The 57,436-nt window shown below is 56.2% G+C and carries 53 protein-coding genes and 1 riboswitch (2 of these 54 only partly in view); of the genes, 31 read left to right on the top strand and 22 right to left on the bottom strand.

What is annotated here, in order from left to right; translation table 11 throughout:
- Positions 1–3: the 5' end (the start) of a response regulator transcription factor gene (locus tag AC07WB_RS05835; RefSeq protein WP_097094533.1), read on the bottom strand. The gene continues 582 nt to the left of window position 1, outside the view; the window shows 3 of its 585 coding nt (coding positions 1–3); the start codon lies at positions 1–3; its stop codon lies off the left edge, out of view.
- A gap of 103 nt (positions 4–106) precedes the next feature.
- Positions 107–442 (bottom strand): YbgS-like family protein, encoded by a 336-nt coding sequence (locus AC07WB_RS05840; protein WP_097094532.1) that lies wholly within the window; start codon positions 440–442, stop codon positions 107–109.
- Positions 443–741: 299 nt separating this feature from the next.
- Here AC07WB_RS05840 and aroG point away from each other — a divergent pair, with 299 nt between their 5' ends.
- On the top strand, positions 742–1,794 hold the full coding sequence (gene aroG, locus AC07WB_RS05845; RefSeq protein ID WP_097094531.1) for a 3-deoxy-7-phosphoheptulonate synthase AroG: 1,053 nt from the start codon (positions 742–744) through the stop codon (positions 1,792–1,794).
- A 61-nt stretch (positions 1,795–1,855) separates the two neighbouring features.
- Here aroG and gpmA read toward each other — a convergent pair whose 3' ends face one another.
- The 6 genes from gpmA to modE all read right to left on the bottom strand — a co-directional run bounded on the left by gpmA (position 1,856) and on the right by modE (position 8,580).
- A complete protein-coding gene (gpmA, locus tag AC07WB_RS05850) occupies positions 1,856–2,608 on the bottom strand; it encodes a 2,3-diphosphoglycerate-dependent phosphoglycerate mutase (RefSeq protein ID WP_008109047.1) in 753 nt (250 codons plus the stop codon).
- A gap of 151 nt (positions 2,609–2,759) precedes the next feature.
- Complete coding sequence (gene galM / locus AC07WB_RS05855; RefSeq protein WP_494940172.1) at positions 2,760–3,794, bottom strand: galactose-1-epimerase; 1,035 nt, start codon at positions 3,792–3,794, stop codon at positions 2,760–2,762.
- The gene (gene galK / locus AC07WB_RS05860) at positions 3,788–4,936 is read right to left on the bottom strand and encodes a galactokinase (RefSeq protein ID WP_494940173.1); all 1,149 of its coding nucleotides are present in this window, start codon (positions 4,934–4,936) and stop codon (positions 3,788–3,790) included. Before galK ends, galM begins: the two co-directional genes overlap by 7 nt.
- Positions 4,937–5,980 carry a galactose-1-phosphate uridylyltransferase gene (gene galT / locus AC07WB_RS05865; RefSeq protein WP_494940174.1) on the bottom strand — a complete coding sequence of 348 codons (1,044 nt, stop codon included), beginning with the start codon at positions 5,978–5,980 and terminating at the stop codon, positions 4,937–4,939. It lies immediately after the preceding gene.
- Between the two features lie 268 nt (positions 5,981–6,248).
- Entirely contained in the window at positions 6,249–7,721 is a 1,473-nt protein-coding gene (modF, locus tag AC07WB_RS05870; protein WP_097094527.1) for a molybdate ABC transporter ATP-binding protein ModF, read from the bottom strand.
- Between the two features lie 76 nt (positions 7,722–7,797).
- Positions 7,798–8,580: a molybdenum-dependent transcriptional regulator gene (gene modE / locus AC07WB_RS05875; RefSeq protein WP_400455081.1), complete on the bottom strand. Its 783-nt coding sequence runs from the start codon at positions 8,578–8,580 to the stop codon at positions 7,798–7,800.
- 118 nt (positions 8,581–8,698) lie between these two features.
- On the opposite strand from modE, the gene AC07WB_RS05880 reads away from it, so the two are divergent.
- The 4 genes from AC07WB_RS05880 to modC all read left to right on the top strand — a co-directional run bounded on the left by AC07WB_RS05880 (position 8,699) and on the right by modC (position 11,506).
- Positions 8,699–8,857, top strand: a complete 159-nt coding sequence (locus AC07WB_RS05880; protein WP_097094525.1) for an AcrZ family multidrug efflux pump-associated protein — start codon at positions 8,699–8,701, stop codon at positions 8,855–8,857.
- A 128-nt stretch (positions 8,858–8,985) separates the two neighbouring features.
- Positions 8,986–9,759: a molybdate ABC transporter substrate-binding protein gene (modA, locus tag AC07WB_RS05885; protein WP_097094524.1), complete on the top strand. Its 774-nt coding sequence runs from the start codon at positions 8,986–8,988 to the stop codon at positions 9,757–9,759.
- A complete protein-coding gene (modB, locus tag AC07WB_RS05890) occupies positions 9,756–10,448 on the top strand; it encodes a molybdate ABC transporter permease subunit (RefSeq protein ID WP_097094523.1) in 693 nt (230 codons plus the stop codon). Before modA ends, modB begins: the two co-directional genes overlap by 4 nt.
- Complete coding sequence (gene modC, locus AC07WB_RS05895) at positions 10,448–11,506, top strand: molybdenum ABC transporter ATP-binding protein ModC (RefSeq protein WP_494940175.1); 1,059 nt, start codon at positions 10,448–10,450, stop codon at positions 11,504–11,506. The genes modB and modC overlap by 1 nt, the downstream gene beginning before the upstream one ends.
- Before the next feature lie 56 nt (positions 11,507–11,562).
- Here the strand turns inward: modC and AC07WB_RS05900 are convergent, their stop codons facing one another.
- Positions 11,563–12,381, bottom strand: coding sequence for a pyridoxal phosphatase (locus AC07WB_RS05900; protein ID WP_345827051.1), 819 nt, complete (start codon positions 12,379–12,381; stop codon positions 11,563–11,565).
- Positions 12,382–12,529: 148 nt separating this feature from the next.
- Here AC07WB_RS05900 and pgl point away from each other — a divergent pair, with 148 nt between their 5' ends.
- Positions 12,530–13,522 (top strand): 6-phosphogluconolactonase, encoded by a 993-nt coding sequence (pgl, locus tag AC07WB_RS05905; RefSeq protein WP_097094520.1) that lies wholly within the window; start codon positions 12,530–12,532, stop codon positions 13,520–13,522.
- Between the two features lie 70 nt (positions 13,523–13,592).
- Here the strand turns inward: pgl and AC07WB_RS05910 are convergent, their stop codons facing one another.
- Entirely contained in the window at positions 13,593–14,069 is a 477-nt protein-coding gene (locus tag AC07WB_RS05910; RefSeq protein WP_097094519.1) for a kinase inhibitor, read from the bottom strand.
- Between the two features lie 29 nt (positions 14,070–14,098).
- Positions 14,099–15,394 (bottom strand): adenosylmethionine--8-amino-7-oxononanoate transaminase, encoded by a 1,296-nt coding sequence (gene bioA, locus AC07WB_RS05915; RefSeq protein ID WP_097094518.1) that lies wholly within the window; start codon positions 15,392–15,394, stop codon positions 14,099–14,101.
- A gap of 89 nt (positions 15,395–15,483) precedes the next feature.
- Here bioA and bioB point away from each other — a divergent pair, with 89 nt between their 5' ends.
- Genes bioB through bioD form a run of 4 tightly spaced genes read left to right on the top strand, consistent with a single transcriptional unit; the run spans position 15,484 to position 19,074 of the window.
- Positions 15,484–16,515 carry a biotin synthase BioB gene (gene bioB / locus AC07WB_RS05920; RefSeq protein WP_345827049.1) on the top strand — a complete coding sequence of 344 codons (1,032 nt, stop codon included), beginning with the start codon at positions 15,484–15,486 and terminating at the stop codon, positions 16,513–16,515.
- A complete protein-coding gene (bioF, locus tag AC07WB_RS05925) occupies positions 16,516–17,667 on the top strand; it encodes an 8-amino-7-oxononanoate synthase (protein ID WP_494940176.1) in 1,152 nt (383 codons plus the stop codon).
- Positions 17,651–18,406, top strand: a complete 756-nt coding sequence (gene bioC / locus AC07WB_RS05930) for a malonyl-ACP O-methyltransferase BioC (protein WP_494940177.1) — start codon at positions 17,651–17,653, stop codon at positions 18,404–18,406. The genes bioF and bioC overlap by 17 nt, the downstream gene beginning before the upstream one ends.
- Complete coding sequence (bioD, locus tag AC07WB_RS05935; RefSeq protein ID WP_097094514.1) at positions 18,403–19,074, top strand: dethiobiotin synthase; 672 nt, start codon at positions 18,403–18,405, stop codon at positions 19,072–19,074. The genes bioC and bioD overlap by 4 nt, the downstream gene beginning before the upstream one ends.
- Before the next feature lie 53 nt (positions 19,075–19,127).
- Here bioD and AC07WB_RS05940 read toward each other — a convergent pair whose 3' ends face one another.
- Positions 19,128–19,844 (bottom strand): ATP-binding cassette domain-containing protein, encoded by a 717-nt coding sequence (locus AC07WB_RS05940; RefSeq protein ID WP_097094513.1) that lies wholly within the window; start codon positions 19,842–19,844, stop codon positions 19,128–19,130.
- Between the two features lie 903 nt (positions 19,845–20,747).
- Here AC07WB_RS05940 and uvrB point away from each other — a divergent pair.
- A complete protein-coding gene (gene uvrB, locus AC07WB_RS05945; RefSeq protein ID WP_097094512.1) occupies positions 20,748–22,769 on the top strand; it encodes an excinuclease ABC subunit UvrB in 2,022 nt (673 codons plus the stop codon).
- 127 nt (positions 22,770–22,896) lie between these two features.
- Here the strand turns inward: uvrB and AC07WB_RS05950 are convergent, their stop codons facing one another.
- A complete protein-coding gene (locus tag AC07WB_RS05950; protein ID WP_097094511.1) occupies positions 22,897–23,799 on the bottom strand; it encodes a gluconeogenesis factor YvcK family protein in 903 nt (300 codons plus the stop codon).
- 196 nt (positions 23,800–23,995) lie between these two features.
- Positions 23,996–24,132, top strand: a riboswitch (molybdenum cofactor riboswitch).
- Here AC07WB_RS05950 and moaA point away from each other — a divergent pair.
- From moaA to AC07WB_RS05985, 7 genes are all read left to right on the top strand, one after another.
- Complete coding sequence (moaA, locus tag AC07WB_RS05955) at positions 24,121–25,107, top strand: GTP 3',8-cyclase MoaA (RefSeq protein WP_494940178.1); 987 nt, start codon at positions 24,121–24,123, stop codon at positions 25,105–25,107. It overlaps the preceding riboswitch by 12 nt.
- A 17-nt stretch (positions 25,108–25,124) precedes the next feature.
- Positions 25,125–25,640, top strand: a complete 516-nt coding sequence (moaB, locus tag AC07WB_RS05960) for a molybdenum cofactor biosynthesis protein B (RefSeq protein ID WP_097094509.1) — start codon at positions 25,125–25,127, stop codon at positions 25,638–25,640.
- A gap of 2 nt (positions 25,641–25,642) precedes the next feature.
- The gene (gene moaC, locus AC07WB_RS05965) at positions 25,643–26,128 is read left to right on the top strand and encodes a cyclic pyranopterin monophosphate synthase MoaC (protein WP_345827045.1); all 486 of its coding nucleotides are present in this window, start codon (positions 25,643–25,645) and stop codon (positions 26,126–26,128) included.
- Positions 26,121–26,366 carry a molybdopterin synthase sulfur carrier subunit gene (gene moaD / locus AC07WB_RS05970; RefSeq protein WP_097094507.1) on the top strand — a complete coding sequence of 82 codons (246 nt, stop codon included), beginning with the start codon at positions 26,121–26,123 and terminating at the stop codon, positions 26,364–26,366. The genes moaC and moaD overlap by 8 nt, the downstream gene beginning before the upstream one ends.
- 2 nt (positions 26,367–26,368) lie before the next feature.
- Complete coding sequence (moaE, locus tag AC07WB_RS05975) at positions 26,369–26,821, top strand: molybdopterin synthase catalytic subunit MoaE (RefSeq protein ID WP_097094506.1); 453 nt, start codon at positions 26,369–26,371, stop codon at positions 26,819–26,821.
- An 80-nt stretch (positions 26,822–26,901) separates the two neighbouring features.
- Positions 26,902–27,996 (top strand): DUF1615 domain-containing protein, encoded by a 1,095-nt coding sequence (locus AC07WB_RS05980; protein WP_097094505.1) that lies wholly within the window; start codon positions 26,902–26,904, stop codon positions 27,994–27,996.
- Positions 27,997–28,052: 56 nt separating this feature from the next.
- Positions 28,053–28,760 (top strand): Bax inhibitor-1/YccA family protein, encoded by a 708-nt coding sequence (locus AC07WB_RS05985; protein ID WP_097094504.1) that lies wholly within the window; start codon positions 28,053–28,055, stop codon positions 28,758–28,760.
- A 72-nt stretch (positions 28,761–28,832) separates the two neighbouring features.
- Here the strand turns inward: AC07WB_RS05985 and AC07WB_RS05990 are convergent, their stop codons facing one another.
- The 3 genes from AC07WB_RS05990 to AC07WB_RS06000 are packed head-to-tail and all read right to left on the bottom strand — an operon-like array spanning position 28,833 to position 31,809.
- Positions 28,833–29,807 (bottom strand): lysylphosphatidylglycerol synthase domain-containing protein, encoded by a 975-nt coding sequence (locus AC07WB_RS05990; protein WP_494940179.1) that lies wholly within the window; start codon positions 29,805–29,807, stop codon positions 28,833–28,835.
- A complete protein-coding gene (clsB, locus tag AC07WB_RS05995) occupies positions 29,807–31,051 on the bottom strand; it encodes a cardiolipin synthase ClsB (RefSeq protein WP_400455114.1) in 1,245 nt (414 codons plus the stop codon). Before clsB ends, AC07WB_RS05990 begins: the two co-directional genes overlap by 1 nt.
- Positions 31,048–31,809, bottom strand: coding sequence for an endonuclease/exonuclease/phosphatase family protein (locus AC07WB_RS06000; RefSeq protein ID WP_494940180.1), 762 nt, complete (start codon positions 31,807–31,809; stop codon positions 31,048–31,050). The genes clsB and AC07WB_RS06000 overlap by 4 nt, the downstream gene beginning before the upstream one ends.
- Before the next feature lie 177 nt (positions 31,810–31,986).
- On the opposite strand from AC07WB_RS06000, the gene AC07WB_RS06005 reads away from it, so the two are divergent.
- From AC07WB_RS06005 to AC07WB_RS06020, 4 genes are all read left to right on the top strand, one after another.
- The gene (locus AC07WB_RS06005) at positions 31,987–32,379 is read left to right on the top strand and encodes a YbhQ family protein (protein WP_097094500.1); all 393 of its coding nucleotides are present in this window, start codon (positions 31,987–31,989) and stop codon (positions 32,377–32,379) included.
- Between the two features lie 215 nt (positions 32,380–32,594).
- Entirely contained in the window at positions 32,595–33,980 is a 1,386-nt protein-coding gene (gene rhlE, locus AC07WB_RS06010) for an ATP-dependent RNA helicase RhlE (protein WP_097094499.1), read from the top strand.
- A 4-nt stretch (positions 33,981–33,984) separates the two neighbouring features.
- The gene (gene dusC, locus AC07WB_RS06015; protein ID WP_097094498.1) at positions 33,985–34,935 is read left to right on the top strand and encodes a tRNA dihydrouridine(16) synthase DusC; all 951 of its coding nucleotides are present in this window, start codon (positions 33,985–33,987) and stop codon (positions 34,933–34,935) included.
- 204 nt (positions 34,936–35,139) lie between these two features.
- A complete protein-coding gene (locus AC07WB_RS06020) occupies positions 35,140–36,348 on the top strand; it encodes an MFS transporter (protein ID WP_097094497.1) in 1,209 nt (402 codons plus the stop codon).
- On the opposite strand, the gene ppk2 is transcribed toward AC07WB_RS06020, so the two are convergent.
- A complete protein-coding gene (ppk2, locus tag AC07WB_RS06025; protein ID WP_097097568.1) occupies positions 36,345–37,265 on the bottom strand; it encodes a polyphosphate kinase 2 in 921 nt (306 codons plus the stop codon). The two genes, AC07WB_RS06020 and ppk2, sit on opposite strands and share 4 nt — an antisense overlap.
- 12 nt (positions 37,266–37,277) lie before the next feature.
- Positions 37,278–38,888 (bottom strand): inorganic phosphate transporter, encoded by a 1,611-nt coding sequence (locus AC07WB_RS06030; protein WP_494940181.1) that lies wholly within the window; start codon positions 38,886–38,888, stop codon positions 37,278–37,280.
- 165 nt (positions 38,889–39,053) lie between these two features.
- Between AC07WB_RS06030 and AC07WB_RS06035 the strand changes: the two genes are divergently transcribed.
- Positions 39,054–40,079: a transporter gene (locus AC07WB_RS06035; RefSeq protein WP_097094495.1), complete on the top strand. Its 1,026-nt coding sequence runs from the start codon at positions 39,054–39,056 to the stop codon at positions 40,077–40,079.
- 133 nt (positions 40,080–40,212) lie between these two features.
- Here AC07WB_RS06035 and AC07WB_RS06040 read toward each other — a convergent pair whose 3' ends face one another.
- Together AC07WB_RS06040 and AC07WB_RS06045 are read right to left on the bottom strand one after the other, a co-directional pair.
- A complete protein-coding gene (locus AC07WB_RS06040) occupies positions 40,213–41,265 on the bottom strand; it encodes a L,D-transpeptidase family protein (RefSeq protein ID WP_097094494.1) in 1,053 nt (350 codons plus the stop codon).
- Between the two features lie 196 nt (positions 41,266–41,461).
- The gene (locus AC07WB_RS06045; RefSeq protein WP_494940182.1) at positions 41,462–43,276 is read right to left on the bottom strand and encodes a glycoside hydrolase family 15 protein; all 1,815 of its coding nucleotides are present in this window, start codon (positions 43,274–43,276) and stop codon (positions 41,462–41,464) included.
- A gap of 118 nt (positions 43,277–43,394) precedes the next feature.
- Between AC07WB_RS06045 and AC07WB_RS06050 the strand changes: the two genes are divergently transcribed.
- Positions 43,395–44,171, top strand: coding sequence for an SDR family oxidoreductase (locus tag AC07WB_RS06050; protein ID WP_097094492.1), 777 nt, complete (start codon positions 43,395–43,397; stop codon positions 44,169–44,171).
- On the opposite strand, the gene AC07WB_RS06055 is transcribed toward AC07WB_RS06050, so the two are convergent.
- Entirely contained in the window at positions 44,172–44,747 is a 576-nt protein-coding gene (locus tag AC07WB_RS06055; protein WP_494940183.1) for a DedA family protein, read from the bottom strand.
- Positions 44,748–44,914: 167 nt separating this feature from the next.
- Between AC07WB_RS06055 and AC07WB_RS06060 the strand changes: the two genes are divergently transcribed.
- The 3 genes from AC07WB_RS06060 (at position 44,915) to AC07WB_RS06070 (ending at position 49,385) form a co-directional block, all read left to right on the top strand.
- The gene (locus AC07WB_RS06060) at positions 44,915–45,502 is read left to right on the top strand and encodes a Yip1 family protein (protein ID WP_097094490.1); all 588 of its coding nucleotides are present in this window, start codon (positions 44,915–44,917) and stop codon (positions 45,500–45,502) included.
- Between the two features lie 262 nt (positions 45,503–45,764).
- Positions 45,765–46,703 (top strand): D-alanyl-D-alanine endopeptidase, encoded by a 939-nt coding sequence (gene pbpG / locus AC07WB_RS06065; RefSeq protein WP_097094489.1) that lies wholly within the window; start codon positions 45,765–45,767, stop codon positions 46,701–46,703.
- 237 nt (positions 46,704–46,940) lie between these two features.
- On the top strand, positions 46,941–49,385 hold the full coding sequence (locus tag AC07WB_RS06070) for a DUF3772 domain-containing protein (protein ID WP_494940184.1): 2,445 nt from the start codon (positions 46,941–46,943) through the stop codon (positions 49,383–49,385).
- 87 nt (positions 49,386–49,472) lie between these two features.
- On the opposite strand, the gene dld is transcribed toward AC07WB_RS06070, so the two are convergent.
- Positions 49,473–51,182 carry a D-lactate dehydrogenase gene (dld, locus tag AC07WB_RS06075; protein ID WP_494940185.1) on the bottom strand — a complete coding sequence of 570 codons (1,710 nt, stop codon included), beginning with the start codon at positions 51,180–51,182 and terminating at the stop codon, positions 49,473–49,475.
- A 155-nt stretch (positions 51,183–51,337) separates the two neighbouring features.
- Between dld and bglX the strand changes: the two genes are divergently transcribed.
- From bglX to AC07WB_RS06095, 4 genes are all read left to right on the top strand, one after another.
- Positions 51,338–53,635, top strand: a complete 2,298-nt coding sequence (gene bglX / locus AC07WB_RS06080) for a beta-glucosidase BglX (protein WP_494940186.1) — start codon at positions 51,338–51,340, stop codon at positions 53,633–53,635.
- 152 nt (positions 53,636–53,787) lie between these two features.
- The gene (locus AC07WB_RS06085; RefSeq protein ID WP_097094485.1) at positions 53,788–54,651 is read left to right on the top strand and encodes an oxygenase MpaB family protein; all 864 of its coding nucleotides are present in this window, start codon (positions 53,788–53,790) and stop codon (positions 54,649–54,651) included.
- A 114-nt stretch (positions 54,652–54,765) separates the two neighbouring features.
- Positions 54,766–55,878 (top strand): suppressor of fused domain protein, encoded by a 1,113-nt coding sequence (locus AC07WB_RS06090; RefSeq protein WP_494940187.1) that lies wholly within the window; start codon positions 54,766–54,768, stop codon positions 55,876–55,878.
- A 152-nt stretch (positions 55,879–56,030) separates the two neighbouring features.
- Positions 56,031–57,436: the 5' portion of a methyl-accepting chemotaxis protein gene (locus AC07WB_RS06095; protein WP_097094483.1), read on the top strand. Its footprint extends 490 nt past the window's final position; the window shows 1,406 of its 1,896 coding nt (coding positions 1–1,406); the start codon lies at positions 56,031–56,033; its stop codon lies beyond the right edge, outside the window.

Genomic DNA, 57,436 nt, shown 5'->3' on the forward strand with positions numbered 1-57,436 from the left:
CATGAAACATTTCCTGTGAATTTCATTGCTTCAGCATAGCGGAAAAGGGCACAGGGCAAAATAAAAGGGAGAGCCGAAGCTCTCCCGATTTAAGCCTATGACTGAGTTATTGTGTAGTGCCATCGGTTTTATGATGTTTAGTACCGACCTTTTTGTTCATATCAGGGCATTTGCCCTCTTTGCAAAGTGTATTTTTATGAATCTGAGTTTTGGACATATTGCTTGAATCGGTACCCGATGTCGCAGCGCTGTTAGTATTAGTGCTGCCGTTATTGATTTTACTGTTATCAACATTATTCGGTGGCAGATTTTGTTTAGCGCCGCCTGCCGCCGCGCCCGCTTTCGCTGAGGCATTGGCCTCACCGTTGTTATCTGCAGCCATGACCGCACCGCTACTTAAAGTCATCGCTGCGGTGAGAAAGATAATTGCAAACTTATTCATCATTATGCTCCGGTAATTAATGGATAGTTGCCGTCTAACACCGGCTGGTGTTGATTGACGAAAATAGCGTGCCGCGATGGAATAAAATTCCACCTTATACGCTTCGCTTAAATATTAAATTTTGCAAACACATCGATCCTTAGTGCTTACATTTAAAAAGCTTAGCGCAGGGATGGATAAATGCAAATTTGAGATGTACATTTAACCTCCGCGCGTAATTTACACCCGACGCATGAAGGGCTAAAGTGGGCGGGTTGCGCCCGGCGGACGTTGGGCCAGAAATTTGAATGGAATTATGTATGGATTACCAGAACGACGATTTGCGCATCAGAGAGATCAAAGAGTTACTTCCTCCTGTTGCCTTGCTTGAAAAATTCCCCGCCACCGATAAAGCTGCCGAAACCGTTGCCCAATCACGTCAGGCGATTCACCGCATTTTGCACGGTCAGGATGATCGTTTGCTGGTGGTCATCGGTCCTTGCTCAATTCATGATACTAAAGCGGCGAAAGAGTATGCGGCGCGCCTGCTGCAACTGCGTGAAGAGCTCAAAGATGATTTAGAAGTGGTGATGCGCGTGTATTTTGAAAAACCGCGTACCACGGTCGGCTGGAAAGGGCTGATCAACGATCCCTTTATGGATGGCAGCTTCCAGATCAACGACGGTCTGCGCCTGGCGCGCAAGCTGCTGGTGGATATCAACGATATGGGTTTGCCGGCGGCGGGTGAGTTCCTTGATATGATCACACCGCAATATATGGCCGATCTGATGAGCTGGGGCGCAATTGGCGCGCGTACCACCGAATCACAGGTGCATCGTGAACTCTCTTCTGGCCTTTCGTGCCCGGTTGGTTTCAAAAACGGCACCGATGGCACCATTAAAGTGGCGATTGACGCCATTGGTGCGGCCAGCGCGCCACACTGCTTCCTCTCCGTCACCAAGTATGGCCACTCGGCCATTGTCGAAACCAGCGGTAACGAAGATTGCCACATCATTCTGCGCGGCGGCAAAGAGCCGAACTACAGCGCTGAACATGTAGCCGCGGTGAAAATCGGTCTGGAGAAAGCGGATCTGCGTCCACAGGTGATGATCGACTTTAGCCATGCCAACAGCAGCAAGCAGTTCCAGCGTCAGATGGTGGTTGCTGACGACGTGGCGCAGCAGATTGCGGGCGGCGAGCAGGCGATTACCGGCGTGATGATTGAGAGCCATCTGGTAGAAGGTAACCAGAGCCTCGAAAGCGGTAAAGCGCTGGTGTATGGCCAGAGCGTGACCGATGCGTGCATCGGCTGGGCAGATACCGAGAAAGCATTGCGTCAACTGGCGCAGGCGGTTAAACAGCGTCGCGGTTAATCGCGGCGTGCAATAAAAAAGGCCAGACGCGAGTCTGGCCTTTTTGCGTTTCAGCGTTCGCTTACTTGGCTTTACCCTGGTTGGCAACGGCTGCTGCTTTCGCAGCGATCTCGTCAGCATCACCCAGATAGTAACGTTTGAGCGGCTTGAAGTTTTCGTCGAACTCATACACCAACGGCACGCCAGTTGGGATGTTCAGTTCAAGGATTTCATCTTCGCTCAGGTTATCGAGGTATTTTACCAGTGCGCGCAGGGAGTTACCGTGTGCGGCAACGATCACTTTCTCACCGCTCTTGATGCGCGGCAGAATGCTTTCGTTCCAGTAAGGAATAACACGTTCGATGGTCAGCGCCAGGCTTTCGGTGGTTGGCAGCTGCGCGTCAGTCAGTGAAGCGTAACGCGGATCGTGGCCTGGGAAACGCTCATCAGCGCGGTCCAGTTCCGGTGGCGTGATGGCAAAGCCACGACGCCACTGTTTAACTTGCTCGTCACCGTATTTAGCGGCGGTTTCTGCTTTATCCAAACCTTGCAGCGCACCGTAGTGACGCTCGTTCAGACGCCAGGTTTTCTCAACCGGCAGCCAGGCCTGATCCAGCTCATCCAGCACGTTCCACAGCGTGTGGATAGCGCGCTTCAGCACTGAGGTGTAAGCAAAATCAAACACGAAACCTTCTTTCTTCAGCAGCTGACCAGCTGCTTTGGCTTCCGTGCGACCTTTGTCAGACAGATCCACGTCGTACCATCCGGTGAAGCGGTTTTCCTGGTTCCACTGGCTTTCGCCGTGTCGCACCAGTACCAGCTTAGTTACGGCCATAGCTTTACTCCTTAATGCTCGATTTACGATTAGTATTGAAACCGGCTGCGGCCGCCTAAGAAGCGGCTCACTAATAGCGCCATACCATAGCCGAAAACAGCGCACTGCGTAAGCCTGTCGGTGACGCAGTGCGCGTTTTTCATCCGGCGGCTCAGTGCGGCGTGAAGCGATAACGCGTCACGGACTGCCAGCTGTCGCCAGGTTGCAGCCAGCAATCGGGCTGCGGCCATTCAGCATGGTTGGGCGAATCCGGTAAAAATTCACTTTCAAGAGCAATGCCCTGGAAAGCAGTATAGCTGTCTTGCTCACGGGCGCGGGTGCCCGCTAAATAGTTACCCGTATAAAATTGCAGCGCCGGTGCGGCGGTAAAAACGCTCAACTCCAGCTTGCCATCCGCAGACCACAAATGAGCCGCGGGCTGGCTGCTGTCGCCTGCCGTGTTGAGTAAAAAGGCATGGTCATAACCTTTCACCGCTTTTTGATCGTCATCGGCAAGGAACTCATCAGCGACGCGCTTCGGCTGGCGGAAATCAAAACTGTTTCCAGCCACTTCTTTCAGCGGTGCGTTGGGAATTCCCTCGCTATCCACCGGCAAGTAACGATCGGCGTGCAGTTGTAAGCGATGCTGGCGCGCATCGCCATGATGCGCATCAAGGTTAAAGTAAGCATGATTGGTCAGATTGACCGGGCAGGGCTTATCCGTCTTCGCTTCATAGCGAATCGACAGGCAATTATCATCATCCAGTTGATAGATCACGTCAGCAATCAAATTGCCGGGATAACCCTGATCGCCATCGGGCGAATCGAGGCGATAGTGCACCTCGCTTTCGCTCTGGCTAAGAATTTGCCAGCGACGTTTATCAAAACCTTCCGGTCCGCCGTGCAGCTGATGTGCACCTTGATTAGCGGCCAGCAGCAGACTAAGCGGCTTAAGTTCTGCCGAGGCGATGCGGTTGGCGTAGCGGCCGATGGTAGCGCCGAGATAGGCATCCTGATGCAGATAATCGGACGGTGTAGCGCAGCCGAGCAGCGCTTCACGCACGCTGTGATCGCGCATTGGCACGCGTGCCGATAGCCAGGTGGCACCCCAATCCATAAAGGTGGCGACCATGCCGTTGCGATTGCGCAACACGGTGATGCGCCACGGTTGCCCATCTGGCGCGTGTGAATTAACGTCAGTTACCATTGGCCTGCTCCTGCGGAGGCTTTGCACACGTAGAAGGTTTCTTTAATGCCGGTTTGCGCTTCATACTTTGCGGCCACTGCCGCCTTCACGGCATCGACCAGATCGATTGGCATCAGCGCCACAATACAGCCGCCGAAACCGCCGCCGGTCATGCGCACGCCGCCACGCGGGCCGAGCTCTGCTTTCACAATTTCAACCAGCTGATCGATTTGCGGTACGGTGATTTCAAAATCATCACGCATCGAGGCATGTGATTCAGCCATCAGTTCGCCCATACGCTTCAGATCGCCCGCGCTTAAGGCATCGGCCGCTTCCAGCGTACGCGCATTTTCCGTAATGACGTGGCGCACACGCTTCGCTACCAGCGCATCCAGCTCACCTTCGGAGGCTGCAAACTCTTCCAGCGTGACATCACGCAGTGCGGGTTTGTTGAAGAAGCGGGCACCGGTTTCACACTGTTCGCGACGCGTATTGTATTCGCTGCCCACCAGGGTGCGCTTGAAATTAGAGTTGATGATCACCACCGCGATGTCTTCTGGCATGGAGACCGCGCGCGTACCCAGCGTGCGGCAATCGAGCAGCATGGCGTGATCGGGTTGGCCGAGCGCAGAAATCAGCTGATCCATAATGCCGCAGTTACAGCCTACAAACTGGTTCTCGGCTTCCTGGCCGTTCACCGCAATGGCGGCGCCGTCCAGCTTCAACGCATACAGCTGCTGGAACACGGTGCCGACCGCCACTTCCAGTGATGCCGATGAACTCAAGCCTGCGCCCTGTGGCACGTTGCCGCTGATCACCATATCCACGCCACCAAAGCTGTCATCGCGTTTCTGCAGATGTTTCACCACGCCGCGCACGTAGTTGGCCCACATCGGCTCTTTTAACGGCTCAATGGGCGCGTCCAGCGAGAAACTGTCTTGCTGATTGTCGTAATCAACGGCAATCACGCGCACTTCACGATCATCGCGTTTGGCGCAGGCAATCACGGTTTGATAATCGATAGCGCACGGCAGCACGAAGCCATCGTTATAGTCAGTGTGTTCGCCGATCAAATTCACGCGGCCCGGCGCCTGAATGCTGTGGGTGGGTTGATAGCCGAAAGTGTCAGCGAAAACCTGTTGAGTAATGGATTTTAATGACATTTATTGCGCCTCGCGGAAATGGACATCGCTGATAGAACGCAGACGTTCAGCTGCCTGTTCCGCCGTTAAATCACGTTGGGTTTCGGCCAGCATTTCATAGCCAACCATAAATTTGCGCACCGTGGCTGAACGCAGCAGCGGTGGATAGAAATGGGCATGCAGCTGCCAGTGATCGTTGGCTTCACCGTTAAACGGCGCACCGTGCCAACCCATCGAATAGGGGAATGAGCACTGGAACAGGTTATCGTAGCGGCTGGTCAGCTGCTTGAGCGCCAGCGCCAGATCGGTGCGCTGCGGTTCCGTTAAATCGGTAATGCGCTTCACATGGGCTTTTGGCAGCAGCAGCGTTTCAAACGGCCAGGCGGCCCACCAGGGCACGACCGCCAGCCAGTGCTCGGTTTCCACCACCGTGCGGCTGCCATCTTTCAGTTCACGCGCCGCGTAATCAACCAGCAGTGGCGAACCTTTCTCATCAAAATAACGGCGCTGATTGTTGTCTTCTTTTTGCGCTTCATTAGGTAAGAAACTGTTGGCCCAAATCTGGCCGTGCGGATGGGGATTAGAGCAGCCCATCGCCGCACCTTTGTTTTCGAACACCTGAACCCAAGGGTAATGCTGTCCGAGGTCGGCGGTCTGTTCCTGCCAGGTACGCACAATGTCTTCCAGGCCGCTCAGCGGCAGCTCAGGTAGCGTTTTGCTGTGGTCCGGCGAGAAGCAGATTACGCGACTGGTGCCGCGCGCGCTTTCGCAGCGCATCAACACATCTTCGCTCTGCGGCGCGTCGGGCGTATTGGTCATCAGCGCAGCAAAGTCGTTGGTAAAGACATAGGTGCTTTTGTAGTTGGGATTTTTGTCGCCGGTAATGCGGGTGTTTCCAGCACACAGGAAACAATCAGGATCGTGAGCGGGCAGCTGTTCCAGCGCCGGCGTTTCCTGCGCGCCCTGCCACGGACGCTTAGCGCGATGCGGCGAAACCAGCACCCATTGGTCGATCAATGGGTTATAGCGGCGATGCGGATGATCAACCGGGTTAAATTTTTCCATGATAAGTCCTGGTAAACGGCAAAAAGATAAAAATGGTTTTGATCAAAGTAGCACAAAGACCCGCGTGAAAGCGTGATCCAGTCTGGATAAATGGTATCGTTTACACAAGGTGACGATTCTCATTTTGTGGGGTTGTTGCGTGTGATTGTTGATTTACCAGGCAATGAAATGGTAGCGGTTACATTAAGGGGGGATTTTAATTCCGGTGCGCATGAATGCGCACCCTACTAAGCGCTTTCGTAGGGTCGCCATTAATGGCGACCGCCAATTACCGCAGTGCTTCCTGCAGGAAACCGTAACCCTGTTCTTGCGCGACAAAACTTAAACGATGCGTGATGCACTGCGGAGCATCTTCGGCGTGATGGGACACAAACAGCAGCTGCGTACGGCCTTCACCAATCAGCACATCGACAAAGCGACGCACCAGCTGGCGGTTAATCGGATCAAGTCCTTGCAGTGGTTCATCGAGGATCAGCAGCGTGGGATGTTTGACCAGCGCACGCGCAATCAGCACCAGCCGCTGTTGTCCCCACGACAAACTGTGAAATGGCGCGTCGGCCAGCTGATTATCCATGCCGAGCAGCGCCAGCCACTGCCGCGCCAGGGCTTTTTGCCGATCGGACACCGCTTGATACAGGCCAATGGAATCGAAGAAACCGGAAAGCACCACCGTGCGCACATTGCAGCTGACGCGATAATCAAGGTGCAAGCTGCTACTAACGTAGCCGATATGCTGCTTGATATCCCAGATGGTTTCGCCGCTACCGCGTCGGATACCGAATAGTGTTAAATCGTTGCTGTATCCCTGTGGATGATCGCCGGTGACCAAACTGAGCAGGGTCGATTTTCCTGCGCCGTTCGGCCCAACAATCTGCCAGTGTTCACCGGGATTCACCTGCCAGGTTAAACCATCAATTACCGCTTTATCGTTGTACGACACCACGCCGTTACGCAGTATCACGCGCGGCGCATCTTCGGCCAGCTGCGGCAGTTGATCGGGCTGATCCGCTTCCGGCAGCGCCATGCCGGAAAGCGTCTCGCTGTGCGCCAGCTGTGCCACCAGCGCTTCTGCCAATATTGCACGACGTTCACCGACGTGCGTCAGTGTGCACTCTGCCAGTACGCCTACGTTCTCAACGAAGGCAGGAATATCGTCAAAGCGATTCAGCACCAGCACCACGGTGTAACCGTTTTGATGCAGATCGTTGAGAGTGTGTGCCAGGCTGGCGCGTGATGCCACATCCAGCCCATCAAAAGGTTCATCGAGGATCAGCAGATCCGGCCGCGCCATCAGCGCCTGACACAGCAGCGTTTTGCGCGTTTCACCGGTGGAGAGATATTTAAAGCGGCGATCCAGCAAATAGCTGATACCAAATTGCTGCGCCAGCGTCTGACAGCGCGCGTCATCTTTAACTTCGTCCTGGATGATCTGCGCAGCCGTGCGACCGGTATCGTCTTCGCCATCACTTAGCAGGTCGGTGTTATTGCGTTCCCACTCATCGCTCACCAGCTTCTGCAGCTGCTCGAGTGAAAGACGTGCACGGCGTTGGAAATCCTGCCGCACGCTGCCTTTACCCGGCAATAACTCGCCGGAGAGGGCGCGCGCCAGCGACGATTTACCGCTGCCATTCGCGCCGACGAAGGCCCAGCTTTCGCCGCTGTTGAGGGTTAAATCGTGAAGGGACAGTGCTCGGGAGTCGCTAAGGTGAAATATGCCTTGCGAAATTTGCAATGAAGCCATGATTCATTCCGTTTTTTGCATCGTGTCGTTCTGTTTTAACCAGCGATATCCGCGAAGTCAAATCATGGCGCTGAATTCAGAGCAGTGTGGCGATGATGGCGTGTTCGGCATTAAAACTGGCGGTCACACTGGCGCCAACCTGTAGATTCTGCTGTTTAACCTCGTCGTTGGTGACGGTGGCGCATAGCGTCTCTCCGCTCGGCAGCGCCATTAGCACTTCGCTAACCAGCTCGCCAGGCTCAATGGCGCTAATGTGTGCCGCCAGCTGGTTGCCGCTGTGGCCTGGCGCGCTGCTGACGTGAATCCACGGCGCTTTAATCAACACCAATACCTCTTTGCCGCTATCGAGTTGCAGCCGCTCGGCGCTGCGTTCGGTGATGGCCACCTGTAAACGCGTAACGCCGTCGGCGAGCAGCACATCAATATGCTGTTGTACATGCTGGTGATCGCTGGCCAGCACTGTAGCAAACAGCTGGTTACGCGCGCTGGTTTGCAGCGAGAAACGCGCAATCGCCGCCAGCAGACTGTCGAGCGGCAAGCTGTCGTTTTGCAACACATCGAATGCCTTCTGCTGAATCTGCTCCATCAGCAGGAACAGCTGAATCAGACGCTCGCCATACTGCGTTAGCTGCGCGCCGCCGCCGCCTTTGCCACCGGTAGCGCGCTCAACTAAGATTTGATCGGCCATCTGGTTCATTTCGTTAATCGCGTCCCAGGCACTTTTGTAGCTGATGCCCGCCAGCTTCGCGCCCTGGCTAATGGAGCCGGTTTGCTGCACGCGTTTCAGCAGCTCAATACGGCGCGGATCGGCAAACAGCTTCTGCTGAAGACGAATATGAAGAGAAAGTTCTGCCTGCATGTCAGCTCCTTTGGTTAATCAGCTCAGTTTACTGCTTAAAAGTAAAAGCACGAAAAGGGCAGTGCGTTTTTTTCTCTAACCGTTACAATCACTTTTTTATTTTCTGCGTGAGGTTTCCATGCTGGAACTGCTAAAAAGCCTGGCCGTGGCTATCATCATGGTGCCGATTGTGATGGCGATTATGCTCGGTCTGATTTATGGCCTGGGTGAAGTTTTTAACGTCATCTCTAAATTTGGCCGCCGCGAAGACCGCCCTGCCAATAGCTCACAACACTAATTCCTCAACGCCCGCATCTCGCGGGCGTTTTGTTTTTTAACTTCCGAAAAATCCTGCCGATAACAATCTCATGACGCATGTGTGCTCACGTTGTATTATCAAATATATAACGTAACAAGGAGCAACAAATGCAAAAAAATCATTACTGCTGGGCAGCTGCAACAGTTTTAAGTGTGACCCTGGCCGGTCAGGCTGTGGCCGCGGAGAAGATCACCGTGTTCGCCGCCGCGTCATTGACTAATGCGCTGCAGGAGATCGCCACGCAATACCAGAAGAAAACCGGCGTTGAAGTGGTCTCTTCTTTTGCCTCTTCATCGGTGCTGGCGCGCCAGATTGATCAGGGGGCACCTGCCGATCTGTTCATCTCAGCCGATCAGCAGTGGATGGACGATGTCGTCGGTAAAAACAGCGTAGTAACCCGCACGCGCTACACGCTGCTCGGCAATGATTTAGTACTGATTGCACCCAAAAGTGACGCAGCGAAAACGGTTACCATCAATAACCAAACCGATTGGAAGAGTTTGCTAAAAGGCGAGCGGCTGGCGGTGGGCGATCCGGATCACGTACCAGCCGGAATTTATGCCAAAGAAGCATTACAGAAACTGGGCGCGTGGGACGCTTTATCCCCGCAGCTGGCGCCAGCGAATAATGTGCGCGCTGCGCTAGCACTGGTTGAACGTAACGAAACGCCTTACGGCATCGTTTATGGATCGGATGCCGTTGCCAGCGAAAAAGTGCAGGTAGTGGGACGTTTCCCGGAAGATAGCCACAAACCTGTGGAATATCCGATGGCGATTGTCAAAGATCATCAGAACGCAACGGTAGAAGCCTTCTACAACTATTTGCAGGGGCCGGATGCCGCTGCAGTGTTTAAACAGTATGGATTTACGCCGAAGAAATGATACTGAGCGATCCCGAATGGCAGGCTGTGTTTCTCAGCCTGAAAGTTTCCTGTGTAGCGGTGCTGTGCAGCCTGCCGTTTGGCATCATGATGGCCTGGATTCTGGCGCGCTGCCGGTTTCCAGGCAAAACCCTGGTGGATAGCCTTATTCACCTGCCGCTGGTATTACCGCCCGTGGTGGTGGGATACCTATTGCTGATCGCGCTGGGCCGACGCGGCTTTATCGGCGAATGGTTATATGACTGGTTCGGCTTCACCTTTGCCTTTAGCTGGCGCGGTGCGGTGTTGGCATCCGCGGTGATGGCCTTTCCGCTGATGGTGCGGGCTATTCGCCTCGCACTTGAAGCGGTCGACACCAAACTGGAGCAGGCGGCGCGTACGCTTGGCGCCGGACGCTGGCGTGTGTTCTTCACCATCACCATTCCGCTCACTTTGCCGGGCATTATTGTCGGGACAGTTCTGGCCTTTGCCCGTTCGCTGGGCGAATTTGGCGCGACCATCACTTTTGTTTCCAACATTCCCGGCGAAACACGCACCATTCCGTCGGCGATGTTTACTTTGATTGAAACGCCCGGCGCGGAAGGCACTGCTGCCCGCCTGTGTGCTGTGGCGATTGCGTTGGCGTTGATGTCGCTGGTGGCATCCGAACTGCTGGCGCGCTGGGGCCGCAAACGGCTGGGAGCCGCATAATGCTCAATCTGCAAATTTCTCAACAGCTGGGCGATCACCAGCTCGATGTCAGCGTCAGCATCCCTGGCAGCGGTATCACGGCGATTTTCGGTGTCTCCGGTGCAGGTAAAACCTCATTAATTAATGCCATTGGCGGCCTGACTCAGCCGCAGCGCGGTCAGATTCAGCTGAACGATCGTCTGTTGTTTGATGCGGAAACGCGGGTCAATTTGCCGCCGGAAAAGCGCCGTATTGGCTACGTGTTCCAGGATGCGCGGCTGTTCCCACACTATCGCGTGCGCGGCAACCTGCAATATGGCATGGCGGCATCAATGAAACCGCAGTTCAACGCGCTGGTAGCGCTGCTCGGTTTAGAGCCGTTGCTCAGTCGTTTTCCGGCCTCATTGTCGGGTGGAGAAAAACAGCGCGTGGCGATTGGCCGCGCATTACTGACTGCGCCAGATATTTTGCTGATGGATGAACCACTGGCATCGCTGGACTTGCCGCGCAAACGTGAGCTGATGCCCTATCTGCAAAAGCTGGCGAAGCAGGTGGATATTGCCATCCTTTACGTCACACACAGTCTTGATGAAATTTTGCAGCTGGCGGATAACGTGCTGGTACTGGACGCGGGCCAGGTAAAGGCGTTTGGGCCACTGGAGAAAGTGTGGAGCAGCTCGGCAATGCGACCGTGGCTGCCGATGGCTGAACGCACCAGCGTACTGCGTGTGCAGGTGCTGGAGCAGCATCCGAATTACCCGATGACGGCGCTGTCGCTCGGCGATCAGCACATTTGGGTCAGCCGCGTGAATCATCCCCTGAAAACGCCGCTGCGTATTCGCATCGCCTCGGCCGATGTGTCGTTGGCGCTACAGCCACCGCAAAATACGTCGATTCGCAATATCCTGCCGGCGAAGGTGGTCGAGCTGCTGGAGATTGACGATCAGGTGGAAGTGAAACTGCGCATTGGCATCAGCGAGCTGTGGGCGCGTATTTCGCCGTGGGCGCGAGATGAGCTGGGGATTCGTCCCGATCAGTGGCTGTATGCCCAGATTAAAAGCGTGTCGATTACGGCATGATTTATTGCACGGTTTGATAAAATCGGCGCAATAAATTGCGCCGCAACATCCTTCGGTTACAGGATTTCCTGGTTGATCACTTCCGCGATGCCCGGTTCCACATTGGTACCAATCACCTTTTTGGCGCGCGCTTTGATCGCGTCATCGGCATTGCCCATCGCCACACCTAATCCCACCTGTTCCAGCATGCTGAGATCGTTATAGTTGTCGCCAAACGCCAGCACGTCTTGCATGCTGAAGCCCTGGCTCTCCACCCACTGAGCGAGGCGCTTGCCTTTACTGTTTCCTGCCTGTGCGATATCCACCTGATCGTGCCACGACCATTCGCACGCCAGACCGAGTTCGGCTTCGGTGCGCTCGGCAAACTGCTGCAGTGCGCGCGTATCGGGGTGCGACAGCGCAAATTTCCAGATCGATTTGGCTTCAATGGCGGCCTGCGCCAGGCTTGGCACCTGCAGGAACAGCGGGCGCTGCGCTTCCGGCAGTGACTGCGCCCAGTTTAGCGTACGCGTTACGTGGCCAGTTGGCGTTTGATACAGCATCGCGTCATCGACATACAGCAAGCCGTGAATATTCTCTTCATCCAGCATCTCAATCACACGCGCAGCTTTGCTTTTATCCAGCGGATCGGCAGCCAGCACCCTCTTCGCCGAATAATCATACAAATAGGTGCCATTACAGCAGATTGCGGGTGTATCCAGCTTAAGTGCCTGATAAAAAGGGTGGATAGCGCAGTGGTGGCGACCGGTAACGATCAGCACTTTGACGCCCGCCTGTTGCGCGCGGGACAGCGCTTCAATGGATTCTGGCAGAATGGTTTTATTCGGGGTCAGCAGGGTGCCGTCGAGGTCAAGGGCGATTACGCGGTAGCTCATTACACTTTCCGTCCGGGAGTTAGCAAAGCGTTAAGTCTACACCCGGCAGCGGCCCTGAGACAAAAAACAGGGCACAAATGAATCCAGCGCGACAAAATGAAACGCGCTACAGTTATCCCTTTCATCAGGCAGCGAATAAGGAAAACGCATGAAACAAGTCGTGTATACCGCCAGTCCCGAGAGCCAGCAGATCCACGCCTGGCAGTTACAGGAAGATGGCGCACTGACGTTATTGCAGGTAACGGATGTTGCCGGGCAGGTGCAGCCGATGGTGGTGAGCCCGAAAAAAGATTTTCTCTATGTCGGTGCTCGTCCGAATTTTCGCGTACTGGCGTTCCGCATTGCGGCCGACGGTACGTTGAGCCTGGCTGGCGAAGCGCCGCTGCCGGGCAGCCCAACGCACATCTCCACCGATCGTCACGGCAACTATCTGTTCTGCGGCTCGTATAACGATGCCTGCGTCAGCGTCAGCCCAATTGGTAGCGATGGCTTGCCGCAGGCACCAAGCCATGTGATTAACGGTTTAGACGGCTGCCATTCAGCAAATATTGACCTGAACAACCAAACGCTGTTCGTACCGGCGCTGAAGCAGGATCGCATCTGCCTGTACCAGCTGAATGCCGACGGCACGTTAGCGCCGCGCGAGCAGGCGCAGGTCACCACCGTTGAAGGCGCGGGTCCGCGGCATATGGCGTTCCACCCGAACGGTGCCTACGGTTACGTGGTCAATGAGTTGGATAGCACGGTGGATGTCTGGGCACTAAACAACGTACACGGCCAGGTCGAGCGCGTGCAGAGCCTTGATATGATGCCGCCAGACTTCAGCGACACGCGTTGGGCCGCCGATATTCACATTACGCCAGATGGCCGTTTCCTTTATGCCTGCGACCGTACCAGCAGCACCATTACCGTGTTCAGCATCAGTGAAGATGGTGCCGTGCTGGCGATTGAAGGTTTCCAGCCAACGGAAACACAGCCACGCGGTTTCAACATTGACCATAGCGGACAATATCTGGTCGCGGCAGGGCAGAAATCGCACCATATCGAGGTGTATAAAATCCAGGAGCGCGGCCTACTGCATCCGCTGGCGCGTTACGCGGTAGGACAAGGCCCGATGTGGGTCGTCATCCACCAACTGTGATATTAGGTGCGCATAAATGCGCACCCTACAAAATCCGTCGTAGGGTCGCCATTAATGGCGACCTTTCTTATTATGCGTATTTCACCGTAATCGACGCGCTGGCTAGCGCATGAAAATGCACGTTAAAACCAACCATCGCGCCACTCGCACCTTCATCTACCTCAATCTTGTCCGTATCCAGCGCATGCACCGTAAAGATGTAGCGATGCGATTCGCCCTGCGGTGGAGCGGCGCCGCCATAGCCGCTTTGGCCAAAATCGGTGCGTGTCTGAATGGCGCTTTCTGGCAGTTCCGCCACGCCAGAACCGGCACCTTGTGGCAGTACGGTTACTTCGGCGGGAATGTTCGCTACCACCCAGTGCCACCAGCCGGAGCCCGTTGGCGCGTCGGGATCGTAGCAGGTCACGACAAAGCTTTTGGTGCCCGCCGGGACATCATCCCATGCCAGATGCGGTGACAAATTGTCGCCCTGATAACCCATCCCATTGAAAACGTGCCGCTCTGGCATCTTATCGCCATCGTTAAAATCCTGGCTGAATACACGCATGATCGCTCCTTTGTGGTTGTGCAGTGCTCTCAATCATGGTGGAAATGCGCCGCAACATCCAGTGCCGCGCTGACCGCCCGTGTGAGCTGCGTCAGCTCGGCGGTAGAAATCAGATAAGGTGGCATCAGATAAATCAAACGGCCAAACGGACGGATCCACACCCCACATTGCACAAAGAACTGTTGCAGCGCCGCCATGTTCACCGGCTTATGCGTTTCGATCACGCCAATCGCCCCCAGCACGCGGGCATCGGCTACCGCGTGATGACTGCGCAGCGGCAACAGTTCCGCGCGTAACTGCTGTTCAATGTGGGGCACCTGTGTCATCCAGTGACCTTCATTAATCATCGCCAGACTTTCCACCGCCACCGCGCAGGCCAGCGGGTTGCCCATAAAGGTTGGACCATGCATAAAGCAGCCTGCCGCGCTGCGGCTGATAGTATCGGCGACTTCACGCGTAGTGAGCGTAGCGGATAGCGTCAGAGTGCCCCCGGTCAGCGCTTTGCCGAGGCAGAGAATGTCCGGCGTGATACCCGCATGGTCGCAGGCAAATAGCTTGCCGCTGCGGCCAAAGCCGGTGGCGATTTCGTCAGCAATCAAAAGTAAACCGTAGCGATCGCACAGTTCGCGCACCTGTTGCAGGTAGCGCGGATGGTAGAAGCGCATGCCGCCTGCGCCTTGCACAATCGGCTCCAGAATTACCGCCGCGATGTCACGATGATGAGTTTCGGCCAGCTGCGCGAAATCGGCGAAATCGGCCTCATTCCACTCAGCATCGAATGCGCACTGCGGCGCGTCGGCAAACAGGTGCTCCGGCAAATAGCCACGCCACAGGCTGTGCATGGAGTTTTGCGGATCGCACACCGACATCGCGGCAAAGGTGTCGCCATGATAACCGCGTTTCAGCGTGAGGAATTTCTGTCGCGTTTGATTACGTCCCAGCCAGTATTGCAGAGCCATTTTCATCGACACTTCGACAGCGATCGAACCGGAATCAGCAAGAAATACGCACTCAAGCGCCTCGGGCGTCATGGCAATCAGCTGGCGGCTTAGCTCAACTGCTGCCGGATGCGTAATCCCGCCAAACATCACGTGCGACATCTGCGCCATTTGCTGCTGCAGTGCCTGGTTAAGACGCGGATGATTATAGCCGTGAATCGCTGCCCACCATGACGACATGCCATCAACCAGTTCACGTCCATCGGCCAGCTGTAGCTGGCAGCCGTGCGCTGCCACCACCGGATAACAGGGCAGGGGATCGCGCATCGACGTATAGGGATGCCAGATATGCTGGCGGTCAAAGTTGAGGTCGTCCTGAGTGAACATGCGTATTGTAAACCATTTTAAAAAGATTTAGTTTACAAGTATAACCACGTTAATCGTCGGGATGAACCCCCTTTTTTTTGGAGTAAGCAATGGCAAACCGCTGGACACTGGCACAAGCTCAGGCACTTTTCGAAAAACCTTTCCTTGAGTTGATGTTTGAAGCGCAGCAAGTGCATCGTCAACATTTCGATCCGCGTCAGGTACAGGTCAGCACGCTGCTGTCGATCAAAACCGGCGCCTGCCCGGAAGATTGTAAATACTGTCCGCAGAGCGCGCGTTACAAAACCGGTCTCGAATCCGAGCGTCTGATGGAGGTGGATGCGGTGCTGGAATCGGCGCGCAAAGCCAAAGCCGCCGGCTCAAGCCGTTTCTGCATGGGCGCGGCGTGGAAAAATCCGCACGAGCGCGACATGCCCTATCTGCAGCAGATGGTGCAGGGGGTGAAAGCGATGGGCATGGAAACCTGCATGACGCTCGGCACGCTGGATGGCAGCCAGGCGCAGCGCCTTGCTGAAGCCGGCCTCGATTTCTACAACCACAACCTCGATACCTCGCCAGAATTCTACGGCAACATCATCACCACGCGCAGCTATCAGGAGCGCCTGGATACACTGGACAAAGTGCGCGGCGCGGGCATCAAAGTGTGCTCGGGCGGCATCGTGGGCCTGGGGGAAACGGTGAAAGATCGCGCCGGTTTGCTGGTGCAGTTGGCTAACCTGCCGACGCCACCGGAGAGCGTGCCAATCAACATGCTGGTGAAGGTGAAAGGCACGCCGCTGGCGGATAACGAGGATGTGGAACCGTTCGACTTTATCCGCACCATCGCGGTGGCGCGCATCATGATGCCATCGTCGCACGTGCGTCTCTCTGCCGGTCGCGAGCAGATGAGTGAGCAAACCCAGGCAATGTGCTTTATGGCCGGGGCTAACTCGATCTTCTACGGCTGCAAACTGCTCACCACGCCAAACCCGGAAGAGGATAAAGATCTGATTCTGTTCCGCAAACTCGGCCTCAATCCGGAACATACCGCGACAACGGCGGGGGATAATGAGCAGCAATATCAGCTCAGCGAACAACTGCTACAGGCGGATACCGAGCAGTTCTACAACGCGGCTGTGTAAATGGGCTGGTCACAACGTATCGATCACGCGCTGGCGGCGCGGCGGGCCGCCGATGGCTGGCGGCAGCGGCGTCCCATCGAACATAACAACGTGCGGGAAATTACGCTCGACGGCCAACGCTATCGGCACTTCTCCAGTAACGACTATCTCGGCCTGAGCCAGCATCCGGCGGTTATCGCCGCGTGGCAGCAGGGCGCGGCTGAGGCGGGCGCAGGTGCAGGCGCATCCGGTCACGTTACCGGCTACAGCCGCCATCACGCCCAGTTGGAGGAACAGCTGGCCGATTGGCTGGGCTATTCGCGCGCGCTGCTGTTCATTTCGGGATTTGCCGCCAATCAGGCGGTGATCCATCTGCTGGCGGAAAAGCAGGATCGCATCTTTGCCGATAAGCTGGCGCACGCGTCGCTGCTGGATGCCGCCAGCCACAGTCCGGCCAGCCTGCGCCGCTTTGCCCATAATCAGCCGGCAAGCCTGGCGAAACTGCTGGCGACGCCATCAGACGGTGGCACATTGGTGGTCACCGAAGGCGTTTTTAGTATGGATGGCGACAGCGCGCCGCTCGCGGCTATTGCAGAACAGACGCGGCATGGCAACGGCTGGCTGCTGGTGGATGATGCGCACGGCATCGGTGTTACCGGTGCACAAGGGCGCGGCAGCTGCTGGCAGCAACAGGTGAAGCCGGAACTGCTGATCGTCACCTTTGGCAAAGGGTTTGGCGTCAGTGGTGCCGCGTTGCTGTGCGATGATGCGACCGCCGATTACGTTGAACAATTTTCCCGCCATCTGATCTATTCCACCGCCATGCCGCCGGCGCAGTGCTATGCGCTGCTGGCGGCGCTGCGGCAGATTCAACAAGGCGATGCGCTGCGTGAACGGTTGCACAGTCATATTGCGCGCTTCCGCGCCGGTGCCGCGGATTTACCGTGGCAGCTGGTCGCTTCAGACAGTGCGATTCAGCCGATGATTGTTGGCGGAAATAGCGCGGCGCTGGCGCTGTCGCAGCGACTGGCGCAGGCCGGCTGTTGGGTGAGCGCGATCCGTCCGCCCACCGTGCCACCGGGTACCGCGCGGCTGCGCATCACGCTTACCGCTGCGCATCACACCGATGATATTGATCGACTGCTGGAGGCGCTGTATGACGCTGCAGGTTAACAAGCAGGCCGTGGCGCAGGCTTTTGGTCGTGCGGCCGCACATTACGAACAGCATGCGCAGCTGCAGCGACTGAGCGGTGATGCGCTGCTGGCGCGGGCACCGGCTGGTTTTGGTCCGCATTTGCTGGATGCCGGTTGCGGCACCGGCTGGTATAGCCGCTACTGGCGCGATCGCGGGCGTACGCTGACCGCGCTCGATCTCTCACCCGATATGCTGCAAACGGCGCGCGAACAGCAATCGGCGCAGCATTATCTGCTGGGTGATATTGATGATGTGCCGCTAGCGGATGCCAGTGTTGACGGCGTGTGGAGCAACCTGGCAGTGCAGTGGAGCAGTGATTTGTGCACTGCGCTGCAGCAGTTTTTGCGCGTCACGCGCCCAGGCGGCACGGTGCTGTTCTCCACGCTGCTCGACGGTTCGCTACACGAAGTGCATCACGCATGGGCGCAGTTGGATGGTCGCCGCCACGCCAATCGTTTTCTCAGCGCAGCGCAGTTGCGCGCGGCCACCGCAACGCTACCGATGCAGGCAGAGCAGCAGATCGTTACGCTGCATTTCCCCAGTGCGCTTAGCGCCATGCGTTCCCTGAAAGGCATTGGTGCTACGCATCTGCACGACGGACGCGGCAGCAGCGTGCTGACACGTACCCAGTTAGCAACACTTGAGCAACACTGGCCGCAGGATGAGACCGGTTACCGCCTGAGCTACCACTTGATGTATGGAGTTTTAACAAAATGACACGCTGGTTTATTACCGGAACCGATACCGAAGTTGGCAAAACCGTGGCCAGCGGCGCACTGTTGCAGGCGGCGAGCGCCGCAGGATTGCGCACCGCCGGCTATAAACCGGTGGCGTCCGGCTGTGAGATCACACAAGAAGGCGTCCGCAACAGTGATGCATTGGCATTGCAGCGCTACAGCAGCGTGCCGCTACGCTACGAGCAGGTGAATCCGCTGGCGTTTGTCGAGCCGACTTCACCGCATATCATCAGTGCAGAAGAGGGCAGGCCAATTGAATTTGCCGCACTTTCTGCTGGCTTACGTGTGCTTGAGCAGCAGGCGGAATGGGTGTTAGTGGAGGGCGCGGGCGGCTGGTTTACGCCGCTATCGGACACGCAGACCTATGCAGATTGGGTTGAAGCCGAGCAGCTACCCGTAATTCTGGTCGTGGGCGTAAAGTTAGGCTGCATCAACCATGCGCTGCTTACCGCTGAGGCGGTGAAAGCGCGAGGTTTATGCCTGGCGGGCTGGATTGCCAATGATATCCAGCCGCCGGGCAAACGCCATCAGGAATATATGGCCACGCTGCGTCAGCGCATTGACGCGCCGTTCCTCGGTGAGATCCCGCACCTCAGCGATGAGGCGCAGCAAGGCGATTGTGGGCGCTATTTGACACTGCCGCAATAATCCAGGTCGCCATGAATGGCGACCCTACGATGCCAGATGCCGTTTTGTACTATCTACGTCACCGTTAGCCACTTATTGACGGTGATGTCATCCAACTGCGCCATTTTGCCGTGCGCCACGTTGCGTCCACGATGCAGCAGCAGAAAATAGTCGGCAACGCGGCGGATGAATGACACGTGCTGCTCCAGCAACAGAATCGTCAGACCGTATTCGCGGTTAAGCCGTCGGATAAGATTGCCCATCTCCTCTTCCAGCCACGGCGACATGCCTTCCGTTGGTTCATCGAGAATCACCAGCTTGGGTTGCAGCACCAATGCGCGCGCCAGGGCCAAATGCTGCTGTTGCTCCATCGGCAGTTCGCCGCTGCGCTGGTGGCGCATCGAATAGAGCGCCGGAAACAGATCAAAGACCATTTCCGGAATCGCACGGCTGCGATCGTCCTGCGCTGCCATTAGGGCAATCAGCAGGTTATCTTCCACGCTCATCTGCGAGAAAATGTGCCGCCCCTGCGGGACATAACCAATCCCGGTGCGGGCACGCATCTCGGCCGGTTGCAGCAGTAAATCCTCCGGCGGCGAGCCATCTTCTTGCCAGGTCATCGAGCCGCTGTTGATCGGCAAGCGGCCCATAATGCAATTAACCAACGTGGTTTTACCCATGCCTGGGCTGCCCAACACGCCGGTACAGGTACCCGGCGGCAGATCGAGGTCCACATCCCACAGAATGTGATTTTGACCGTAAAACTGATTCACCGAACGTAAACTCAGCATCTGACATACTCCTTCCAGATTATTAGCCTGAATGCTCCCGCTCTGTGTCGTCTGGCATACAGTCGTGCACGATTGATGGACACCGCTGTCGTCGGCAAAAGCCGAGGAGGACGCGTTACTCCCTGGCTTTAAACACTGCAATTCCCAGGCCAGGTTGGAAATAGAAACCGAGCAGCGCCTAAAAACGGCAAAATCAAGGTTTAAAAGTTGAGAAATGCTTAACAATTCCATGCGGTGACAAACCGGCTGCACTTCGACAGTGCTGATGGCTTAACGTTTCTGGTGCATATGATCGTTCGTAAGGCAATAACTTAGGAATAAGTGGTATTAAAAAGGCGCGTTTCCCCTTCACAATGGGGGAGCAGAGAGGAGAAAAAGGGAGTTAAGGCTATCCGACAGGTGAGAAAAAAAAGACGAAAAAAATTTTTTTTGCCCTGAAGACGACCTGCAAGAAAATTATACACAGCTGATGGGCTTTGGGCTGGATTCACTTATCCACCATTACTGTGGATAACCTTGTGCATTAGCGACTGAAAACCGGGCGCAAGCGAGTAAATTCGCGGCCTTCATCCATTATGATGAGAATCTGGGCTTTTAGGTGTAATTCAATTAAAACAGCAGGTTAGTTAAAATCAAGCATGCGATTTATCTGCCTTGTCATCGGACTGCAATTTAATGACACTCTCTTGACAAATGTTAAAAGCATCCTCGCTCTGGGGATAACATTGCGCAACAAGCATTTGCCTCATGCCGCTTAAAATGCACGGAAGAAATTTCCCTGCAGGAACGATTATCGTGCAACGATACTGTGATTATGTCCAGTATTTTTTTCTGGCAAATTCGCCACAGCAGAGTAGAATTAGCAGCCTGCCCGCCGTCTTCATCTGCTGGAACCGCTAAAACATGAGCAAAGCCTTTAAACTCAACTCCGCTTTCAAGCCTTCAGGCGACCAACCTGAGGCCATTCGCCGCCTGGAAGAGGGGCTGGAGGATGGACTCGCCCATCAAACGCTGTTGGGCGTAACCGGTTCAGGTAAAACGTTTACCGTTGCCAATGTGATTGCGGATCTCAATCGCCCGACGATGGTTTTGGCACCGAACAAAACATTGGCGGCGCAGCTGTACGGCGAGATGAAAGAGTTCTTCCCGGACAATGCGGTGGAGTTTTTCGTCTCTTACTACGATTACTATCAGCCTGAAGCCTATGTTCCCAGCTCCGACACTTTTATCGAAAAAGATGCCTCGGTGAACGAGCACATTGAACAGATGCGTCTCTCGGCGACCAAAGCGCTGCTGGAGCGTCGTGATGTGATCGTAGTGGCGTCGGTTTCCGCTATTTACGGTCTGGGCGATCCCGATCTCTATTTGAAAATGATGCTGCACTTAACGCGCGGCATGATTATCGATCAGCGCAGCATTCTGCGTCGTCTGGCAGAGCTGCAATATACCCGTAACGATCAGGCTTTCCAGCGCGGCACCTTCCGCGTGCGTGGGGAAGTGATCGATGTGTTCCCGGCCGAATCAGACGACATTGCGCTGCGTATTGAGCTGTTTGATGAAGAAGTTGAGCGGCTGTCGCTGTTTGATCCGCTTACCGGGCAGATTGACTCGGTGATCCCGCGTTTTACCGTTTATCCTAAAACGCACTATGTCACGCCGCGCGAGCGTATTCTGCAGGCGATGGAAGATATCAAAGTCGAACTGGTGGACCGCCGCAAGGTGCTGCTGGAGAACAATAAGCTGCTGGAAGAGCAGCGTATTTCTCAGCGTACCCAGTTCGACCTCGAAATGATGAACGAGCTGGGCTACTGCTCCGGTATTGAAAACTACTCACGCTATCTGTCCGGTCGCGGACCGGGCGAGCCGCCGCCAACCTTATTTGATTATCTGCCGGCTGACGGTTTGCTGGTGGTTGACGAATCGCACGTGACGATCCCGCAAATTGGCGGTATGTACCGCGGTGACCGCGCGCGTAAAGAGACGCTGGTGGAGTATGGCTTCCGCTTACCGTCGGCGCTGGATAACCGCCCGATGAAGTTTGAAGAGTTTGAGGCGTCCGCGCCGCAAACCATTTATGTGTCGGCCACACCCGGCAATTACGAGCTGGAAAAATCAGGTAGCGAAGTGATCGATCAGCTGGTGCGTCCAACCGGCCTGCTTGATCCGATCCTCGAAGTGCGACCGGTCGCGACCCAGGTCGACGATTTGTTGTCGGAAATCCGCAAGCGTGTCGAGATTAATGAGCGCGTGCTGGTTACCGTTTTGACCAAGCGTATGGCAGAAGATCTCACCGAATACCTTGTGGAACACGGTGAGAAGGTGCGCTATCTGCATTCGGATATCGATACCGTAGAACGTATGGAAATCATCCGCGATTTACGCCTCGGCGAGTTTGATGTGTTGGTGGGCATCAACTTGCTGCGTGAAGGCTTGGATATGCCGGAAGTGTCGCTGGTGGCGATTCTCGATGCCGACAAAGAAGGTTTCCTGCGCTCTGAGCGTTCACTGATTCAAACCATTGGTCGCGCCGCGCGTAATATCAATGGGCGCGCGATTCTCTACGCCGATAAAATCACGCCATCAATGGAACGCGCGATGGGTGAAACGGAACGTCGTCGCGAGAAGCAGCAAAAATATAACGAAGAGAATGGCATTGTGCCGCAGGGGCTCAATAAGAAGATCACCGATATTCTTGAGCTGGGCAAAAACGTGGTTAAAACGCGCGGTAAAGGTAAAACCGCATCGCGCACTGCGGCAGAGGCGGAAGCCAACTATATGGCGCTTACGCCACAGGCGATGCAAAAGAAAATTCACGAGCTGGAAGGGCAGATGCAGCAACACGCGCAGAATCTGGAGTTCGAAGAAGCTGCCAGCGTGCGCGATCAGTTGCATCAGCTGCGCGAGCTGTTTATTGCGGCTTCCTGATCCATCATCCTGGTCGCCATGAATGGCGACCCTACGTGAACTCACCATGACCGCGCGGGAATTTATGGCGATCCAACGCCAATTCCGTGGGGTTTTCGTTGGGTACGCATTGAGGCGCACCTGGAAACTAAACTGCCTGAATCGCGTGTTCTAGCGCAATGCGCAGCAGTTGGCGATCGTGACGGTATTTAATATCGGCGGCTTCCAGCGGTTCGCGAATAATTAAACGATCTTCCACTCCGCTAATATCTGCGGCTGGACTTACCACCACCGCATCAATCACCCGTTTGCCAATGGCTTTCTCCATGATAGCCAGTTTGTCAGCAACATTCAGGCTGGCCGCTGCTGGACTCAGTTCACGACCAAGATTGCCAATAAATACCATGGTAGCGGGCGTACGGCGCAGCGCGCGCGCCATATCTTCCATCAGCAATATTGGCATCAGGCTGGTGTAAAAACTGCCGGGGCCAATCAGAATCAAATCCGCTTCGCCTATCGCCTCGATCGCTTCGCGCGTGGGCAGCACGTTCGGGTGCAGCATCAACTCCTCGGGGGGCTGCTTCATCTCATCAATAGCGGTTTCCCCGTATACCATGTTGCCTTCGCCATCCTGTGCCACCAGATCAACAGGCTGTTCTGACATCGGAATGAGAAACGCATCCACTTTAAGCAAATTACGGATAATGTTGATGGCTTCCAGCGGACGTACGCTCAGGTGATCAAGCGCTTTCAGCATCAGGTTGCCAAGGTTATGCCCGGCCAGCTCGCCATTGCCGCTAAAGCGGTACTCAAACATCGCGGTGGCGACGCTCGGTTCAGTGATCAGCTGATTGATACAGTTACGCATATCGCCCCAGGCAATGCCGCCTTCCGAGCGGCGAATGCGGCCGGTGGATCCGCCGTTATCGGTGGTGGTGACAATACCGGTTAAGCGCGAGCCCAACGGTGCCAGCGCTGACATCACGCGTCCAAGACCGTGCCCGCCGCCCAGCGCCACTACGCGATCCAAATCTGCCAGGGTTCGATTCATGTTTCTCCTTTGTCACTGCCGTCCTCGCATTGAGGCGTAGTTGAACTGATGTGCATCAATATCTGCGGCGTATTTTACCGTATCCTGTCGCGAAAATGCGGTGAAAAATACGTTATGTATCAATATATATAGCGAAATTCACTGATGGATGCTAATCGCTAATCGCGCTACCATTCGTTTTAACCGTGTTGTCCACAATGACAACAAACTCCCAAGCCTGGTTTCCTAAGTCGTGAAAGATATGGAATACAGGCCGCAGCATTGAGCTGCCAGGGTGCAGAAAGAAATGCCTGCATCTCCCGACTTTGGAAAGGTGTTCAGGTGCCACAATTTACAGATGCCTACGCGCGCAGCTTTTACTACTTGCGCCTGTCGGTCACGGATGTGTGTAACTTCCGTTGTACCTACTGCCTGCCGAACGGCTATAAGCCGAGCGGCACGCACAACAAAAGCTTTCTCTCGCTGGATGAGATTCGTCGCGTGACGCGTGCCTTTGCGGCGGCGGGCACTGAAAAAGTGCGGCTGACCGGCGGTGAACCCTCTATGCGTCGTGATTTTACCGACATCATCGCCGCGGTGCGGGAAAACGATGCCATCCGCCAGATTGCCATGACCACCAACGGATACCGCATGGCGCGCGACGTGCGAGCATGGCGCGCAGCCGGTCTTACCCACATCAACGTCAGCGTCGATAGCCTCGACGCGCGCCAGTTTCACGCCATTACCGGACAAGACAAATTTGCCGAGGTGATGGCGGGCATAGATGCCGCCTTCGATGCCGGTTTCGTGAAAGTGAAAGTTAACAGCGTGCTGATGCGCGATGTGAACAGCCACAGCCTCAGCACCTTCCTTGAGTGGCTGCGCCTGCGGCCGATTCAACTACGCTTTATCGAGCTAATGGAAACCGGTGAAGGCAGCGATCTGTTCCATCGTCATCATATCTCCGGTGAAGTGATTCGCGACCAGCTGATTATGCAGGGCTGGCAGCGCCAGCCGCGCGGCCGCAGCGACGGGCCGGCGCAGGTGTTTCGTCATCCCGATTATCAGGGTGAAGTGGGCCTGATCATGCCGTACGAGAAAGATTTCTGCGCCAGCTGCAATCGCCTGCGCGTCTCAGCGATGGGTAAATTGCATCTGTGCCTGTTTGGCGACGGCGGCGTGTCGCTGCGCGATTTGCTGGCGTCTGACGATCAGCAAGCAGAGCTGCAGGCGCGCATTGCGCACAGCCTTGGGCAGAAAAAGCAGACGCACTTTCTGCATCAGGGCAATACCGGCATCACGCAAAACCTCTCCTTTATTGGTGGCTAAACACAGGAGTTATGGCCATGGGTAAACCTTCCGGCGAATTTATCGCCTTAAATGTAGCGGTAATGACCGTCTCTGATAGCCGTGATGCCAGTAATGACACATCCGGCGATTACCTGCGTGAAGCGCTGGCAGAAGCCGGGCATCAGGTGGTGGACCGCGCGATGGTGCCGGACAACCGCTATCGCATTCGTGCCACGGTATCGCGCTGGATCGCCAGCGACGATGTGCAGGTGGTGATTATCAATGGCGGCACCGGTTTCAACAGCAAAAACAGTACGCCTGAAGCCTTGCTGCCGCTGTTCGATCGTGAGATTGAAGGCTTTGGTGAACTGTTCCGCATGATCTCCTATGAAGAGATCGGTAGCTCAACGCTGCAGTCGCGCGCCGTTGCCGGTTTGGCCAATCAGACGCTGATTTTTGCCGTGCCGGGATCGACCAACGCCTGCCGCAGCGGCTGGGAGCGCATCATTGAAGATCAGCTGGATGCGCGTACCCGTCCGTGTAATTTTGTCTCTCATTTGAAGAAGTTGTAAGTATGTCATCCTTAACGCATATCAATGCCGCAGGCGAAGCCCACATGGTGGATGTCTCTGGTAAAACTGAAACGGTGCGCGAAGCACAAGCGGAAGCGCTGGTGCTGATGAGCGCAGAAACGCTGCAGATGATTATCGACGGCAGCCATCATAAAGGTGACGTGTTCGCCACCGCGCGTATCGCCGGCATTCAGGCGGCGAAACGCACCTGGGAACTGATTCCGCTGTGCCATCCGCTGATGCTGAGCAAGGTGGAAGTGACCCTGATTGCTGAACCGGAACACAGCCGCGTGCGCGTCACTTCACTCTGTCGCCTGACGGGCAAAACCGGCGTCGAGATGGAAGCCTTAACCGCGGCGTCGGTCGCAGCGCTCACCATCTATGACATGTGCAAAGCGGTGCAAAAAGACATTGTCATCGATCAGCTGCGGTTGCTGAGCAAAAGCGGCGGGAAATCCGGTGATTTCAAGGCGGTGAGCCATGATTAAGGTGCTGTTTTTTGCCCAGGTTCGGGAATTAACCGGCACCAGCGCGCTGGAACTGGCACCGGACTATGCCGATGTTGCCACGCTGCGTGCGGCGTTAGCCGGGCAGGGCGACCGCTGGGCGCTGGCGCTGGAGTCTGGCAAATTGCTGGCGGCAGTGAATCAAACGCTGGTGCCTATGAGCCATCCGCTGCGCGCGGGTGATGAAGTGGCATTTTTCCCGCCGGTTACCGGAGGTTGAGCATGGAAACGCGAATTCGTGTCGGCACTGAGCTGTTCGACGTTGGCCAGGAATATAGCTTACTCTCCGCCCACGATAGCGATGGCGCAGTCGTCACGTTCACCGGCAAAGTGCGTAATCACAATCTCGGCGATGCTGTTGCGGCGTTAACGCTGGAACATTATCCCGGCATGACGGAAAAAGCGCTGGCGGATATTGTCGTCGAGGCGCGTCAGCGCTGGCCGCTACAGCAGGTAACGGTGATTCATCGCGTTGGCGAACTGTTCCCCGGTGATGAAATCGTGTTTGTTGGCGTCAGTAGCGCCCATCGCAGCAGCGCGTTCGCCGCCACCGAGTTCATTATGGATTACCTGAAAACCCGCGCGCCGTTTTGGAAGCGCGAAGCCACTGCCGAAGGCGATCGCTGGGTTGATGCGCGTGACAGCGATCATCAAGCCGCTGAGCGCTGGAGCTAGCGCGCAAAATCTTCCCGCTCCGATAGCGGCAGACCACTGAAAACGTTAAGGTACGGTTTTTGTTGGCGTCAGGGAGCAGGATGAAAACCACGAAAATTGTGAAGGGCGCAGCAGTGCTGGCTGCGCTGGTGCTGGCCGGTTGTAGCACGAAAAAAGAGCCGCAGGCACCGGCGCGTCAGCCTGCTGATGTCAAAAGTCAGATCCAGCAGCTGTTGCCCAGCGACGTGAAACAGAAATCCGCCTGGGCTGACGATATCTATACCGCTTTCCGCGTGCAGCAAATCGATCCCAGCGCCAGCAACATTTGCGCGGTGATTGCGGTTACCGATCAGGAATCCAACTTCAGTGCCGATGCGGAAGTGCCGGGCTTACCTAAAATTGCCTGGGGTGAAATCGATCGCCGCGCCGCCAAGGTGCACGTTCCGGCGTTTCTGGTGCGCACCGCGCTGCTGATTAAATCGCCGAATGGCGAAAGCTATGCGGCACGACTGGATAACGTGCGCAGCGAGAAAGAGCTGAGCGCCATTTTCGATGATTTCATTGATATGGTGCCGATGGGGCAGAAGCTATTTGGCAATCTCAACCCGATCCACACCGGTGGGCCGATGCAGGTCAGCATTGCGTTTGCCGAAGCGCATGCCAAAGGGTATCCGTATGCGGTGGATGGATCGATTCGCCGCGAGGTCTTCACCCGACGCGGTGGCATCTACTTCGGTACGCTGCATTTGCTCGGCTATCCAGCCGATTACAGCCAGATGCTGTACCGCTTCGCCGACTTCAATGCCGGCTGGTACGCCAGCCGCAATGCCGCCTTCCAGGCCGCGATCGCACGCGCCAGCGGTATCAAGCTGGCACTGGATGGCGATTTGATCATGTATGGCAGCGAGCAGGCCAGCTCCACCGAACTGGCGGTGCGCAGCCTGAGCAAGCAGCTGGATATGAGCAACCGCGAAATTCGCCGCGATCTGGAGAAGGGCGACACCGCCGACTTCGCCACCAGCACGCTGTGGAAACAGACCTTTATTCTTGCCGATAAGATGGCCGGCAAACGAGTGCCGCGTGAAATGCTGCCGGGCATTAAGCTGGAGAGCCCGAAAATCACCCGCAACCTCACCACCGCGTGGTTTGCCCAGCGCGTAAATGGCCGCTATCAACAGTGCTTGACGCGCCGTTGACGCAAACGGGTGTACACTCCACACTTACCTATTGTTTCGCATTAATGAGGTGCTTCATGGACCGATATCCACGTAATGATTCAATCGTGCAGCAGGCATCCACCTCGCTGCAGACCTATATGGCGCAGGTGTATGGCTGGATGACCTGCGGCTTACTGCTCACCGCGTTTGTTTCGTGGTTCGCTGCTCGCACACCGGCTGTCATGGAATTGGTGTTTGCGAACCGTATTACTTTCTTTGGACTGATCATCGCGCAGCTGGCGGTGGTATTTGTGCTGTCGGGTATGGTGCATCGTTTAAGCGGCACGCTGGCAACCGGGCTGTTTATGCTCTATTCGGCGCTCACCGGGCTGACGATGGCGAGTATTTTCCTCGTCTACACCTATTCATCCATTGCCAGCACTTTCTTTGTAACGGCGGGGATGTTCGGGGCGATGAGCTTCTACGGTTACACCACCAAGCGCGACCTGAGCCGTTTTGGCAGCCTGCTGTTTATGGCGCTGATAGGTATTCTGCTGGCGTCGCTGGTAAACTTCTGGCTGAAAAGCCCGGCGTTAATGTGGGCAATTACCTATATCGGCGTGGTGGTGTTTGTGGGTCTCACCGCGTATGACACGCAGAAGCTGAAAGCGATTGGTGAGAACATCAACGTGAATGACAAAGAGAACCTGCGTCGTACCTCAATTATGGGCGCGCTAACGCTGTATCTCGATTTCATTAACCTGTTCCTGATGCTGCTGCGTATTTTCGGCAACCGCCGCTAAACCTCGCATATCTTCGTAGGGTCGCCATTCCTGGCGACCAGGTCGGCGTCAATGCCGACCTTACGATGATCTTTAGCGCGAAACCGATTTCTCCATCTTCTGCTCATTCTTCTGGCGCAAATGTTTTGCGCGACTCTCCAGCCACAAATAGAGCACCAGCGCGACTAACAGCGGCAGAATAAAATAGAGCACGCGATAGGCGAGCAGCGCCGCGATAATGGTGCCGTGCGAGGCATGTTGCCCACTCAGCAGCGCCAGGAAAACCGCTTCCAACACGCCGATCCCGGCCGGAATATGAATAATCACACCGGCAATACTGCTGATCAGCAGCACGCCCAGCACGATAGGATAATCAACCTGACGTGCCAGCAGCAGCCAAATGATCATCCCCATCACCATCCAGTTGGCGCAGGAAACTGCAAACTGAAACAGTGCCATACGCAGCGACGGCAGCTGCAGATGCTGGCCTTTCACCGTCCAGCGGCGTTTCTTCGCGAAGGCACAGGCCCATAAATAGATCGCCACCGTCACTAACAGCACTGCGCCAATGATGCGCAGCGTGGTTTCGCCAATAAACCACCCGGAAGGAATGGGCACCATGCCCGCCGCGAATACCACGCCAGCCAGCAAAATATAGCCGAGCCAGTTGGTGGCGATGCTCAGCGAGAAAATGCGCGTGATGGTGTTGCCCGGCAGGCCAAGCCGCGAATAAAGCCGATAGCGCATCGCCACGCCGCCCACCCAGGTGCTGAGCGTCAGGTTGAAGGCATAGCAGATAAATGACACCAGCATTACCTGGCGTTTCGCCAGCTTATGCCCGCAGTAGGCGCGTCCAATCAGATCGTACAGGCCATACGTTAGATAACTCACTATCACCAGCGCGGCGGCGCTCAGCACCACGTAACGGTTGTAGCCGACGATAACCGTATAGACATCTTCCCAGTTCACCTTGCGCGCATAGATCACCAGCAGCACGATCACCGCAATAAAAAAGAGCGCAGTAAGGATCTTCTTTGCCAGTTGCCAGCGTGGATTCTTTTTCGACATTAGGATTTTGCTCCTGGATTATCGGCTTCGACCCGATCCTGAGTTTCCATTTCGGGTTGTACGGGCGGAGCAACCTGTGACAGGCGCGGCGTATGGGCAGGCAACCAACCGGCGATGGCAGGGAAATGGCGTAAAAAGTGGAACACAATGATGCCTTTGGTCAGCTGCCACCAATTGCGCGGCGGCAGCTTGTCATCGTCTACGCGCACGCAATCGTGCTGCAGCAGCAGTTCCAGATTCTCACGCAGCGCCTGATTGAAGGCGCGATCGTGTACTATCAAATTCGCTTCCAGATTGAGCGATAAACTCAGCGGATCGAGGTTGCTCGATCCTACCGTTGACCACTGCTCATCCTGCACCGCAATTTTGCCGTGCAGCGGGCGACGGCAGTATTCATACACCTCCACGCCGCCGTCGACTAAATAGTTGTACAGCAGCTCAGCGCCCACTTTGACGATCGGCATATCGGGTTCGCCTTGCACAATCAGCCTGACGCGTACGCCGCGTTGGGCCGCGCTGCGCATCTCACGCAGCAGGCGATAGCCGGGGAAGAAGTAGGCATTAGCGATAATCACATCCTTCTTCGCCTTGCGTAGCATAGCGAGATAGTGCTGCTCGATATCGTCGCGGTGTTCATCGTTATCGCGATAAACAAACAGCACCTGAGCCTCGCCAGGCAGGGCGTTGACTGCCGGACGATGCGATCGCCCGCCCCACCAGCGCCGCGTGTGCTGTTCGCTGCCCATCTGCTGCTGCACGTATTGGGTAATATCCAGCACCACCGGACCTTTTACTTCTACGGCATAATCCTGCTTGGACTGGGCGCCGTAATCGGTATTGTGCTCAGCGGAGAAGTTAATGCCGCCCACAAAGGCGATCACCTCATCGATCACCACAATTTTGCGATGCAGACGGCGGAACACATTGGTGCGCATGCCAAGCACCAGCGGGCGCGGATCGTAATAGATAAAGCGCACGCCGGCGGCCGTCAGGCTATCGACAAAGCGGTCAGATAGTTCATGCGAGCCGTAACCATCCACCATCACCTCTATTTTCACGCCGCGCTGGGCCGCCTGCAGCAAGGCTTCGTGCAGATCGGTACCGACTTCATCCTCGAACAGAATAAAGGTTTCCAATAGCAGCGTGCGTTCGGCGCGCGCGATAGCGCCTAGCACGCGCGGGAAGAACTGGTCACCATTTTCTAATAGACGGAGCTGATTACCGTCGCGCCAACTAAAACTCATAGGAAAATCTCCACCGCTAACGGCGCGTGATCGGACAGGTGGGACCAGGGTTTCACCGGTAACGCCCAGGGTTTACTCACCGTAGCATTGCGGATATAGATGCGATCGAGCCTCAACAGCGGGAAACGTGCCGGGAAAGTGCGGGCAGGGCGGCCAGTTTTGATACTGAACACTTCCTCTAACCCGACGGCACGTTTAAGGAAGCGGTTGGCGCTCACCTGCCAGTCGTTAAAATCACCGGCCACCACGACAGGCGCATCTGGCGGCAGCGTAGCAATGAAGTCGCACATCATCTTCATCTGTGCCTGGCGGTGCTTCTCTTTCAACCCCAGGTGCACGCAGAACACATGCAGCGGTTCGCTACGATCTGGCAGGCGGATCTGGCAGTGCAACATGCCGCGTTTTTCACTTCCTGCCACAGAAATATCGCGGTTTTGATATTCAACGATGGAGAAACGTGACAATATCGCGTTCCCGTGATGTCCCTCAGGATAAACGGCGTTGCGGCCATAGGCGAAATCGTCCCACATGGTATCGGCCAGAAACTCATAGTGTGAGGTTTCCGGCCAGTTCTCAATGTGCAGCGAATGGATCGCGTGGGTGCCCATCACCTCTTGCAGGAAGACGATATCCGCGGAGGTTGCGCGGACAGCATCGCGCAATTCCGGCAGGATAAAGCGGCGATTGAAGCTGGTGAACCCCTTGTGGGTATTGATCGTCAGGACTTTAAATGAAAATCCTTGCGTATATTGTGGCATACTGCGACGCGCTCCTTTTCATCATCAACAGCCCAAAGTGTAGTCTTTGTCACAAATGAGTGGTGTTGAGGGCTGAAAATTAGGGCGTATTCTGAAATTTGCTTTACATTGAGGAAGTTCGTCTGGCCTCCAGCCAGATACACTTGGGCGACCTGTTGGGTCTGCCAGGAGAAGAGAATGAAATGGTCTAATCGTGTTCAGATTGTTACCGGACAAACCTGTTTGCACATTGCGATGCACCTGTTGGTGGTTGCAGCGCTGGTTTGGGGCTGGAAACATAGGGCGCTGGTTGAAGTGAGCAGTACCCTGGTGGCAGCTTATGCGGTGGTATTTATTACCATGCTGGTCATGCAGCGTAGTGCCCGTTTACGTAGAATGGGTGATTCCCTTGAAGAGGTAACCACCACTTACTACTTTGGTGCAGCCATGTTAACGCTGTTCCTGATCTCCCGCTTTATCCACAACAACCTGCTGATCGGTTTGCTCGGCGTAGTGATGTTGGTTGGTCCGGCGCTGGTTTCATTGCTGGCGAAAGAGCCAGTGCAGCGCATCGAGAAGAAGCGCAGTTGATCGCTTAAGGACCGCAGTAATGCGGACCTGACGAAAAGGAGCCGAATGCGGCTCCTTTTTTTATGGATGCTGTGGCCGCGGAAAGCTGCTAAACTCGCGCCCTTACGCATGGTAGTTTGTGCCCTTTTCACACGTGAGCCCCGCGCTTGCGTCATATCCCTCCTGAAAACTACACCGCTAACGGCGGTCAGGACGGTTCGGAGTAATACACCTGCATGTCATTTGACTCTCTCGGCTTAAGTGCCGATATTTTGCGTGCGGTAGCAGAACAAGGCTACCAAGAGCCGACGCCAATTCAGCGTCAGGCAATCCCCGTGGTGCTGGCTGGTCGTGACCTGCTGGCAAGCGCCCAGACCGGCACCGGTAAAACTGCCGGCTTTACGCTGCCGTTGCTGCAGCGTCTGACTGCAAAACCGTCGACGGCGCGTGGCCGCCGTCCGGTGCGTGCGTTAATCCTCACCCCGACCCGCGAACTTGCGGCACAGGTTGGCGAGAACGTGCGCGAGTACAGCCAATATCTCGATATCCGTTCGCTGGTAGTCTTCGGTGGCGTGAGCATTAACCCGCAGATGATGAAACTGCGCGGCGGCGTTGACGTGCTGGTGGCAACACCGGGTCGTCTGCTCGATCTGGCGCATCAGAACGCGGTTGATCTGTCGCAGGTCGAAATCCTCGTGCTGGATGAGGCGGACCGTATGCTCGACATGGGCTTCATCCATGACATCCGTCGCGTGCTGGCGCGTTTGCCTGCGAAGCGTCAGAACCTGCTGTTCTCCGCGACCTTCTCTGATGAGATCAAAACGCTGGCGGAAAAGCTGCTCACCAACCCAGAACAGGTTGAAGTGGCGCGTCGTAACACCGCGTCTGAGCAGGTTTCACAGCAAGTGCATTTCGTGGATAAGAAGCGCAAGCGGGAACTGCTGTCGCTGATGATTGGTCGTGATAACTGGCAGCAAGTGCTGGTGTTCACCCGTACCAAACACGGCGCGAATCATCTTGCTGAGCAACTAAATAAAGACGGCATTACCGCCGCCGCCATCCACGGCAATAAGAGCCAGGGCGCACGTACCCGTGCATTGGCTGACTTCAAATCTGGCGGCATTCGCGTGCTGGTGGCCACAGACATCGCGGCGCGTGGCCTCGACATTGAAGAGCTGCCGCACGTGGTGAACTATGAGCTGCCAAACGTGGCCGAAGACTACGTGCACCGTATCGGTCGTACCGGTCGTGCGGCCGCAACCGGTGTTGCACTGTCGCTGGTGTGCGTGGATGAACACAAACTGCTGCGCGATATTGAGCGCCTGCTGAAGCGTGAAATCCCGCGCATTGAGCTGCCAGGTTTCGAAGTCGATCCGAGCATTAAAGCGGAACCGATTCAGAACGGTCGTCAGCAGCAGGGCGGTGGTCGCGGTCAGGGCCGTGGTCAAGGCCAGGGCCGCGGTCAGGGCGGCAACGTCTCGCGCCCGCACAGCGGCAATGCGCCACGTCCGCAGGGTGAAGCGCGTTCAGCGCGTCGTCCAGCGCAGGGCGCAGGTCAGGCGGCTCCAGCGGCGAACAGCGGTCGTCGTCGTCCGGCACCGAAGAAAACCGGGAACGCCTAACGTCATGAGGGTTTTGCTGGCGCCGATGGAGGGCGTGCTCGATTCGCTGGTGCGTGAGCTGCTCTCCGGGGTGAATGATTATGATTTGTGCGTGACCGAGTTTTTGCGCGTGGTCGATCAGCTGCTGCCGGTAAAATCCTTCTATCGTTTATGTCCTGAGCTGCATAACCATAGCCGCACGCCATCAGGCACGCGCGTTCGCATGCAGCTGCTTGGGCAATATCCCGAATGGCTGGCAGAGAACGCCGCGCGTGCGGTGGAACTCGGTTCGTGGGGCGTGGATCTCAACTGCGGCTGTCCATCGAAGTTGGTGAACGGCAGCGGTGGCGGCGCCACTTTGCTGAAAGATCCTGAACTGATCTACCGCGGCGCGAAAGCGATGCGTGAAGCGGTGCCGGATCATTTGCCGGTAACGGTGAAAGTGCGCCTTGGCTGGGATGCCAGCGATCGTCGCTTTGAAATCGCCGATGCCGTGCAGCAAGCTGGAGCCAGCGAGCTGGTGGTGCATGGTCGAACCAAAGAAGACGGCTATCGCGCCGAAAGTATCAACTGGCAGGCGATTGGCGAAATTCGTCAGCGTCTGCGCATTCCGGTGATCGCTAACGGCGAAATCTGGAACTGGCAGGATGCGCAGGATTGCATGCGCATTACCGGCTGCGATGCGGTGATGATTGGCCGCGGAGCGCTCAACGTGCCGAACCTGGCGCGCGTGGTGAAGTACAACGAAGCACCGATGCCGTGGTCCGAAGTGGTGGCACTCTTGCTGAAGTACACCCAGCTGGAGAAGCAGGGCGATACCGGCATGTATCACGTGGCACGCATCAAGCAGTGGCTTGGCTATCTGCGCAAGGCCTATCACGAAGCCGACGGCTTATTCAGTGAAGTCCGCACCCTCAAAGTCTCCGCCGAGATCGCCACAGCGATTGAGCGGCATGCGGCCGCGATAATCGCTTAATACCGCAAAAATTGCCTGTGTATGCCGGTGCGCATCAATGCGCACCCTACGAAACCCTCGCCACATAGCCGTAGGGGCGCCATTCATGGCGACCGTATTATTCAAATGTGGTTAAAACTTTATAACTAAAAAATCTGCGATCTATTAGCAGGCTAAGGTTATAGTGGTTGACTCCTTTCATCATTGTTTTCGATGCCATTTCCCATGTCTGACGCCGCTGTACTGAGTAACGCTCAGTTAAATAAACGCATTCTCTCCGTCATTATTTTCACTTTCTTTTGCTACCTGTCGGTGGGTTTACCGCTCGCGGTGCTGCCGGGATTCGTGCATAACCAGCTCGGTTTCAGCTCATTCATCGCCGGATTGATCATCAGTCTGCAATACTTCGCCACCCTATTAAGCCGCCCACATTCGGGGCGTCTGGCGGATCGCTTGGGTCCAAAACGCGTGGTGATGATGGGATTGCTGTTCTGCGGCATGAGCGGTGTGCTATCGATTCTCGCCGCGCTGTGCAGCGACGTGCCGATGTTGAGCCTGGCGCTGCTGGCGGCCGGACGTCTGTTCCTCGGCGTAGGTGAAAGCTTCAGCAGCACCGGATCCACCTTATGGGGCATGAACATCGTCGGTCCGCTGCAAACCGCGCGCGTCATCTCGTGGAACGGTGTAGCCACCTATTTCGCCATGGCGATTGGTGCGCCGCTCGGCGTACTGCTGAATCAGTGGTTTGGCATCAGCGGCTTTGCCGGTTTAGTGGCGATCATGGGCGTTGCGGGCTTCTGGATGGCGAGCCGCAAAGCGAGCGTCAGCGTCACGGCCGGCGTGCGTATTCCGTTTCATCGCGTGGTCAGCCGCGTGTGGATGTTTGGTCTGGCGCTCGGCTTTGGCACTATTGGTTTTGGCGTTATCTCCACGTTTATCACCCTTTATTTCGCCAGCCGCGACTGGAGCGGCGCGGCGTTTGCGCTCACCTTATTCAGCCTGGGCTTCGTGGTGGTTCGCCTCGGGTTTGGCCGCTATATCACCCGCTTTGGTGGCTTGAAAGTGTCGCTGGTGTCATTGGTGCTGGAGTGCGCTGGATTGCTGTTGATTTGGCAGGCCGACAGCGTGTGGCTGGTAGATGTTGGGGCATTTCTCACCGGCGGCGGCTTCTCGCTGGTGTTCCCGGCGCTTGGCGTTGAGGCGGTGAAGCGGGTGCAGCAGCAGGATCAGGGCTCGGCGCTTGGTACTTATTCGGCCTTCCTCGACTTAGGGCTGGGATTAACCGGTCCGGTGGCGGGTTTGCTGATTGGTCACTGGGGCATGCAGTCGGTGTATCTGGCGGCGGCGTTAATGGTGCTGGGTGCTTTTGGCCTGACGCTGCGTCTGCAACAGCTGCACGGCCGCCAGCCAGCCGTGCAAACTGCGAGCGATTAATACTTCTCTGGCACCACCATGTGCTCAGGTACTGGCGCGCGGCGATAGTCTTCCGAACGTTCGCGCGGCGGTAACATAACCGGTTTGGCTTCACTCTCTTCGTACGGCATCTGCTGCAGCAGATGACTAATACAGTTGAGACGCGCACGTTTTTTATCCACGCCTTGCACCACCCACCACGGTGCTTCGGGGATGTTGGTGCGCTCCAGCATCTCCTCTTTCGCCTCAGTGTAATCTTCCCAGCGGCGACGGCTTTCGAGGTCCATTGGGCTCAGTTTCCACTGCTTAAGCGGATCGTGAATGCGGCTGAGGAAACGCAGCTCCTGTTCTTCATCGGTGATTGAGAACCAGTATTTAACGATCTGGATGCCGCTGCGCGTCAGCATTTTTTCAAACTCTGGCACGCTGCGGTAAAACTCTTCCACTTCCTCTTCATTGCAGAAACCCATGACGCGCTCCACGCCTGCGCGGTTATACCAGCTGCGGTCAAACATCACGATCTCACCAGCAGCCGGCAGATGCGCTATGTAACGCTGGAAGTACCACTGGGTTTTTTCGCGATCGTTAGGCGCGGGTAGGGCGGCTACGCGGCAGGTTCTCGGATTCAGACGTTGAGTAATACGTTTGATCACGCCGCCTTTCCCCGCCGCATCGCGCCCTTCAAACAGAATCACCACGCGATGGCCGGTGCGCATCACCCAATCCTGCAGCTTCACCAGCTCGCCCTGCAGATGCAGCAGCTCGCGGAAATAGCGGCGGCGAAACGCTTTGTCGCCCTCGGCCTGCGTCTCACCGTTATCATTGAAGCGCAGATCGTCCAGCTCCATCTCCAGCTCTTCGTCGTAGCTGTCGTAAAACTCCTGCAGCAGACGCTGATTAAAGGTCTCGCTGTGGAAGCTGTTGTCGTGTGTCGCCATCATTTTCTCCCATTACAGGTGGATAAACAGGGCGTAAAGGAGCCCCGAAAGTAAGACAGAAACCGGCAGCGTCAGTACCCAGGCCATCGCCAGATTGCGAATGGTGGCGAGTTGCAGACCTGAGCGGTTGGCGGCCATCGATCCGGCGACGCCCGAGGAGAGTACATGGGTGGTGGAAACCGGCAGGCCGAAGACGTCGGCTGCGCCGATGGTCGCCATTGCCACCAGCTCGGCACTGGCACCTTGCGCGTAGGTGAGATGCGTTTTGCCGATGCGCTCTCCCACGGTGACCACGATACGGCGCCAGCCCACCATGGTGCCAAGGCCCAGCGCAATCGCCACCACCACCTTCACCCACATCGGGATAAAGCGCGTGGCGGCATCCAGCTCTTTTTTTACCGCCGTCAGATTGCGCGCGGTCTCTTCCGGCAATGCCACTTTGGCATTTTGCAGATGTTTAATGGTTTCTGACGCCAGATACATCTCGTTGCGCGTGTTGGTCACCGCCTGCACCGGGATGTTTTCCACCGCGCCATAGCGGCGAATCTGGTCACCGATATCGCCCAGCATCATGCCGAGAGCAGGTAATACCTGCGGACGGTTTTGGCTGGTACGCACGAATTCGGTCAGTACCTCGCGCGGCGCAGGCATCGCGGCGGGCGCCGGTTGCAGCATCAGCAGCTGCTGTTCGGTGACCTGTGTTAAGGCGGCGACGCGCGGGATTTGCTCCGGCGGCAGCGAGCGGTTCAGGGCATAGGCAATCGGCATGGTGCCGACCAGAATCAGCATGATTAAGCCCATGCCTTTCTGCCCGTCATTCGAACCGTGCGCGAAGGAGACGCCGGTGCAGGTGAGGATCAGCAAGCCGCGGATCCACACCGGCGGCGGCTGATTGCCTTTCGGCGCTTCATACAGTTGGCGATTGCGGATAAACGCTTTCATCGCCAGCAGCAACAACCCGGCGCAGATAAAGCCGACAACCGGCGACAGCAGCAGCGCGTAGCCCACTTTAATCGCCTGATCCCAATCGACACCGCTGGTGCCGCTGCGCCCGTGCAGCAACGCATTCGCCACGCCAACGCCGATGATCGAACCGATTAGCGTATGGGATGAAGAGGCGGGCAAGCCGAAATACCATGTGCCGAGGTTCCAGATAATTGCCGAAAACAGCAGCGCATACACCATGGCAAAACCGTGGCCGCTGCCCGCTTGCAGAATCAGTTCTACCGGCAGCAGCGAAATGATGCCGAACGCCACCACGCCGCTGGAGAGCAGCACGCCGAGGAAATTACAAAAACCGGACCACATCACCGCCACGCCGGGCGACAGCGAATGGGTGTAAATCACCGTGGCGACGGCGTTGGCGGTATCGTGGAAACCGTTCACAAATTCAAAGCCGAGCGCAATAATCAGCGCCACGCCAAGCAGCAGGAATGGCGTGTAGCTGGTCACCGGTGCGCCAGTCTCTTCAACGTCGTTAAACAGGTTGATGCCCGCATACAGCAGGCCAGCCATCAGCAGCAGCACAAAGATCAGGCGTGAGGCAGGACCGTTGCCTCGATTAAGGTTCGGGCGTCCGTTATGGGACGAGGAGGTCGATGCGGGTAAACTGTTTTCAGCCATAAAACACCTCAGTGTTAAATCACGATGCTCGAACGGCACCCTTTGACTTCCAGTGTGATACGGGGTTTGTATGACAGAATGATGATGGCGAACGGCCAGTGTCATATTGCTGCAACATCCCTGTCGCACCCTGTGGATCTGACCGCTTCGGAATGACCTGCTGCTATGCTCCAGCCCGTGTTACCGCTTGCCTCCCTGCCGGACTTCAATAACGAAGTGGCCGGACTGATTCATGGTTATCTGTTTACCCCGGCGTCGCCGCCACAGCGGTTAAATGCGCGTGAAGCCTCACAATTGGCGCAGCAACAGCTGCCGGAATCGACCTTTCTTTGGCTGCACATAAATCTTAATCACGCACGTGCTGAACGATGGGTTCAGGACCACTTTGGCGTAGACCGCGATTTTTTCGATGAGATACATTCAGCTTCACCGCGCACCCGTTTAGCCCATCAAAACGATGCGCTGCTGGCGGTGCTCAATGACGTCACCTTCAGTAAAGAGGAGCGCAGCACCCAGAATGCCACGCTGTGGATGTGGTGCTGCCCGCATGTGATTGTCACCGCGCGCTTTCGGCCCGTTGGCATGATTGAGCGTATGCATCAGCAGATCGACAAGCTGGTGTTTGCGGAGTCCGATGCGATGCTGCTGTGGCTGCTGGGCGAGCAGGAGGCGCAGCTGGAACAGGTGGTGCGTCGCTCCAGTCAGGCGGTGGACGCCATTGAAGAGCGCCTGTTGAGTGCGGCGATCAAAACTAACCGTCATGAACTGGGTCATTTACGCCGCATGCTGTTGCGCGTGCAGCGCCTGCTGGCACCCGAACCCGCGGCGCTGTTTCGTTTGCTAAATCGCCCGCCTCAATGGCTAAAGCGCGAACCGCTGGGTGAGCTGCGTATCTTCACCGAAGAGTTCAGCGTGGCGCTGAATGATTTGGCTGGGCTAATGGAGCGGATCCGTTTGTTGCAGGAAGAGATTGCCGCGCGTCTGATGGAGCAGAGCAACCGTACGCTGTTCTTGCTTACGGTGATAACCGTGCTGGCGCTGCCGATCAATATCGTGGCGGGTTTTTTTGGCATGAACGTCGGCGGCATTCCGCTGGCGAGCAATCCGCATGGCTTTCTGCTGCTGGTGTTAGTGGTGCTGGCGTTCACGTTAGTGGCGGGCTGGCTGGCATTTCGACGACCGCGTGATTGAGGTGGCCAGGTCGCCATAAATGGCGCCCCTACATAACCCTGATGATTTTTTCGTAGGGTCGCCATTCATGGCGACCTGGCTAATCGCACGCACAAAAAAGCCAGCCCGCAGGCTGGCTCATCACAACACGTAATTACAGGCTGGTAGCCGGCTGAGCAGCAGGCGCTGCGCCGTTAGCACCCTGCGGCGTCATCGGTTCTTCTTTCGGCGTTGCGTCAGAAGATTCTTGTACCGGCACCGGTGCTGGCTGGGCTTCACCTGCTGGGCCATTAATTTTGATCGGCATACCGTTACGCGCCTGGATTGCGTTATTCACCGCATCCTGGTTGGTGCTGGCATCGGCAATCACTTTGGTCACCGCAGACGTCAGGTTAATCGGCACCAGCTCACGAGAGTTGAACTGCTCTTCGGTGGTCGACAGCGGATTGTGGACTTCAATGTAGCGCGAACCGTCTGGCTCAACGCTCGCTTTCACCGGCTGATCGATGAACTGGACGCGGGTGCCGACTGGCACGTTGTCGAACAGCCATTTAATGTCGTCAGAGCGCAGACGCACACAGCCGTGGCTCACGCGCAGGCCGATGCCGAAGTTGGCATTAGTACCGTGAATGGCATACAGGCGGCCAATGTAGAGCGCATGCAGTCCCATCGGGTTATCTGGACCCGCCGGGAACACGGCTGGAATGCTTTCACCACGCGCTGCGTATTCCGCGTGCATCGCTTTGGTTGGCGTCCAGGTTGGGCCATCTTTCTTACGCTCAACCTTGGTGATCCAGTTCATTGGCGTATCTTTACCCAATTCGCCGATGCCGATTGGCAGCACGACCACGGTCTTGGTGCCTTTCGGGTAATAGTAAAGACGCATCTCAGCGCTGTTGATCACGATGCCTTCACGCGGCGCGTCAGGCAAAATCAGCTGCTGCGGGATGATCATTTTAGTGCCAGCTTTCGGCAGATAAACGTCAACACCCGGATTGGCTTCGAGCATATTGCTGAGGCCCATCTGATACTGCGCAGCAAAGGCTTCCAGCGGAAGTTTGCTGTCATCAGGAACGGTGATTTCAATATTTTCGCCGATCAGACGGCTATTAGCCGGCGGCAGCGGATAGACTACTGCAAATGCCGACTGGCTGAACGCCGCCAGTGCGAGGGCGAGTGAAGCGAACGCGCGAATGCTCATTTTCATGTTTTTCAAGTCGTTATGGCCATGTTTCAGGCTTGTCAGTGTGTCGAATCCATCGTGGTCAGTATGACCCGCTGCGCATTATATGTGCATTGGTGCATTGATGGAAATCAGGATTTTCGCTGGCTGAAGATACTTTACGCAATTCCTTGTGTTTACCAGACAATTCTCTTAGCTCCTCAGCCCAAAATGTGAATTTTTAAGGCTGCCACAGCGTCACTTCATTACTCAATTTACGATTGAGGAAAAAAGCGGCACTGATCAGCGCCAGATGCGACAGCGCCTGCGGCATATTACCCAATGCATTGCCGTGAGAGGTAAATTCTTCGGCGTACAGGCCAACCGGATTGGCGTAGCTCAGCAGCTTCTCAAACTCAAAATGTGCTTCATGCACCCGCCCGGCGCGCGCCAGACACTCTACGTACCAGAAGGAGCAGGCCGCAAAGGAGCCTTCTCCGCCACTTAATGCATCGGCAGGCGTCTCATGAATGTTATAGCGGCGCACTAAACCATCGCTCACTAAATGGGTTTTAATCGCATCCAGCGTGGCCAGCCAATCTGGATCGGTTGAGCTGACAAAGCGCACCAGCGGCATCAGCAGCATCGAGGCATCAAGGAAGTTTCCGCCACGTGTCGCGGTGAAGTGGCCCAGCTCAGGATTCCAGAAGTTTTGCCAGATATCATCGCGGATCTCGCTGCGCACGCGATCCCAGCGTTCATAGGGCATTGGCAGCGAACGCTTCATACCCAGCCGCAGTGCGCGATCGAGTGCCACCCAACACATTAAACGCGAATGCAGGAAATGCTCCGGTTCACCGCGCATCTCCCAAATGCCGGCATCGGGTTGATTCCAGTTCACGCAGACATAATCGATCATGTCGGAGACATACTTCCAGCCGCGCTGCGAAATCGCCTCGCCATATTTGTTGGCGAGATAAATGGCATCCATCAGCTCGCCGTAAATATCGAGTTGGGTTTGGCGCCAGGCATCATTGCCGATGCGCACCGGACGTGAATTAGCGTAGCCGGAAAGATTGAGCAGCTCGGTTTCATGCAGCTCGGTGCCGCTATCCAGGCGATACATCACCTGCAGATGTGGGGTGTCGTCGTGACTGTGCTCAACGCAGCGGCCGACCCACTTAGTGAAATCTCGCGCTTCTTCGGTGTAGCCAAGGCGCATCAGCGCATACATGCTGAACGAGGCGTCGCGAATCCATGAGGCGCGATAATCCCAGTTGCGCTCACCCCCCAATTCCTCCGGCAAACCAAAGGTGGCGGCGGCGGCAATCGAACCGTGCTGATGTGAGGTCAACAGCTTGAGCGCCAGCGCCGAACGCGTCACCTGTTCCTGCCAGCGCCCACGATACGAACTGTGGCTGCTCCAGCGTCGCCAATATTCCAGCGTGTCGCGGAAGCACTGTTCGGTGGCAATTTTCGCCACGTTTGGATCGTCATCGTTACCAAAAATAAACTCGGCGCACTCACCGGCTTTCAGGGTGAACTCCGCCACTGCGCTGTGGTTCTCGCGCGTCATCACCACCATGGCGCTGAGGCGTAAAGCCGGTTGTCCTGCGGCCAGAAAAGCGATACCACCAGGACGCACTTCGGTGGTGGTTTCTGCGCGCGCATAATCGTGGCGCGGCGCGCACAGCAGATGGAACTTCGCCGTGCCGCGCACCATTTTCACGCGACGTACCAGACGCGGCACTTTGCTGTGCTCGTCGCAGATCGGCATGTAATCGGTGATCTCCGCCACGCCCGCATCGTCCAGCCAGCGGGTTTGCAGAATATTGGTATCGGGCAGATAGAGCTGCTGCTGGCGGGCATTTTTCCAGTCGGGGGCGAGAGAGAAGAGTCCGGCTTCGTCGCTATCGAGCAGCGCAGCAAATACCGAAGGGCTATCAAGCTCTGGCCAGCAGAGATAATCGATGGTGCCGTCGTTGGCGATCAGTGCGCAGGTGCGTAAATCACCAATCACACCGTGGTCGTCTATTCTGCGTTTAATGTCGCTCATCTTGCCCCCCTTTGCGGTATGTAATGGTTAACTATAGACGCAACGGCAGATTCGGCGGCACTGAGGCACAGAAGGATAACTTCTATACTGTTAAGACACCCTCAATCAGGAGAATGTTATGAGTTCAGGAAAACAGAAAGTCGCCGTGGTTACCGGTTCCAGTTCTGGCATTGGTCGCAGTTGTGCGGTGATGCTGGCCGAAGCGGGCTATACGCTTGGCATCACCTGGAGTTCGGATGAAGAGGGCGCCCAGGAAACCGCACGTATGGTGGAGAGTCGTGGACAGATGGCGCAGGTGCGGCAGGTTGCCCTTGCCGATCCGCAAGCCGGCGGGCAACAACTGGCGCAGCTGATCAACTCGCTGGGGCGCATTGACGTGCTGGTGTGCAACGCGGGCGTGATGACCAAAGCTGACTTTCTCGATGTCACTTTTGAGGATTGGCGCAAAGTGTTTAATGTGGATGTCGATGGTGCTTTTATCTGTGGGCAGATTGCCGCAAGGCATATGGTCGATCAGGGCGACGGTGGACGTATTATCAATATCACTTCGGTGCATGAACACACGCCGCTACCGGACGCCAGCGCCTATACCGCCGCGAAACATGCACTCGGTGGCCTGACCAAATCAATGGCGTTGAGCTTATTGCCGCACCATATTTTGGTCAACGCGGTGGCGCCGGGCGCAATTGCCACGGCGATGAATGATATGAAAGATGACGAGCAAGGCCGACGTATGCCGGAGATCCCGATTGGACGTCCCGGCGATACGCGTGAGGTGGCGAGCTTAGTGGCCTGGCTCTGCTCGGAATGGGCAACCTACACCACCGGACAATCTTTCATTGTCGACGGTGGTTTTATGCTGGCGAATCCGCAGTTTAAAGGTTATCACTCGTAATTAACCCGCGCGGCGGCGGTTCCAGTGGCGAATAATGTAGCGCAGCACGATGCCAAAAATAACCGCCGCCGCTAACCACAATACGGGTTTGAGGTGCTGATCGATCTTATGCAGCCACGGCGCAACGATCTCGCCAGCAAAGTAGCCGATAGAGACAAAAATCAGTGACCATAGCGCGGCGCCGATGACGTTAAGAATAAAGAAACGCAGCGGCTTAAGGCGGCTGGTGCCAATGATGATTGGCCCCACAATGCGGAAGCCATACATAAAGCGCACGCCGATGACGAATAAACTAGGGTGTTTCTGAATCAGCCGATTGGCTTTGCCAATGGTTTCCTGATGTTTGCGGAAACGGCGCAGAATGCGTGTACCGTAGCGGCGTCCCAGCCAAAACAACAGCTGATCGCCAATAATGCCGCCAATCATCGCGGCCAACACCACGCCGGTGAAGTGCAGCAAGCCTTCATGCGCCGCAACCCCGCCCAGTAAGGTGAAGGTTTCTCCTTCGGCGATACAGCCAATCAGCAGCGCCAGATAGCCGCATTGGCTAATTAATCCATTGATATCGAGATGCAAATCATCCTCCCTGTAAATGTTGAGACTGTTACCAGTTTATACGCCAGCGCCTTTATTTGTAGGGTTAGCCGCAAAAACAGCGGCGACGATTATACTTGAGAGACGCTGCCTGCGTTGTCGAGGTCTTTTGCTTTAGGGGCAGCCCCTTGCATTAGAGGAGTAACCGTATGAATCATGTCTGGGGTTTACTGGCGCATCCTGGTCAGGAAATGCGCGATATTAAACAGGAAAATGAGAGCGTTTCGCACCATTACACCCATCATGTTCTGCTAATGGCGGCGATCCCGGTGATCTGCGCCTTCATCGGCACCACGCAACTGGGCTGGAATCTGGGCGAAGGGCAGTTCGTACTACTCAACAGGCTGACCGGTATCGGTTTGGGCATTCTGTTCTACCTGATGATTCTTGGTGGCGTTGCCGTGATGGGGCGTGTGATTCACTGGATGGCGCGTAATTATCCGCAGCGCCCGAGCCTGCAACGCTGCACCGTGTTTGCGGGCTATGTGGCAACGCCGCTGTTCCTTAGTGGTCTGGTGGCGCTCTATCCGCTGGTGTGGCTGTGCGTATTGGTCGGCGCGATTGCGCTGGTTTACACCGGTTATCTGCTTTACGTCGGGATCCCGGTATTCCTGAGTATTGACCGTGATGAAAGTCTGCGCTTCTCCGGCTCAACATTGGCGATAGGGGTGCTGGTGTTCGAGGTGCTGCTGGCGCTGACGGTGGTTATCTGGGGATATGGTCCACGGTTATTCTGAGGCTATCCTGGTCGCCATGAATGGCGACCCTACAAAACCGCCCCCTTAAGGTCGCCATTCATGGCGACCGACAAACGAAATCGCACTCAACCCAAAAGGTCGCCATTCATGGCGGCCTTTTAACGCCTGGAAACAATCTCGTTAAGAAATTTCTCAGGGAAGTGCGTATGATACTGCAGCCAGCCCGCATCCCGTCTGGCTTGATGTGGGCGGCCTGTGTGTTTACACAGCGCAAAACTCCTGACCGGATTTTTTTGACACGATGTCTGCAAAAATGCGTATTTCCCTGCTGTCGCTGGCGCTGTTTGTCGCCGCGCCAGCCGCTGTGACACCCGCGCTCGCTGCGCCGGCCGTACTCTCAAACCTGGCGCCGATTGCCCAACCGCAAATCGCCTCCGGCAGCGCGATGATCGTCGATCTGGAAAACAACAAAGTGCTGTTTTCCAGTCATCCTAACCGCGTACGCCCAATTGCTTCGCTGACCAAGCTAATGACGGCGATGGTGGTACTGGATGCCAAACTGCCGATGGATGAAATGCTGTCGGTCGATATCAGCCACACGCCTGAAATGCGCGGCGTATTTTCCCGCGTCAAACTGAACAGTGAAATCAGCCGCCGCAACATGCTGCTGCTGGCGCTGATGTCGTCGGAGAACCGCGCGGCCGCCAGCCTGGCGCACCACTATCCGGGCGGTTACGATGCTTTTATTCGTGCCATGAATGCCAAAGCACGTGCGCTCGGTATGACGCATACGCGTTATGTGGAACCGACCGGCTTGTCGATTCAAAACGTTTCCAGCGCGGAAGACCTGATAAAGCTGGCGAAGGCCACACGTCAGTACCCGCTGATTGGTGAGTTAAGCACCACCAAAGAAGACACGGCGGTATTTAAACATCCGAATTATGCGCTGCCGTTCCGTAACACCAACCATTTGGTGTACAAAAATGACTGGCGTATCCAGCTGACCAAAACCGGTTATACCGATGAAGCGGGACACTGCCTGGTGATGCGCACGGTGATCAATAACCGTCCGGTGGCGCTGGTGGTACTGGACGCGTTTGGAAAATACACCCATTTTGCCGATGCCAACCGTCTGCGTGACTGGCTGGAAACCGGTAAAGCCGCACCGGTTCCGGCCGCGGCGCTGGCGTACAAAAAGCAGAAGTCAGGCCTGACTGCCAGCAATAGCGAGGCGGAATAGCTCGCTTGTTTTGGTCGCCATGAATGGCGACCCTACAGGTCATCGGCGGTTTGTCGTAGGGTCGCCATTCATGGCGACTCCATTCACCTCGGTTTACCTGCAAAAACGCTTATCGTTAGCGCCAATGTTTTACACCTTCATTCCTATAGTTTCAGTGTCGGCAACGTCTTAAACTAGCCGCCATTCATCTGCACACGTGCGTTTATCGGCTGTTATTACGCTGGAATCTTATTAAACATGTTCAAGTTCCGTTTCTTACTTACGCCATTTTTACTGCTGCTGGTGCTGTTAACCCCGGCGCTGAGTTTTGCAGACGACAGCGCGGCAGCGAATCAGCAAGAGGACGCTGCCCCCAAAGTTAACGCCTCGGTCGAGCTGCCTAAAATGCAGAAAATCCTCGATAAAATTAAAGGCCAGGTCTCGGGCGATACCAACGAAAGCCAGCTCAACCAGCTCAATGAGATGGCGCTGGAGCTTTCGGGGAATGCCGAAACCCTTGGTCAGGCACTCATTCCGCAGCGTCAGCAGCTGGATGCACAGCTGGCGGTACTCGGTCCGGCGCCCAAAGCCGACAGCGGCGTGAAAGAGACGCCGGAGGTGACGCGCAAGCGTGCGGCGCTGGAGAACCAAAAAGGTAAGCTAGACGACCAAATCAAGCAGGCCGATGGCATCAAAAACGGTGCGCTGGTGCTGTCATCGCAGATCGTTAACCTGCGTCGTGACCAGTTAAAAAGCCAGCTGGCACTGAACTCGGGCAGTATTTTCGGCCCGCGTTTCTGGTCACCGATCTTTAGCAGCCAGGATCTCGACGCCGAGAAAATCAGTGATTTTCGCGATGAACTGCAAGACACCGCCGCGCTATCGTGGGAATCGGGCTGGCGCTTTGGCACCATCGGTTGGCTGGTCGCCGCGATGCTGGTGATGACGCTCGGCCGTCGCTACGGCGAAGAGTTTCTGGCGTGGGTGAGTATTAACAAAATGCCGGAAGGGCGTTTACGTCGTAGCTTCCTGGCGGCCGCGATAGCCTTGACCACACTTGCGGCCGTTGTGCTGACCTTCAACTTCCTTGCGCTGGCCTTTACGCGCCGCGATGAGGTCTCTGGCGACGTGCAGGATTTTGTTGAGCGCCTGGTGCAGCTCAGCGTCTACTGCGGCTTAATTGCTGGATTGGGGCGGGCGTTTTTGTCTACGCGTCGTCCCAGCTGGCGTTTGCCTGCCATCTCCAATGAAGTGGCGCAGGCGCTGAAACCGTTCCCGCCCTTTACCGCGGCGCTGGTGTTTGTTTTCCAGACGGTTGAGGCGTTTAACTACAGCGTGGGAACCAGCCTCAATACCACGATTTTTGCTAACGGCTTGACCGCATTGCTGATTGGCTGCACCGGCCTTGCTATCAGCATGCGCGTGAACCGCGTGCGTCGTCGCATGGCGCAAGCCGGCCACCAGCCTGAAGCACGCTCTACCCTTGTTGGCTTAGTACAGCTGGCGTTGATGCTTACGGCGCTGGCGATCCTGATCTCTCTGATCATTGGCTACGTTACGCTGGCACGCTTCCTCAGCTACGAGGTGATTTGGTGCGGCATTCTGTTTGGCTCGTTCTACTTCCTCAGCCATCTGGTACAGGACGGCTGTGAAAGTCTGTTCTCCACCAGCAATGCAACGGGCAAGCGGCTGCAAAGCTCACTCAATATTGATGAGCGCCACTTGCAACAGGCGGCTACGCTGCTGAGCGCGCTGGGTAAAACCTTGCTGATTGCTATCCTCGCGCTGGCGTTGCTCAACGGCACCTTCGCCTCCTCAACGCCGATAGAGCTGATTCAGAAGGTGATTGAGTTCTGGGGCGGCAAAGGGATGGAGTCGCTGAACATTGTGCCGGCGCACATGGTTAACGCGATTCTCTGCCTGGTGGTGGGCATTTATGTGCTGCGCTCGGTGCGTCGCTGGCTGGATAAAGACTTCCTGCCAAAAACCACCATGGATGTCGGCATGCGCGTGTCGCTGGTGACGCTGTTCAGCAACATTGGTTACGTGCTGGTTATTCTGCTGACGCTATCGATTATGGGCTTGCAGTGGAACAAACTGGCGTGGATCGTCAGCGCCTTATCGGTCGGTATCGGTTTCGGCTTACAGGAGATTGTGAAGAACTTCATCTCCGGTCTGATTTTGTTGACCGAGCGTCCGGTGAAGGTGGGCGATTTGGTGAGCATCAGCGGCATCGAGGGCGATATTCGTCGTATCAACGTGCGTGCCACGGAAATTCAGCTCAGCGATAAATCCACGGTGATTGTGCCGAACTCCCAGCTGATCTCGCAAAACGTACGTAACGCCACCATGGGTAACGCGCAGGGCGTGGTGACCATTCTGCTGACGTTCCCATTGGATATTGATCCGGTGCGGGTGCGGGAAATTCTGCTGGAAGTGTATCAGGAGAACGAGCGCATCCTGGAAACGCCTGAGCCGTCCGTTTCGTTCAAAGATTTAACGCCAGCGGGGATCGTGTTGAGCGTCACCGGCAACGTTGCCAGCCAGCGCCAGATTTCCGGTGCCAAGAGTGATTTGCTGTTTGATATTCTCACGCGTCTGCGCAAGGAGGGTATTGTGCTTTCCACGCCGCAAACCATGATCATTGAACGCCGCGCGCTTCCGGCGGCCGCGCAAGAGCAGCAGGGCGAGCAACTGCCTTAATTTCAGCGCGTCATGTGACCAGGTCGGCGTGAATGCCGACCCTACATGTAAGGTGGCCATTGATGGCCACCTTTTTAACAACCGCACTTAGATTTTTACCGCCCAACCCTTGTGCTTGCTGGTTTTACCAATTCCCGGATTGAAACTATTAGTAGGATCCAGCTGACGATAAAACGCCTGCAGCTGCGGTTTCGCCTGATACAGATGTCCAACGTTATGCTCGGCAGGATACTCCGCGCCACGCTCGGCTAAAATCGCCAGCATCTTCTCTTTCAACGCATGCGCGTCGACGCCCTTTCTGACGATGTAATCCTGATGGAACACATGGCAGAAGAAGTGGCCGTAATAGAGACGGTGGCTTAGATCCTTATCAAACTCGGCGGGCAGGCGCTCAAACCACTCCTCATCGTTACGGCGCAGCGCAATATCCAACGCCAGAATATCTTCCACTTCGTCAGCATGCACCGCGTGATAGCGCACAGCCGCACCGGCAGCGGCAAAGCGATGCAGGAACGCGTGCGCGCCCTCTTTGGCATCGCAGGCGAAGAAGGCGCCGCCGCCTTCGCGGAAATATTCGGTCAGATACGCCTGCGCTTCAGCAACGCCGTCGCCGGACATCTTCAGCATCAGATGGTGTTCATATTTGTCGCGATACTGCTTCAGGCGTTTGGGCAGATGCGCCGGTAACCAGCCGCTGACGCGCTGCAACAGGCGATCGGTAAGATGCGGTTTTACCCAACTCAGCTTGCTCAGCCAGGCATCAACGCGGCCCTTAAGGGTAAAAAACAGCGGCATTTTATCGGTGCCGAGCTTGTCGATCATCACGAAGGTATCTTTGCCATACACCTCAGCGATATCGAAAATGTCGCGGTGCATATATTCACCCGCCACCGGCAGATGCGTAAATTCTGCCAGAATATGACGGCGAATATCGCCCAGCTCAGCCGGATCGTTGGTGCCGATATAAAATACCTGCTGCTGCGGTTCGGTAGGGAAAGTGTCGAGACGCACGGCAAATACCGCCAGCTTGCCCGCGCAGCCAGACGCTTCGAACAGGCGGCGCTCATCGGCATTAAAGCGCGCCGGGGTGTCGGCAGTGATATCGCGCACGCGCTCGGCATATTCATGATCGGAGGCGTGGCGCTCGTCCCAACGCACATCGTTCTGCTGCCAGCGATCGTCATCCAAACGCCCCAACATCTCCTCCGGCGAATGGCCAAGATCGATGCCAAGATGGTTTACCAGCTTGAGTTTGCCGCTGGCATCAATCTGCGCGTACAGGGCCATTTCACTGTAGGCCGGACCGCGTTTGATCAACGAACCGCCTGAGTTATTACAGATTCCGCCCATTACCGATGCGCCGATACAGGAGGAACCGATAACAGAATGCGGCTCACGTCCTAACGGTTTCAGCACTTTTTCCAACTGATACAGCGTGCTGCCAGGGAAGGCGAGGATCTGTTTGCCGTCATCGATCAGCTGCAACTTATCCAGCCGCAAGGTGCTGATGATGACCACCGGACGATCGTAATCATTACCGTGCGGCGTGGAACCTTCCGTCAGACCGGTATTGGCGGCCTGCATTAAAATAATGGCATCGGCGCTAACCAGCGCTTGCAACGCACGCCATAACTCCAGCAGCGAGCCGGGAAAAATCACCGCCAGCGCGTCGCCTTCGCCCGAGCGAAAACCTTTGCGGTAGCGCGCGGTCTGTTCTGCATCGGTTAACAGGTGTGACGAACCCACCAGACGACGCAGTTCGGCGAGCAGAGTAGGGTGCGAAGTGTTGTTATTCATTGGCCTATCCTTGTCTTTAACATGGCGCTTCTACTGTAGCACGCGTCTGCGGTAGGGTCGCGGTGTGACATCGGCAGCTACCTGCTATCCTCATCTTGTGGCAAACTGCCCCGGTTATTTCGATATTGCGCAGTCACTTAAGAGAGCCCGACCTGATGAAATGGATTTACTCTGTTAGCCTCGCTGTTTCCTTAGCCATGCAACCTGCGTTTGCAGACGATTTGTTTGGCCCACATCCCATGACCGAGCAGGCGCGCGACGCCTTTGTTAATCAGCTGCTTAGCAAAATGACCCTTGATGAAAAAATCGGGCAGATGCGTTTGATTAGCGTCGGACCGGATACGCCGAAAACGGCGGTTCGCGACATGATTCAACACGGTCAGGTCGGGGCCATTTTTAATACCGTAACGCGACAGGATATTCGCGCCATGCAGGATCAGGTGATGCAGCTCAGCCGCCTGAAAATCCCGCTGTTCTTTGCCTATGACGTGGTGCACGGTCAGCGCACCATCTTCCCGATTCCGCTTGGCCTGGCGGCCAGCTGGGATCTGGATGCGGTGGCGGAAGTCGGGCGCATATCGGCCTATGAAGCGGCGGATGACGGCCTGAACATGACGTGGGCACCGATGGTGGATGTATCACGCGAACCGCGCTGGGGTCGCGTTTCGGAAGGTTTCGGTGAAGACACCTTCCTGACGTCACAAATGGGCAGCACCATGGTGAAGGCCATGCAGGGCAAAAGCCCGGCGGATCGCTTCAATATCATGACCAGCGTAAAGCACTTTGCGCTTTACGGTGCGGTGGAAGGCGGGCGTGATTACAACACCGTCGACATGAGCCCGCAGCGCATGTTCCAGGATTATCTGCCGCCGTACAAAGCCTCGCTTGATGCGGGCAGCGGCGGCGTGATGGTGGCGCTTAACTCGATCAACGGCACCCCGGCTACGGCCGATAGCTGGTTGCTGAAAGATCTGCTGCGCGGTGACTGGAAGTTTAAAGGCATTACCATTAGCGATCACGGCGCGATCAAAGAGCTGCTGAAACATGGTGTGGCCAGCGATCCGCAGGACGCGGTACGCATCGCCGTGAAATCGGGCGTCGATATGAGCATGAGCGACGAGTACTACAGCAAATATCTGCCGGGCCTGGTGAAAAGCGGCGCGGTGAGCATGGCGGAAGTTGATGATGCCGCGCGTCATGTGCTGAACGTCAAATATGATATGGGGCTGTTTAACGATCCTTATAGCCATTTAGGGCCGAAGGGCAGCGATCCGCAGGATACTAACGCCGAAAGCCGTTTGCATCGCGCCGAAGCGCGTGATGTGGCGCGTAAAAGTATTGTGCTGTTAAAGAACTGGCATGAAACGTTGCCGCTAAAGAAGGACGCCACCGTGGCGTTAGTGGGGCCGCTGGCAGACAGTCAACGCGACATCATGGGCAGCTGGTCAGCGGCGGGCGTCGCCAAACAATCGATTCCGCTGCTGCAGGGCATGCGTAATGCGATGGCGGGCAAAGGCACCGTGCTGTATGCCAAGGGCGCAAACATCACTGACAACAAAGGCATTCAGGATTTCCTCAATCTGTACGAGCAGGCGGTGAGCGTGGATCAACGTTCGCCACAGGCGCTGATTGACGAAGCGGTAGCGCAGGCGAAAAAAGCCGATGTGGTGGTGGCCGCCGTCGGCGAAGCGCAGGGCATGGCGCATGAAGCCTCAAGCCGTAGCGATTTGGTGATCCCACCAAGCCAGCAAAAATTGCTGGCGGCGCTGAAAGCCACCGGCAAACCGCTGGTGATCGTGCTGATGAACGGCCGTCCGTTGACGGTGGTGAATGAAGATAAACAGGCTGATGCGATGCTGGAAACCTGGTTCAGCGGCACCGAAGGCGGTAACGCTATTGCCGATGTGCTGTTTGGTGACTACAACCCGTCGGGCAAACTGCCGGTTTCCTTCCCGCGTTCAGTGGGACAGATCCCGATTTATTACAACCATCTGCCAACCGGACGTCCTTACAACTTCGCCAAGCCGAACAAGTATACGTCGCACTATTACGACGCCATCAACGGCCCGCTTTATCCGTTTGGCTATGGCCTGAGCTACACCACCTTTAGCGTATCGCCGGTGAAGATGTCATCGCGTACCATGCCGCGTAATGGCTCGGTGGAGGCGTCAGTTACCGTGACCAACACCGGTAAACGCGATGGTGCTACCGTGGTGCAGCTGTATCTCAACGATCCGGTCGCCAGCATCAGTCGCCCGGTGCAGGAGCTGCGTGGTTTCCAGCGCATTATGCTGAAAGCCGGCGAATCGCAGACGGTGAAGTTTAAGATCGATGTTGATGCGCTGAAGTTCTGGAATCAGAAGATGCAGCAGGTGGCGGAGCCAGGCAAAATCAACGTGATGATTGGCCTGGATTCGGTGCGTACGCAAGATGCGCAGTTTGATTATTTATAGTCGCTGATGCACTTATGCCCTCACCCTAACCCTCTCCCGCAAGCGGGAGAGGGAACCGATGGGTGCGATTGTTGATATTTTGCTCGATCTTCCCCCTCGCCCGCTTGCGGGAGAGGGCCGGGGTGAGGGCCTAACCGCACAAATCGAAATCAATGAACATCCGCGACCGCATCCAACAGCAAGTCTTCCGCCTCAACGGCTTATCCCTCAACGAATTTGATATCTCGCAGCCACCCGGCGATCCGGGATTATTTGGCCCAGACCACGTCATCTGGCGCGTGCATGGTGACTTTGCCTCGATGCTTTGCGGCGGCATCAGCGCTTTAATGCTGCAAATGCTGCATCCGGCTGCACTGGCCGGCGTATGGGATCACTCCAACTTCCGTCAGGACATGATGGGGCGTTTGCGCCGCACCAGCCAATTTATCGCCGTCACCACTTTCGGCAACACCGCTGATGCCCAAACCCTCATCGAACGCGTCAAACGTATTCATCTGCGCGTCACCGGCTGCGATAACGCGGGCAAGCCTTATGCCGCTAGCGATCCGCATCTGCTCACCTGGGTACACGTGGCGGAAACCAGCCGCTTTTTGGCGGCGCATCTGCGCTATAAAAATCCCCAGCTCAGCCAGGCCGAGCAGAATCGTTATTACCAGGAGGCAGCACGCGTTGCGGAAGCGCTTGGCGCTCAGCAGGTGCCGAAAAGCGTGCAGGCGGTAGAGGACTATTTACACATGATGCGCCCGGCGCTGATTTACGATGAACGAACGCGGGAAGTGTTGCAGCTATTAATCAACGCACCTGCGCCGAGCTGGCAGGCGAAACCCGCCATGCGCGTGATGCTAACAGCCGGTATGGGATTGCTGCCGCCGTGGGCACAGCAGCAGATCCAGCGGCCGATTGGGCCAGCGCATCAATGGCTGGTGGATAAAGAAATGGCGGTGATTGGCGGGTTGCTGCGCTGGTCAATTCAGCGCGGCGCTTACTCACGCGCTATGCAGCGCATGGGGCGCTGAGCATCAAGAGTGCGCATGCACTTTGAGAGTTTTACCCTTGTGTCACATGGCGCGAGTGCCGATCCTGCTCTATTCTCGGGGAAAATGGATTCCTCCAGGTAATATCGAGGCGCTATGACCCACCAACCTCTGATTGCTGAGGTGCCGAATCAGCAACACACATTAACCGCGATCGTCGAGCAGGATGCGCGCACGGCCTATTTTTATATCTGGCCGAACGATCTGTTTCGCAGCCAGTATGCGGTGCGCGGCTGCTGGCTACGTAATCTACTGCCTGCGCCAGCGCAGGAGGATCGTGAAGCGATGGAGCAGGGCATTGCGCCGCTGCTGAGTGCCGAATATTGCCGTACGCTGGAAGCCGAGCCGATGCTCGATCCGGCCGGATTGCAGATTCTATGGGAACCCAGTGATGACGGGGCGGCACTGTGGTATTACGGCCAGCTGCTGGCGGTGATCCCCGGCTGGAGCCTCTATCAGGACAAGCAGGTCAGTTTCTCCGCGGCCTGCATCAAAGAGAACCGCCTCACCGCGCCGCTCGGCTCCGCCTCCACCAATGATTACTACGCGCGTGCCGAACAGCAGCGCCACTTCTGGCGCGACTGGCACGATGGCCATCTATGGGATCGGGTGCAGCGCGAACTGATGCAGTGCTATCAGGCGCAGTTTGGCGAGTCGGTAAAATATTACGCCATCGATCAGGGTAGCTGGCCACCGATGGCCATTTCGCAGCACCTGCATCATGGCGTTTGGTACTTCGTGACCCTCGGCATGAGTATCCGGCCGATGCCGCAGGTGGATCATCTATTTGATGAGCTGGCACCGCAGTATCGTCGCGTTGAGCTGGCGATGGCGGTGGACGGCGAAGTGATGACCGAAGCCAATGCGGTGCAAATGGCCAGCGCGCTGGCGGAATTTGCACATTTACCCTGGGCGCGCCTCACCTGGATTGGTGAAGGGCATACGCTGGCGTCAGAAGTCGCGCCAGTGGGTTTTGAAAGCTTCCTGCTAGCTAATGATTTAGCGCCGGAAACCGCCCAGTTTCGTCTACCGAAACGCGAGGGCGACCGGGTGAATCTGCTGTGGTCAACGCCGATTACCGAAGCCGAACGCCAGTTTGCCCAAGCGGACGATCGCGGTGGCCAGCAGCTGTTACAGCGTTTGCTGGCGGAAGGCAACAATCACGTGTTTCGCCCGCGCCAGGAAGTGGTAGCGCCGCCCGCACCGTAAACCAGGTCGGCATACATGCCGACCCTACAATTTTAAATTATCACTCAAATCAACTATTTCACTTCTTTGTGATCTCGCTCACCTCAAGATCCTCATTAACACGCCGTTAACCTCGATCAGGCAACTCGCCAACCAGGGTAAGGGCACACAACATGTTAAAAACGACACAATCCCGTTTCACCGCGACGCTGGTCGCCTTTTTTGCGGTGCTGATGCTGGTTACCGTGCTGGTGATCAATCAGTTTATAGCACCGCAGCTCACGCAAAACGAGAGCCGTTTAGTGCGTTACGAAGTGGATGGCCTGGCCGGACGCATCGTAGAGCAGATGAACCGCGTACAAGCGCAGCAGCGTGCTATCACCGAAGCCGCAGGCGTGATGGATAGCGCTGCCATCGACACCTTGCTGCCCGCCTTAGTTAACCAGTATCAGGATAGCAACGTGTTTGGCGGCGGCATCTGGCCGTTGCCCAACCGCCGCGATCCCGCCAAAGAGAAAAACAGCTCGTTCTTCGCGCGTAACGCCAGTAACCAGCTGCAGGTCAATACCTACTGGAACTCGGATGCCGCCGACAAATACTGGGAGCAATCCTGGTACAAAGACGGTTTAGCTGCGCCGAAAGGGCAGTGTGCCTGGGCGAAAGCCTATCAGGATGCGGCCAGCCCGCAGCCGCGTACTAACTGCGCGATGGCGATCTATCGCGATGGCAACGCATGGGGCGTAGCGACCATTGACGTGACGCTGGGCTTCTTTAACCAGCTGGCAAAACAGATGGGTGAAGCGATTAAAGGGCGCGTGCTGATTGTTGAAGCCGACGGCAAAGTGGTTGGCAACGCCGCGCTGGTGGATGGCGCGCCGAAGCTGGAAAACCTTGCCGATACGCAGCTGCCGATGGCGGCGGCGCTGAAAGGTCTGTTAGCACAGGCGGGTAGCCAGCCGACGCAAACCACGTTTGCCGGTGAAGATGGCGAACACACGCTGTTCCTGCAGGCGATTGCCGGTAGTCCGTGGTATCTCGCCAGCGATGTGCCCTCCAGTTTGCTGGATGCGCAGACGCACAGCATGTTAACGCGCCTCGGCCTGGTGCAGATTCCGCTGGCGGTGATCCTGCTGTTGGTGCTGCTCGGTTTTGTGCGGGCGATGATGACGCGTCTTGCCTTGCTGCATCGCAACATTGAAACGCTTTCAACCGGCGGTGCCGATCTGACGCAGCGTCTGCCGGCCAGCAACAGCCCGGAATTTAACGCGGTGGCGCAAAGCTTTAACCAGTTCATCTCCTATCTGCAAGGGCTGATGCGCCAGGTGGGGGATAGCGCGCTGGCGATTACTGCGGCTTCACGTGAAATCGCCAGCGGCAACGCCGATCTCTCGGCGCGAACCGAATCGCAGGCCAGCTCTATTGTCGAAACCGCCGCGTCGATGGAAGAGCTCACCGGCACGGTGCGCCAGAACGCCGACAACGCCACTCATGCCAATCAGCTGGCGGATGGTGCGTCACAGGTGGCGGCGCGCGGTACCGAAGTGGTGCGTCAGGTGGTCACGACCATGGGCGCAATCAA

The sequence above is a fragment of the Pantoea sp. GW821-FHT03E06 genome (genome assembly GCF_059420725.1).

Coding starts and splice junctions, on each gene's coding strand:
- AC07WB_RS05840 (WP_097094532.1), bottom strand. CDS start 442: ATGAATAAGTTTGCAATTATCTTTCTCACCGCAGCGATGACTTTAAGT.
- aroG (WP_097094531.1), top strand. CDS start 742: ATGGATTACCAGAACGACGATTTGCGCATCAGAGAGATCAAAGAGTTA.
- gpmA (WP_008109047.1), bottom strand. CDS start 2,608: ATGGCCGTAACTAAGCTGGTACTGGTGCGACACGGCGAAAGCCAGTGG.
- galM (WP_494940172.1), bottom strand. CDS start 3,794: ATGGTAACTGACGTTAATTCACACGCGCCAGATGGGCAACCGTGGCGC.
- galK (WP_494940173.1), bottom strand. CDS start 4,936: ATGTCATTAAAATCCATTACTCAACAGGTTTTCGCTGACACTTTCGGC.
- galT (WP_494940174.1), bottom strand. CDS start 5,980: ATGGAAAAATTTAACCCGGTTGATCATCCGCATCGCCGCTATAACCCA.
- modF (WP_097094527.1), bottom strand. CDS start 7,721: ATGGCTTCATTGCAAATTTCGCAAGGCATATTTCACCTTAGCGACTCC.
- modE (WP_400455081.1), bottom strand. CDS start 8,580: ATGCAGGCAGAACTTTCTCTTCATATTCGTCTTCAGCAGAAGCTGTTT.
- AC07WB_RS05880 (WP_097094525.1), top strand. CDS start 8,699: ATGCTGGAACTGCTAAAAAGCCTGGCCGTGGCTATCATCATGGTGCCG.
- modA (WP_097094524.1), top strand. CDS start 8,986: ATGCAAAAAAATCATTACTGCTGGGCAGCTGCAACAGTTTTAAGTGTG.
- modB (WP_097094523.1), top strand. CDS start 9,756: ATGATACTGAGCGATCCCGAATGGCAGGCTGTGTTTCTCAGCCTGAAA.
- modC (WP_494940175.1), top strand. CDS start 10,448: ATGCTCAATCTGCAAATTTCTCAACAGCTGGGCGATCACCAGCTCGAT.
- AC07WB_RS05900 (WP_345827051.1), bottom strand. CDS start 12,381: ATGAGCTACCGCGTAATCGCCCTTGACCTCGACGGCACCCTGCTGACC.
- pgl (WP_097094520.1), top strand. CDS start 12,530: ATGAAACAAGTCGTGTATACCGCCAGTCCCGAGAGCCAGCAGATCCAC.
- AC07WB_RS05910 (WP_097094519.1), bottom strand. CDS start 14,069: ATGCGTGTATTCAGCCAGGATTTTAACGATGGCGATAAGATGCCAGAG.
- bioA (WP_097094518.1), bottom strand. CDS start 15,394: ATGTTCACTCAGGACGACCTCAACTTTGACCGCCAGCATATCTGGCAT.
- bioB (WP_345827049.1), top strand. CDS start 15,484: ATGGCAAACCGCTGGACACTGGCACAAGCTCAGGCACTTTTCGAAAAA.
- bioF (WP_494940176.1), top strand. CDS start 16,516: ATGGGCTGGTCACAACGTATCGATCACGCGCTGGCGGCGCGGCGGGCC.
- bioC (WP_494940177.1), top strand. CDS start 17,651: ATGACGCTGCAGGTTAACAAGCAGGCCGTGGCGCAGGCTTTTGGTCGT.
- bioD (WP_097094514.1), top strand. CDS start 18,403: ATGACACGCTGGTTTATTACCGGAACCGATACCGAAGTTGGCAAAACC.
- AC07WB_RS05940 (WP_097094513.1), bottom strand. CDS start 19,844: ATGCTGAGTTTACGTTCGGTGAATCAGTTTTACGGTCAAAATCACATT.
- uvrB (WP_097094512.1), top strand. CDS start 20,748: ATGAGCAAAGCCTTTAAACTCAACTCCGCTTTCAAGCCTTCAGGCGAC.
- AC07WB_RS05950 (WP_097094511.1), bottom strand. CDS start 23,799: ATGAATCGAACCCTGGCAGATTTGGATCGCGTAGTGGCGCTGGGCGGC.
- moaB (WP_097094509.1), top strand. CDS start 25,125: ATGGGTAAACCTTCCGGCGAATTTATCGCCTTAAATGTAGCGGTAATG.
- moaC (WP_345827045.1), top strand. CDS start 25,643: ATGTCATCCTTAACGCATATCAATGCCGCAGGCGAAGCCCACATGGTG.
- moaD (WP_097094507.1), top strand. CDS start 26,121: ATGATTAAGGTGCTGTTTTTTGCCCAGGTTCGGGAATTAACCGGCACC.
- moaE (WP_097094506.1), top strand. CDS start 26,369: ATGGAAACGCGAATTCGTGTCGGCACTGAGCTGTTCGACGTTGGCCAG.
- AC07WB_RS05980 (WP_097094505.1), top strand. CDS start 26,902: ATGAAAACCACGAAAATTGTGAAGGGCGCAGCAGTGCTGGCTGCGCTG.
- AC07WB_RS05985 (WP_097094504.1), top strand. CDS start 28,053: ATGGACCGATATCCACGTAATGATTCAATCGTGCAGCAGGCATCCACC.
- AC07WB_RS05990 (WP_494940179.1), bottom strand. CDS start 29,807: ATGTCGAAAAAGAATCCACGCTGGCAACTGGCAAAGAAGATCCTTACT.
- clsB (WP_400455114.1), bottom strand. CDS start 31,051: ATGAGTTTTAGTTGGCGCGACGGTAATCAGCTCCGTCTATTAGAAAAT.
- AC07WB_RS06000 (WP_494940180.1), bottom strand. CDS start 31,809: ATGCCACAATATACGCAAGGATTTTCATTTAAAGTCCTGACGATCAAT.
- AC07WB_RS06005 (WP_097094500.1), top strand. CDS start 31,987: ATGAAATGGTCTAATCGTGTTCAGATTGTTACCGGACAAACCTGTTTG.
- rhlE (WP_097094499.1), top strand. CDS start 32,595: ATGTCATTTGACTCTCTCGGCTTAAGTGCCGATATTTTGCGTGCGGTA.
- dusC (WP_097094498.1), top strand. CDS start 33,985: ATGAGGGTTTTGCTGGCGCCGATGGAGGGCGTGCTCGATTCGCTGGTG.
- AC07WB_RS06020 (WP_097094497.1), top strand. CDS start 35,140: ATGTCTGACGCCGCTGTACTGAGTAACGCTCAGTTAAATAAACGCATT.
- ppk2 (WP_097097568.1), bottom strand. CDS start 37,265: ATGGCGACACACGACAACAGCTTCCACAGCGAGACCTTTAATCAGCGT.
- AC07WB_RS06030 (WP_494940181.1), bottom strand. CDS start 38,888: ATGGCTGAAAACAGTTTACCCGCATCGACCTCCTCGTCCCATAACGGA.
- AC07WB_RS06035 (WP_097094495.1), top strand. CDS start 39,054: ATGCTCCAGCCCGTGTTACCGCTTGCCTCCCTGCCGGACTTCAATAAC.
- AC07WB_RS06040 (WP_097094494.1), bottom strand. CDS start 41,265: ATGAAAATGAGCATTCGCGCGTTCGCTTCACTCGCCCTCGCACTGGCG.
- AC07WB_RS06045 (WP_494940182.1), bottom strand. CDS start 43,276: ATGAGCGACATTAAACGCAGAATAGACGACCACGGTGTGATTGGTGAT.
- AC07WB_RS06050 (WP_097094492.1), top strand. CDS start 43,395: ATGAGTTCAGGAAAACAGAAAGTCGCCGTGGTTACCGGTTCCAGTTCT.
- AC07WB_RS06060 (WP_097094490.1), top strand. CDS start 44,915: ATGAATCATGTCTGGGGTTTACTGGCGCATCCTGGTCAGGAAATGCGC.
- pbpG (WP_097094489.1), top strand. CDS start 45,765: ATGTCTGCAAAAATGCGTATTTCCCTGCTGTCGCTGGCGCTGTTTGTC.
- AC07WB_RS06070 (WP_494940184.1), top strand. CDS start 46,941: ATGTTCAAGTTCCGTTTCTTACTTACGCCATTTTTACTGCTGCTGGTG.
- dld (WP_494940185.1), bottom strand. CDS start 51,182: ATGAATAACAACACTTCGCACCCTACTCTGCTCGCCGAACTGCGTCGT.
- bglX (WP_494940186.1), top strand. CDS start 51,338: ATGAAATGGATTTACTCTGTTAGCCTCGCTGTTTCCTTAGCCATGCAA.
- AC07WB_RS06085 (WP_097094485.1), top strand. CDS start 53,788: ATGAACATCCGCGACCGCATCCAACAGCAAGTCTTCCGCCTCAACGGC.
- AC07WB_RS06090 (WP_494940187.1), top strand. CDS start 54,766: ATGACCCACCAACCTCTGATTGCTGAGGTGCCGAATCAGCAACACACA.